The 57,671-nt window shown below is 37.7% G+C and carries 50 protein-coding genes (1 of these 50 running past the window's edge); 15 read left to right on the top strand and 35 right to left on the bottom strand.

The genetic code is table 11. The features are described from left to right. Together ACE3RB_RS09040 and ACE3RB_RS09035 are read right to left on the bottom strand one after the other, a co-directional pair. Positions 1-1,041 carry the 5' portion of an HmuY family protein gene (locus tag ACE3RB_RS09040; RefSeq protein WP_374463928.1) on the bottom strand. The gene continues 75 nt to the left of window position 1, outside the view, so the window shows 1,041 of its 1,116 coding nt (coding positions 1-1,041); it begins with the start codon at positions 1,039-1,041; its stop codon lies beyond the left edge, outside the window. A gap of 15 nt (positions 1,042-1,056) precedes the next feature. Further along, complete coding sequence (locus ACE3RB_RS09035; RefSeq protein ID WP_374463927.1) at positions 1,057-3,162, bottom strand: TonB-dependent receptor plug domain-containing protein; 2,106 nt, start codon at positions 3,160-3,162, stop codon at positions 1,057-1,059. 95 nt (positions 3,163-3,257) lie between these two features. On the opposite strand from ACE3RB_RS09035, the gene ACE3RB_RS09030 reads away from it, so the two are divergent. Together ACE3RB_RS09030 and ACE3RB_RS09025 are read left to right on the top strand one after the other, a co-directional pair. Continuing rightward, positions 3,258-4,064: a choice-of-anchor J domain-containing protein gene (locus ACE3RB_RS09030; protein WP_374463926.1), complete on the top strand. Its 807-nt coding sequence runs from the start codon at positions 3,258-3,260 to the stop codon at positions 4,062-4,064. A 194-nt stretch (positions 4,065-4,258) separates the two neighbouring features. After that, positions 4,259-5,551: a T9SS type A sorting domain-containing protein gene (locus ACE3RB_RS09025; RefSeq protein WP_374463925.1), complete on the top strand. Its 1,293-nt coding sequence runs from the start codon at positions 4,259-4,261 to the stop codon at positions 5,549-5,551. A 140-nt stretch (positions 5,552-5,691) separates the two neighbouring features. Here ACE3RB_RS09025 and ACE3RB_RS09020 read toward each other — a convergent pair whose 3' ends face one another. From ACE3RB_RS09020 to ACE3RB_RS09005, 4 genes are all read right to left on the bottom strand, one after another. After that, on the bottom strand, positions 5,692-5,982 hold the full coding sequence (locus ACE3RB_RS09020; RefSeq protein ID WP_131438555.1) for a putative quinol monooxygenase: 291 nt from the start codon (positions 5,980-5,982) through the stop codon (positions 5,692-5,694). Positions 5,983-6,071: 89 nt separating this feature from the next. Beyond that, a complete protein-coding gene (locus tag ACE3RB_RS09015) occupies positions 6,072-6,959 on the bottom strand; it encodes a sulfite exporter TauE/SafE family protein (protein ID WP_374463924.1) in 888 nt (295 codons plus the stop codon). Between the two features lies 1 nt (position 6,960). Then, complete coding sequence (locus ACE3RB_RS09010) at positions 6,961-7,152, bottom strand: hypothetical protein (RefSeq protein ID WP_374463923.1); 192 nt, start codon at positions 7,150-7,152, stop codon at positions 6,961-6,963. A gap of 88 nt (positions 7,153-7,240) precedes the next feature. Next, positions 7,241-7,648: an Rrf2 family transcriptional regulator gene (locus tag ACE3RB_RS09005; RefSeq protein WP_002980584.1), complete on the bottom strand. Its 408-nt coding sequence runs from the start codon at positions 7,646-7,648 to the stop codon at positions 7,241-7,243. Positions 7,649-7,798: 150 nt separating this feature from the next. Here ACE3RB_RS09005 and ACE3RB_RS09000 point away from each other — a divergent pair, with 150 nt between their 5' ends. The 3 genes from ACE3RB_RS09000 to ACE3RB_RS08990 all read left to right on the top strand — a co-directional run bounded on the left by ACE3RB_RS09000 (position 7,799) and on the right by ACE3RB_RS08990 (position 9,825). After that, the gene (locus ACE3RB_RS09000) at positions 7,799-8,227 is read left to right on the top strand and encodes a DUF4268 domain-containing protein (RefSeq protein ID WP_374463922.1); all 429 of its coding nucleotides are present in this window, start codon (positions 7,799-7,801) and stop codon (positions 8,225-8,227) included. Positions 8,228-8,338: 111 nt separating this feature from the next. Beyond that, positions 8,339-8,932: a hypothetical protein gene (locus ACE3RB_RS08995; RefSeq protein WP_374463921.1), complete on the top strand. Its 594-nt coding sequence runs from the start codon at positions 8,339-8,341 to the stop codon at positions 8,930-8,932. Between the two features lie 74 nt (positions 8,933-9,006). Continuing rightward, complete coding sequence (locus ACE3RB_RS08990; protein ID WP_374463920.1) at positions 9,007-9,825, top strand: DUF2314 domain-containing protein; 819 nt, start codon at positions 9,007-9,009, stop codon at positions 9,823-9,825. 268 nt (positions 9,826-10,093) lie between these two features. Here ACE3RB_RS08990 and gldG read toward each other — a convergent pair whose 3' ends face one another. From gldG to kbl, 4 genes are all read right to left on the bottom strand, one after another. After that, the gene (gene gldG / locus ACE3RB_RS08985; RefSeq protein WP_374463919.1) at positions 10,094-11,764 is read right to left on the bottom strand and encodes a gliding motility-associated ABC transporter substrate-binding protein GldG; all 1,671 of its coding nucleotides are present in this window, start codon (positions 11,762-11,764) and stop codon (positions 10,094-10,096) included. 4 nt (positions 11,765-11,768) lie between these two features. Beyond that, positions 11,769-12,497 (bottom strand): ABC transporter permease, encoded by a 729-nt coding sequence (locus ACE3RB_RS08980; RefSeq protein ID WP_374463918.1) that lies wholly within the window; start codon positions 12,495-12,497, stop codon positions 11,769-11,771. Positions 12,498-12,555: 58 nt separating this feature from the next. Further along, positions 12,556-13,107 carry a CopD family protein gene (locus ACE3RB_RS08975; RefSeq protein ID WP_374463917.1) on the bottom strand — a complete coding sequence of 184 codons (552 nt, stop codon included), beginning with the start codon at positions 13,105-13,107 and terminating at the stop codon, positions 12,556-12,558. Between the two features lie 171 nt (positions 13,108-13,278). Continuing rightward, entirely contained in the window at positions 13,279-14,475 is a 1,197-nt protein-coding gene (gene kbl, locus ACE3RB_RS08970) for a glycine C-acetyltransferase (protein ID WP_233332589.1), read from the bottom strand. A gap of 158 nt (positions 14,476-14,633) precedes the next feature. Between kbl and ACE3RB_RS08965 the strand changes: the two genes are divergently transcribed. Next, positions 14,634-15,512: a cupin-like domain-containing protein gene (locus tag ACE3RB_RS08965; RefSeq protein WP_374463916.1), complete on the top strand. Its 879-nt coding sequence runs from the start codon at positions 14,634-14,636 to the stop codon at positions 15,510-15,512. A 67-nt stretch (positions 15,513-15,579) separates the two neighbouring features. On the opposite strand, the gene ACE3RB_RS08960 is transcribed toward ACE3RB_RS08965, so the two are convergent. The 8 genes from ACE3RB_RS08960 to ACE3RB_RS08925 all read right to left on the bottom strand — a co-directional run bounded on the left by ACE3RB_RS08960 (position 15,580) and on the right by ACE3RB_RS08925 (position 27,941). Further along, positions 15,580-17,511 (bottom strand): M1 family aminopeptidase, encoded by a 1,932-nt coding sequence (locus tag ACE3RB_RS08960; protein WP_374463915.1) that lies wholly within the window; start codon positions 17,509-17,511, stop codon positions 15,580-15,582. Positions 17,512-17,594: 83 nt separating this feature from the next. Then, positions 17,595-19,064, bottom strand: a complete 1,470-nt coding sequence (dacB, locus tag ACE3RB_RS08955) for a D-alanyl-D-alanine carboxypeptidase/D-alanyl-D-alanine-endopeptidase (RefSeq protein ID WP_374463914.1) — start codon at positions 19,062-19,064, stop codon at positions 17,595-17,597. 161 nt (positions 19,065-19,225) lie between these two features. Then, positions 19,226-21,673, bottom strand: a complete 2,448-nt coding sequence (gene priA / locus ACE3RB_RS08950; protein ID WP_374463913.1) for a primosomal protein N' — start codon at positions 21,671-21,673, stop codon at positions 19,226-19,228. A 288-nt stretch (positions 21,674-21,961) separates the two neighbouring features. Further along, a complete protein-coding gene (locus ACE3RB_RS08945; protein WP_374463912.1) occupies positions 21,962-22,870 on the bottom strand; it encodes an AEC family transporter in 909 nt (302 codons plus the stop codon). Between the two features lie 155 nt (positions 22,871-23,025). Then, positions 23,026-25,494 (bottom strand): glycoside hydrolase family 2 protein, encoded by a 2,469-nt coding sequence (locus tag ACE3RB_RS08940; protein ID WP_374463911.1) that lies wholly within the window; start codon positions 25,492-25,494, stop codon positions 23,026-23,028. A 119-nt stretch (positions 25,495-25,613) separates the two neighbouring features. Beyond that, entirely contained in the window at positions 25,614-26,276 is a 663-nt protein-coding gene (locus ACE3RB_RS08935) for a copper homeostasis protein CutC (protein WP_374463910.1), read from the bottom strand. A gap of 17 nt (positions 26,277-26,293) precedes the next feature. Continuing rightward, the gene (locus ACE3RB_RS08930; RefSeq protein ID WP_374463909.1) at positions 26,294-26,848 is read right to left on the bottom strand and encodes a hypothetical protein; all 555 of its coding nucleotides are present in this window, start codon (positions 26,846-26,848) and stop codon (positions 26,294-26,296) included. Between the two features lie 85 nt (positions 26,849-26,933). Then, positions 26,934-27,941 (bottom strand): isoaspartyl peptidase/L-asparaginase family protein, encoded by a 1,008-nt coding sequence (locus ACE3RB_RS08925; protein ID WP_374463908.1) that lies wholly within the window; start codon positions 27,939-27,941, stop codon positions 26,934-26,936. Between the two features lie 56 nt (positions 27,942-27,997). Between ACE3RB_RS08925 and ACE3RB_RS08920 the strand changes: the two genes are divergently transcribed. The 4 genes from ACE3RB_RS08920 (at position 27,998) to ACE3RB_RS08905 (ending at position 31,788) form a co-directional block, all read left to right on the top strand. Next, entirely contained in the window at positions 27,998-28,645 is a 648-nt protein-coding gene (locus ACE3RB_RS08920; RefSeq protein ID WP_374463907.1) for a Crp/Fnr family transcriptional regulator, read from the top strand. A gap of 320 nt (positions 28,646-28,965) precedes the next feature. Further along, complete coding sequence (locus ACE3RB_RS08915; protein WP_374463906.1) at positions 28,966-29,223, top strand: DUF3302 domain-containing protein; 258 nt, start codon at positions 28,966-28,968, stop codon at positions 29,221-29,223. Positions 29,224-29,228: 5 nt separating this feature from the next. After that, positions 29,229-30,386, top strand: coding sequence for an HlyD family secretion protein (locus ACE3RB_RS08910; protein WP_374463905.1), 1,158 nt, complete (start codon positions 29,229-29,231; stop codon positions 30,384-30,386). Position 30,387: 1 nt separating this feature from the next. Continuing rightward, positions 30,388-31,788: a TolC family protein gene (locus tag ACE3RB_RS08905; RefSeq protein ID WP_374463904.1), complete on the top strand. Its 1,401-nt coding sequence runs from the start codon at positions 30,388-30,390 to the stop codon at positions 31,786-31,788. A 292-nt stretch (positions 31,789-32,080) separates the two neighbouring features. On the opposite strand, the gene ACE3RB_RS08900 is transcribed toward ACE3RB_RS08905, so the two are convergent. The 7 genes from ACE3RB_RS08900 to ACE3RB_RS08870 all read right to left on the bottom strand — a co-directional run bounded on the left by ACE3RB_RS08900 (position 32,081) and on the right by ACE3RB_RS08870 (position 38,532). Then, positions 32,081-32,569, bottom strand: coding sequence for a DUF6691 family protein (locus ACE3RB_RS08900; RefSeq protein WP_374463903.1), 489 nt, complete (start codon positions 32,567-32,569; stop codon positions 32,081-32,083). Positions 32,570-32,596: 27 nt separating this feature from the next. Continuing rightward, on the bottom strand, positions 32,597-33,160 hold the full coding sequence (locus ACE3RB_RS08895; protein ID WP_374463902.1) for a YeeE/YedE family protein: 564 nt from the start codon (positions 33,158-33,160) through the stop codon (positions 32,597-32,599). A 10-nt stretch (positions 33,161-33,170) separates the two neighbouring features. Continuing rightward, a complete protein-coding gene (locus ACE3RB_RS08890) occupies positions 33,171-34,589 on the bottom strand; it encodes a rhodanese-like domain-containing protein (RefSeq protein ID WP_374463901.1) in 1,419 nt (472 codons plus the stop codon). Positions 34,590-34,673: 84 nt separating this feature from the next. Then, entirely contained in the window at positions 34,674-35,456 is a 783-nt protein-coding gene (locus tag ACE3RB_RS08885; RefSeq protein WP_374463900.1) for a sulfite exporter TauE/SafE family protein, read from the bottom strand. Positions 35,457-35,684: 228 nt separating this feature from the next. Further along, the gene (locus ACE3RB_RS08880) at positions 35,685-36,326 is read right to left on the bottom strand and encodes a Crp/Fnr family transcriptional regulator (protein ID WP_374463899.1); all 642 of its coding nucleotides are present in this window, start codon (positions 36,324-36,326) and stop codon (positions 35,685-35,687) included. 8 nt (positions 36,327-36,334) lie between these two features. Next, positions 36,335-37,876 carry a family 20 glycosylhydrolase gene (locus ACE3RB_RS08875; protein ID WP_374463898.1) on the bottom strand — a complete coding sequence of 514 codons (1,542 nt, stop codon included), beginning with the start codon at positions 37,874-37,876 and terminating at the stop codon, positions 36,335-36,337. Then, entirely contained in the window at positions 37,873-38,532 is a 660-nt protein-coding gene (locus tag ACE3RB_RS08870; protein WP_374463897.1) for a family 20 glycosylhydrolase, read from the bottom strand. Before ACE3RB_RS08870 ends, ACE3RB_RS08875 begins: the two co-directional genes overlap by 4 nt. 290 nt (positions 38,533-38,822) lie before the next feature. Here ACE3RB_RS08870 and ACE3RB_RS08865 point away from each other — a divergent pair, with 290 nt between their 5' ends. Then, positions 38,823-39,635 carry a DUF4197 domain-containing protein gene (locus tag ACE3RB_RS08865; protein ID WP_374463896.1) on the top strand — a complete coding sequence of 271 codons (813 nt, stop codon included), beginning with the start codon at positions 38,823-38,825 and terminating at the stop codon, positions 39,633-39,635. A gap of 343 nt (positions 39,636-39,978) precedes the next feature. Here the strand turns inward: ACE3RB_RS08865 and ACE3RB_RS08860 are convergent, their stop codons facing one another. Continuing rightward, on the bottom strand, positions 39,979-40,632 hold the full coding sequence (locus tag ACE3RB_RS08860; protein WP_002980639.1) for a CoA transferase subunit B: 654 nt from the start codon (positions 40,630-40,632) through the stop codon (positions 39,979-39,981). 122 nt (positions 40,633-40,754) lie between these two features. Here ACE3RB_RS08860 and ACE3RB_RS08855 point away from each other — a divergent pair, with 122 nt between their 5' ends. Then, entirely contained in the window at positions 40,755-42,557 is a 1,803-nt protein-coding gene (locus tag ACE3RB_RS08855) for an ABC transporter ATP-binding protein (protein WP_374463895.1), read from the top strand. Between the two features lie 48 nt (positions 42,558-42,605). On the opposite strand, the gene ACE3RB_RS08850 is transcribed toward ACE3RB_RS08855, so the two are convergent. Further along, a complete protein-coding gene (locus ACE3RB_RS08850) occupies positions 42,606-43,307 on the bottom strand; it encodes a CoA transferase subunit A (protein ID WP_002980643.1) in 702 nt (233 codons plus the stop codon). 377 nt (positions 43,308-43,684) lie between these two features. Between ACE3RB_RS08850 and ACE3RB_RS08845 the strand changes: the two genes are divergently transcribed. Continuing rightward, positions 43,685-45,211, top strand: coding sequence for a membrane-binding protein (locus tag ACE3RB_RS08845; RefSeq protein ID WP_374463894.1), 1,527 nt, complete (start codon positions 43,685-43,687; stop codon positions 45,209-45,211). A gap of 287 nt (positions 45,212-45,498) precedes the next feature. Here the strand turns inward: ACE3RB_RS08845 and ACE3RB_RS08840 are convergent, their stop codons facing one another. Continuing rightward, positions 45,499-48,237: a fibronectin type III domain-containing protein gene (locus tag ACE3RB_RS08840; protein ID WP_374463893.1), complete on the bottom strand. Its 2,739-nt coding sequence runs from the start codon at positions 48,235-48,237 to the stop codon at positions 45,499-45,501. A 293-nt stretch (positions 48,238-48,530) separates the two neighbouring features. On the opposite strand from ACE3RB_RS08840, the gene rplS reads away from it, so the two are divergent. Continuing rightward, on the top strand, positions 48,531-48,887 hold the full coding sequence (rplS, locus tag ACE3RB_RS08835; RefSeq protein WP_002980648.1) for a 50S ribosomal protein L19: 357 nt from the start codon (positions 48,531-48,533) through the stop codon (positions 48,885-48,887). Between the two features lie 70 nt (positions 48,888-48,957). On the opposite strand, the gene ACE3RB_RS08830 is transcribed toward rplS, so the two are convergent. Then, complete coding sequence (locus ACE3RB_RS08830) at positions 48,958-49,425, bottom strand: SRPBCC domain-containing protein (RefSeq protein WP_374463892.1); 468 nt, start codon at positions 49,423-49,425, stop codon at positions 48,958-48,960. A gap of 101 nt (positions 49,426-49,526) precedes the next feature. Continuing rightward, positions 49,527-50,309, bottom strand: coding sequence for a helix-turn-helix domain-containing protein (locus ACE3RB_RS08825; RefSeq protein WP_374463891.1), 783 nt, complete (start codon positions 50,307-50,309; stop codon positions 49,527-49,529). Between the two features lie 76 nt (positions 50,310-50,385). Between ACE3RB_RS08825 and ACE3RB_RS08820 the strand changes: the two genes are divergently transcribed. Continuing rightward, positions 50,386-51,522, top strand: coding sequence for a multidrug effflux MFS transporter (locus ACE3RB_RS08820; protein ID WP_374463890.1), 1,137 nt, complete (start codon positions 50,386-50,388; stop codon positions 51,520-51,522). Positions 51,523-51,528: 6 nt separating this feature from the next. Here ACE3RB_RS08820 and ACE3RB_RS08815 read toward each other — a convergent pair whose 3' ends face one another. The 5 genes from ACE3RB_RS08815 to ACE3RB_RS08795 all read right to left on the bottom strand — a co-directional run. Then, positions 51,529-52,521 (bottom strand): alpha/beta fold hydrolase, encoded by a 993-nt coding sequence (locus ACE3RB_RS08815; protein WP_374463889.1) that lies wholly within the window; start codon positions 52,519-52,521, stop codon positions 51,529-51,531. An 82-nt stretch (positions 52,522-52,603) separates the two neighbouring features. After that, positions 52,604-53,590 carry a DMT family transporter gene (locus ACE3RB_RS08810; protein WP_374463888.1) on the bottom strand — a complete coding sequence of 329 codons (987 nt, stop codon included), beginning with the start codon at positions 53,588-53,590 and terminating at the stop codon, positions 52,604-52,606. A gap of 126 nt (positions 53,591-53,716) precedes the next feature. Next, complete coding sequence (locus ACE3RB_RS08805) at positions 53,717-54,451, bottom strand: M36 family metallopeptidase (protein WP_374463887.1); 735 nt, start codon at positions 54,449-54,451, stop codon at positions 53,717-53,719. After that, entirely contained in the window at positions 54,405-56,345 is a 1,941-nt protein-coding gene (locus tag ACE3RB_RS08800; protein WP_374463886.1) for a M36 family metallopeptidase, read from the bottom strand. The genes ACE3RB_RS08805 and ACE3RB_RS08800 overlap by 47 nt, the downstream gene beginning before the upstream one ends. Before the next feature lie 466 nt (positions 56,346-56,811). Beyond that, positions 56,812-57,671, bottom strand: an 860-nt coding sequence (locus ACE3RB_RS08795) for a S1 RNA-binding domain-containing protein (protein ID WP_374463885.1), incomplete at its 5' end; no start/stop codon positions are given.

Here is a 57,671-nt window from a genome sequence, read left to right as displayed (position 1 = left end):
GAAATAGAAACCTTCAGCATCTTTCAATACAAAGAAACGGTCTGAATATACAAACGGAACCGGATTTGTTGCTGTTCCCGTAGTGGTTCTCCACTTGTCACCAATGGCCCGCTGGTCATTGAACACAAATTTTGCATGTTCAACATCTTTTAATTTAAATGCGCTGTAAGCCGCATCAAGATTTCCTGTAATACTTACCTGATAAGCTCCCACACCATTCAGGGTATTAGTCGTCACAAAATCAGCATAAAAATAGCTTCCTGCACTGGTTGCAGGTCCCATGAACACTTCATTGGTAAACGTTGTGAACGCAAGGTCCCAGTTTTTTTTCTTAGGCTGAATTTTTACCGGAGCTCCTGTTTTCAAATTGAAGAATGAGAAGCTGTATTCTGTATCTTTAGTAATGATATATTCTTTGATATCTGCTTCTGCTGCATTCACGTCAGCATAACGGATTTTGTATCCATTCTGGGCTCTCAGAATCTGAATTTTCTTCCATCCTCTCGGATCTCCGGACAATGAGACTGAACCTGCTCCGATATTGGCTGCGGAAGGAATTTCTCTCCCCAGATTGATCAGATATACCGGATTATCGGCATCATTTTCTTTGATGGCATCAATTCCTGAAGTCTGTGTCAGAAAATTTCCATCAGGATTATCGACATATTGCATATTGGCAGCATCAAAGGTTCCTACCTGAGCAATGTCTTTCAGGCTTGATATATCTGCTTCTTTTACTTTACTGATGTCTGAAACGTTGGGAATTTTGATCACCGTCATAGCCAGAGATCCGTTCATGATCACACGGAATTCATCTCCAGTATAAAAACCAAGGTCCCAATCTGTTCTGCGGTTAACGGCCGGACTGGTGTAGTCACTTAAGTCGATCCACACCTGATTGGGTTCTGTAGGACCTCCGATGTTCACGCTTACTTCCGACCCCGTCATTGGAGGAACCGGAACCGGATCTTCATCTGCAGAGAGACAGGATTGTGTGACAGCCATAACGGAAAGAACAGACAATATTTTTAAATACTTCATAACAGTAACTTATTATTAAAATTGAAACATTAGTCGGGCAAAATAGCTTCTGCCATAGTATAAATTAATATAACCACTCGCCGCCGTATGGGCAGAACCTGCCACTGCGGTTGAGTTCAATCTCGTTACATCAAATATATTTTTCACTCCGGCGGAAATTTCAAAATGCTTATTCCAGAAAGGCTGGCTCACGATGAAATCCATCATGTGGAAGCTGTCTACTTTTCCAAGCCGGAACCCGCTTGCTCCATCTGAAACATACATTCTGTCCGGACCTGTGAACTTGTAATAAAGGGCAAAATTGGTATCTGTACTTTTCAGTTTGTAGGTTGCTGAAGCTCCTACCTGAACCAGATACTGGAAATCTGTAGGAGAAGAAGATTTTAAATCATTCATCGATACGGATGTTCCGTTTACTGATCCCCTCAAAGACAGGGCAAACTGATCTTTTCTGAAATCTACGTTGGCAGAGAATAACAAATTTTTATAGGTATCAAGATTCATGTATTTGTAGGTGGAAGGCTCTTTTACCATCACCATTTCAATCCTGTCCCGTACATCAAGGTATAATGCATCAACTCCATAAGCGATTTTCCAGCCATTGCCTGCAGAAAAGTTCTGGTTCCAGAAAAGTCCTGCAGAGAATCCTTTTTCAGGATTTAAATCCGGATTTCCCTGAACGTCATGGTTAAGATTAACAAAATAGGTATACAGCTCATCATATTTCGGAAAACGGTTGGCCGATCCTATAACCGCTCTTAGATTTGAATTTTCAGAAGTTTTATATCTTGCTGATAAAGAGTAGTTGTACTGATTGTTAAAATTTTCGCTCAAAGAAAGCCTTACTCCCGGTCTCAATGAAAATTTGTCTGAAACATTCCATTCTGCAGAAAGGAAATTGGAATAGGTAAATATTTTTCTTTTTACTGCTTCACCCAGAAAGTCTCCTGCGATCAGGGCAGCATAACCGTTGGTGTAATCCAGCTCATATCCTAACTGAAAATCAAAAACTTTGCTGTTCAGGAAATTGCTGAACATCCCTCTTGAGTAGATTACATCTGTTTTGTAATAAGATTTTTCCTCCTGACGGCTCTTTATTTGTCTGTTCGGGATATCATAATTGTAATCATAATATTTTCTGTCCTGGTTCTGATAAGAGAAATCTCCCATATATCGGATATGTCCCAGGTTGGTTTGAATATTAAACTGATGAATCCAGCGGTCTGTATTGTATCTTCTGTCTCTGCTTTCATAGGAAACTCCGCCTGCTCCGTCATTCAGAGGATTTCTGCTGACCTCCGGATTGTAGAAATTGAATTTCTCATTAAGATAAGACAGCTTGTAGAAGAATGTTGTTTTGTTTTTCGTGTATCTGAGTAATGCTGATGCATCGTATTGGTCTTTCGGGTTCCATTCATAGCCTCTCTGATTGTCCTGTCCGAAATATTTGTAGCCTTTGCTTTCTCCTTCATATCCCATAAACTGGTTATGGTTGAAATTGATGCTGGCAAACCATTCATTACTGATATTATAATCTACATTCAGGTTCTGAATATGTCTGCCGTTACCTTTTTTCTTAAGGTCATAATTGTCTCTTACCGTTTCTTCCTGCAATGAACCTCTTACACTTATTTTTTTTGTACCCGTCTTTTTCGTAATAATGTTGATAACCCCGGCAACAGCACCATTTCCATACTCAACACCCATGCTTCCTTTTACAATTTCAATTCTTTCTATATTGCTTAAGGTAATTTTGGTAAGGTCAATATTACTGCCCAGTCCTGTATCCCCTACTACCGGAATATTGTCTATAAGGATTTTTACATAATCTCCGTTAAGTCCCATGATATTGGCAGTGGAATTTCCTGAACGGGTATCGGGAGTGATCTGTATGTTAAGACTTTGATTCAAAACCTCGGCAACGTTCGTGGCTGCCATATTTTTAATCTGTTCTGCGTCTATGACATCAACCTTATATATCGATTTGTTAATGGACTGCTGCATGTACTGTCCTGTAATAACCACTTCTTCAATTTTCTTTTGATAAAGAGAATCCTTTTCTTGTGCATTCATCCATAAGGCTATGGATAACGTCAGAACGGAAAGCACTTTCTTCTTCATAAGGGTACAAATTTTCGACAAATATAAAACTTTATTTAGACTCATTAAAAATAAATATATATTTTTATGGAATAATTCTAAATAAAAATAATCTCATGAAATTAAAATTACTTTTCGGAACTCTGATGTTTACAGCTTTAACTGTTAATGCCCAGGTATCCAGCATCAATGAAAATTTCAATAATTTTACTGTCGGGAATACCACTTTCCCTCAGTTTGGATGGTCTGCTATTGTTGCACCCATAACCGGTGAGTTCCCTCCTGTACCTCCAAGAATGATTGTAGCAGGTGATTCCAACAGATTTATTCAGTCGTACGCAGGAAACAATGCTACCGGTTCTTCTTACCTGATTTCACCACAGATTGAAACGCCTACCGGAAACAAGACATTGACTTTTGATACCACTCTGGTATCTCCATCTCCCGGTCCCGGAAGTATTCAGATTGGAATAGCCTCCAACCCTGCAGATATGTCAACATTTGTTCCTGTCGGGAATCCTATTAATGTAGCGACAATCGGTACTGTACAGAATATCAGTGTTAATATTCCGGCATCCACAGGATCTTACATCGTATTTAAGTTCACACCTACTGCTACCCATGTAGCCATTCAGGTTGATAATGTAATTTATAATACAGCAGCTTCATTAGGTGTATCCGACAACAATAAAACAACAGAGAATTTCAGATTTGCTTTAAATGCTGATCAAAGCGCTTTAGAATTTATCGTGAAGAAAGATCCTAAGAACATTCAGATCTATTCTGCTGCAGGCACGAAAGTAGCGGAGGGAAAGTTAAACGGAAGAAGATTTGAAATCAATACCCTCCAGACAGGTGTTTATTATATGAATATTGAAACAGCAGAAGGAAAACTTATTCAATCAAAATTCATTAAAAAATAAGGTTAATCAGCCTATTATTTACCTTTTGAAAGCCGGCAGGAATGATTTCTGCCGGCTTTTTTATATATGATTTCATTGTTAATCATGATCACAATAACAGAAACACGACAAAAGTCATTTTTTTATTTAGACTGATTAAAAATAATTATATACTTTTGTGGAACCATTCCAAATAAGGATTTAAGAAATAAATTATGAAAACAAAACTATTTTTGGCTTCGGTACTGGCAATGTCTGTTCATCAGACTGTTTTAGCGCAGACTGACGCATTGGGATACTCACAGGTAAATATGACCATGGGAAGCGGATATCAGAACCGCGTATTTGTGAACCTTGCAGATGGCAATATGGTTTCCCAGCCAGCCAATACGTGGGATATTGCTTTTTACAGAAACTCAAACTATGCTTTCGGATCGAGAGTGAATGATGCAAAAGATATCCAAGTATTCACCGCATCAACCAATTTAGCCGACTGGGACAATATCAGCATCAGCAATGAATCTTCATGGGGAGCTCCTTTGTACAATCCGGATCAGACAACTGACTGGAGCCAGGGTGCTTTTGAACAGGGACCTGTGACATCTCCAAATCCTAATATTCCTTCAACAGGCTGGGGAGTTTACAATCCCGTCAACCACCATATTCAGGGGAAAGCAATTTTTGTTTTAAAATATGCTTCAGGAACCTATATTAAATTCGCCATTGAAGATGCGTTTGCCGGATATACCTTCAGATATTCAAAGTGGAACGGTACATCATGGGGAACTACTGAAACAAGAACCATTGCCAATGGTACAGATGATTCTTATTTCAATTATTTCTCCTTCGATACCGGGGAAAAGGTTCCGAACCTGGAACCCTCCAGAACTGCATGGGATTTTGTATTCACCAAATATTACACGTTCTATATGGGTGTACAGATGTATCCGCTTTCCGGGGCCATTCAAAGCCCTAATATCAAGGTTGCGATGGTACAGCCGGAAACTCAGGAAACGGCAGGTTATACCATCCCGGCCAATGCGAATTTCTCATCAACTATTACAACGGTGGGACATTCCTGGAAGGGTATCGGAACGGTAAAAAATGATGTTGTATACTACGTCAAAAAAGGAAATGACTACTACAGAATGTACTTCACCACAAACGGCGGAGCAAGTACAGGAAACATGTATTTCAAATACAAGAAGATTACTGAAACATTAGGGATTACCGAGGTTGGGAAAAAAGCATCTTTCGGTCTGTATCCTAACCCTGCAACAGCTGATAAAAAAGTAACGGTTCTTTTTGATGTTAAAGAAAAAGCAGGTAACAAAGGGAATGCAGAGGTTTATGATCTTACCGGCAAAAAGGTATATTCTGCAGAGCTTACCAATCAGGCAGGTTTCTATAAGCAGGAACTGAACCTTTCTACCCTTCCATCAGGAAATTACCTTGTAAAAATTAGTTACGGAGGCCACTCGGAGACGAAAAAGCTTATCGTAAAATAAACTTTTCATTTTTAATACTTTCTATTTTTTCTAATAAAAAGGCGGTTTCAGAGTATTGAAGCCGCCTTTTATTCTTTATTGAAGTTGAGAAAATTTTTAAGATTTTAAAGTTTTAAATTCTTAAATCTTTAAATGTTCAATTAATATATTTTAAATCCTTTATAAACTTCTGCAGAACTCTCCATGATTTTGGAAGCATCTTTACGGAAATCCAACAAATGGTCCTGGCCATTATGCCTGTTGTGGTGCTCAACACTTTCCCAAAGCTCAATCAGGAAAAAAGTTCCTTTATTATCTTTATCTTCAATCAGGTCATACTGCAGACAGCCTTCTTCTTTTCTTGTTTCTTTCACAAGCTTCTGAAACAGCTCTACGGCATCCATCAGATAGTTTTCATTAAACTTAAAAAGTGCAATGATATGTAAATTCATGTTCTAATATTTAGTGATGTAAAAGTAAAGTATTTTCAAAATCAAATATCTTTTTGCCCCTTTTATTTTTCCACACCGAACATAATTTTTTAATTAAAAACTGATTTATAAATAGTTATGGAACTCATCACAATGACCAAAGTTCCGATTATCACAAACATTTTCTTTACAGGAAGCTTAGCCGTAAGCATTGCTGAGAAAGGAGCGGTAACAATCCCTCCGATCAAAAGCCCCAGAATAATATTCCAGTGCTGGATCCCCAGGGTAAAGAAAAAGGTAACGGCTGCGGTAATGGTCAGGATAAATTTGGCTACGGTAGAACTTCCTACAGCAAATCTTGGGGTAAATGCATTTTTGATCAGTGTTCCGGTTACCAAAGGTCCCCAGCCTCCTCCTGCAAAGGAATCTATAAAGCCGCCTATCACGCCCAGTCTGATCAGATTGGTTTTTCTTTTCAGGGCTTTACTTTGTTTTTCTTTAAATGCATTTGATAAAATCTGAAAACCGAGATATAAAGTATAAAAAGCAATCAGTGTTTTGGTGATCTTCGCGTAATATTCTCCGAGATAAGTAAGACATACCGTACCGATAATTGCACCAATTACAGCCGGAACAGCCAGTTTTTTCACCAGGCTTTTACTTACATTTTTCAATTTGATGTGGCTGACGCTTCCTGCAGCGGTGGTAAAACTTTCTGCCGAGTGAATACTTGCGCTTACAATATGCGGTGGAATATTCAGAAGCATCAGTGTTGTGGTACAGATGACCCCATATCCCATTCCCATTGATCCGGCAACAATCTCTGCAAAAACCCCTACCAGAAGCATCCAGTAAAAAATATAATTATCTTTTGCCAGGATAGCCTGCAGCTCTTCCAGATATCCCAGTTCATACATTGAAAAAACAATGATGGAAATAACAGCAGCTGTCACAAAAAGAACATTAAGCCTTACCTGAATTTTTCTTGAAATCACCATATTATAAACCGTTTTTGTCCATTACTATTTTATGATCATTATCATTGACAATAAAGACATTCAGCGATTGTCTGCTATCCGTTCTTTCGGAGTGGATTTTTTTTTCAGATACAGCATATGCAGCAGCCAAATGGACTGCAATACCAGAAAGGGCGATGTTTTGTGATTGGTTTTCTTCTTCTTTTGAAGTCATAGTTTGTTCATTTGAAGTAGCGCAAATATCTGATAAAATATTTATCCTACAAAACAAGTAGACTATTAATTCAAAAAAAAGGATCAGGTTAGTCAACCAGATCCATTAAAGTTTTACTTTCCAGAATATTCAGGGATGCATCACGAACCTCTATCAGAACATCATGAAGTCCGCAGTGATCTTCATTGCAGTCTTCACATTTTTCATAGAAATTAAGACTTACACAGGGAAGCATGGCAATAGGCCCGTTTACCAGACGAATAATTTTTGCCAGTTTCACATTTTCAGGATTTTCTTTGAAGAAGTATCCTCCACCCTTTCCTTTTTTACTGTCAAGGATATCCGCTTTTTTCAGTTCAAGAAGGATATTTTCCAAAAACTTTAAAGGAATCTTTTTATGTTCCGCAATTTCAGAAATAAGAATCGGGCCTTCATTTCTTTTTTCTACAAGATATGAAAGCGCCTTAAACGCATATTGAGATTTTTTTGAAAGCATTACAGCAAAAATAAGAAAATTGTTTAATATTTGAAAAAGGGAGAAAAGTGAAACTGTAAATGCGTAAAAGATAATTTTTTTCAACCGTAATTTTACGGTTTTATATACCACATTTTTGCCTTTCTGCCATTAAATCATTATGTTTGCCATATGTTCAGTAAACAAGAGGCACAGCAATTAAAAAAGGAATTTTGGACAGCTTTCGGAAAGTCATTTCCCAGAAAATGGATTCTTTATGATACCAAAATCAAGGACATGTCATTTAAATTTTCAGCCGACAATAAAAAAGCAGAAGTTTCTCTGGATATCGAAATGAAAGATGAAATTTTCAGAAATGCTTATTACGAGAAAATCTGGTCTCTGGAAGATATTTTAAAAGATTTCGTTGGAGACTTTCAGAAGGAAGAATATTTTACCCTTGAAAACGGTAAAGTGATCAGCAGGATATGGGTTGAAAAGCATGGCGTTTCCATTTTTAATAAAAATACGTGGCAGGAAATTTTTGAATTCTTTGTAGACAAAATGGATGGTTTTGAACGGTTTTACTATGAATATGAGGATTTTATAAAGGATATATAGAATACTTACGAAATAAATACTATTTTATGCTTCGAATTAAGATAAAAAAAGAAAACTTATCTTTGCTACACCACTTAAACTAATAGATGAAACAAAATAACATGATTAAAAATGAGAAAAGTGTACAAAAACATTTTTGGAGAGGTCATTTCCAAAAGTAAAGTTGTGAAGCTAAGCGAATATCATCTGTATTATTACGAAGAAGGCACCGATTTCCTGAAAGAAATTGAATTCATTAATGAAGACAGTGTTTACAACATCAATTATTTTTTAAGTGACGAAGAAGACGAAGCGCAGGTAGTGGATTATCTTAAAGAAAAATCTGACTTTTTTGATATTGAAAAAAAAGAAACCACTGACAGCTTTATTATTTCTACCAATAAATTATATTCCTTATCTGTAGACGACCTCCCCTTAATTTCTAAAACTGTTTTCAAAAAAGACGACCCCGAAAACTTCATCTGTTCACAGGTCATCGATAATGAAACCCACGAACCACAACTCGAAAGAACGATAAAATGCTGGTACACCAACGACAAAAACGGTGAAAAATATGCAGCGATAGAATGCAGCTATCAGGAAGACGGGAAACTTGAGCTGGCTGTAGATAAAACCCCTGATCCCGATGATGAAGAAAACTGGGTTCATTATGATTATGACACTTTCCAGGATCTTCAGGCACAAATATCCACTGACATCAGCTAAAACAGCCGCCTTACTTCCCAAAGAGGCATATCAACAATAATCTTTTTTACACCTATCTCATATAAAATTATTAAATGGAAGACAATCCTATTTTTTTTGCAGACGGAAATGATCCGCAAATGATTGAAGCTTACAAAAAAGCACAGGAAACTTTTAAGTATTTCTGGCGCGAACAATCCTGGGAATACAGAAGAATTATTCCGGGGCTTACCGTATCATGTGTTAAAACTGCTTTTGAAGAGCAGGATGAAGAAACCGGAGAAAGCCTGGTAGAACATATGTGGATCAATGAAATATTTTTTGACGGGGATCATGTAAGAGGATATCTTATCAATGAGCCTAACAGCCTTAAAAACGTACAGGTTGGTGATTATGTTGAAATTCCTTTAGAGAACATCACTGACTGGCTTTTTGCCATCACTCCGGGTGTACAGAAGCCTAAAGGGCTTTCCAGGCTGTTTTCATCTTCTTCAACTCCGCTTCCAAAAGCTTACGGAGGATTTACCATTCAGAAAATGCGTGCTGATATGTCCGATGCGGAAAGAAAAGAACATGATAATGCATGGCAGCTTAATTTCGGAGATTTCAATGATATACTTTTGGTCAATAATCAGAAAGAAAATCCGGAAAATCTGATTGAGCATCCCATGAGTAAAAACATGAAGGAGGAATTTGCAAAGTTCTTACAGCAATATCCGGATGAGCTTACACAAGCCGATGAATACGGGCTTACACTTCTTCACAAAGAAACGATTGCAGGAAATTTAACCACTGTGCAGGTTGCTTTGGAAGCAGGAGCTGATAAAAATATCCGGTCTAAAAAAGGAAAAACAGCTCTGGATTATGCAAAACAGCTGAACTGGGAGCATCTTATTCCGGTATTGGAAGGGTAAATTATTAATTAAGAGTATTATAACCCAAAATTTGTTTAAACTTTTATTATTGAAACATTAAGATTGTATTAAGTTATTGAGAGTATTAAGATAAGCTTCGCTTTAAGCTTAAAAATCAGAATGATTCATCTTAACTATACTTTATTTCTTAAATCCTTCTTAATGGTTTTTAATATTCAACATTTTTTATAAGTCTAAACAAATACTCAATACTAGTTTTTAAAACAAAAATTCCGGAAGAAAAATCTTCCGGAATTTTTATTTATTCTTATCCAAACTTTTTCTTTCTTAACCAGAAGAATAATCCTCCGAGAAGCCCGATAATAGCCAGCGGAAGCAGTAAACTCAGCCACTGCCATGTGGATTTCTCTTCAGTAATTCTTTGCCTGTCGAGAAGCCTTTCTTCAATGTTTCTGTTTCTCAGCTCCATCAGGTTGCTGTCATCCAACAGATAATCCAAAGCATTTCTCAGGAACTGTTCGTTTCCGAATTGTTCGTTCGTCAACAGATCTACTCCCAATGGAAGCGGTTTTCCTTTGATCACTTTGTTTCTTCCTACATCTCCGTCTGCAATTACAATCATTTTATTTTCCGGACTTGATGTTTTGAATCCCGGGTAAGACTTTCTTTCAATTCTTGATGCGTACGCAGAATTGAATTTCCCTTCCAATGCTACAGCGAAGATCTTCGGAGTACTTGGTTTTTCCATTTGTCCAAGACTGTCTACGCTTGCAATTTCTTTCAGATCCACATAGTTTGGAACCTGTTTCAACAATGTTCTTTCACTGGATTCAAAAAGAACTTTTGTTTTGATATTTTTTCTGCCTCCCAATGTATCAATGGAAGTCGGGAATTCAAATTTTACAGGATTAATATTTTTAGTAACCGGATTATTGTTTTCAGCAATCCCAAGAGGATAATAAGGCCATGGCAGGCTTGTGTACTGAGGATTTCCGCTTACTTCTCCTGTAACGAGTCTTAATAGTGCAAATTTTTTAACGTCTTTTACCAAAGCCGGATTGATTCTCACCCCGTAATTGAAAAAGAAGTCAGTCATATTGATATCGATCGGGAAAGGCATTACTTTTTTGGATCTTGTTAAGGTATCCATCTCAGCGTTTACTGCATCAATCATCCAAAGTGTTTTCCCGCCATTCATGATGTACTGGTCAAGAATTACTTTTTCATTATCCGTAAAAGCTTTTCTTGGTTTTGCAATTACCAGGGCACTCATCTGTTTCAATAAAGGAACATCTTCCAGTGAAAGCTCAGTCTGATTTTTAGGAATAATAGGTCCTGCATCATAGTTTTCCATCGCCAGCTGCACAAACCCCTGAAATTCATCCGGATTCAACTCATCATGGTTGACCAAAATCCCGATTTTCTTTCTTTTGGCTGCTGCAATATTTTTAATATTGGAAACAAGGTTATACTCCAGGCCTTCAATAGATCTTGTCAGCTGCTCATCAGCATCAATTCCTGCCTGCTGTACCACTAAAGGAATAGAAACACCGTCATTACCGTGTTTGATCACAGCGTAAGGGAAAAGGGTGATCTGTGATATTTTCCCGTCTTTTACATCCGGAAGAATTGACGGCTGCATTCCCATTGCCATCAGGGTATCCTGGGACATTTTGGTTTTAATAGGATCGATAAATTTAAAATCAATCTTCGGATTAATCTTTCTGAACTCTTCCAGCATGAACTTCGTTTCGCTTTGCAACTGTTTGAAACTTGCAGGAAAATCTCCTTCCAGATACACTTCTACTGTAAGAGGCTTTTTAACGGACTCCAGTACTTTGATGGTGTTATCGGAAAGTGTATATCTTTTTTCTTTTGTTAAGTCTAATCTGATTCCTGAATACGTCAGGATAATAACCAAAGGAATAATTGCAATTAAGAAAATTCCCAGGGGAGATTTAGCATTGAACTTCTTCATGATTCTACTTCTTTTTGTTAATAAAATGATTAGACAATACTAATGAAGCTCCAATGACAAGAATAAAATAAGCTACATCTTTAGCATCAATAAGCCCTCTTGTGAAGCCTAAGAAATGCTGATAAAAGCCAATATTCTGAAGGATAAAATCAGCTCCACCCAATAGTTTATAGCTTGCCAGCTGCTCAATTCCAAAATACATGATGAAGCACATAAAAACACCCAGCAGGTAAGCCATAATCTGGTTCTGTGATAATGAAGAGGCTAAAATTCCCACTGCTGAAAAGGCTGCAATTAACATGATTAACCCAAGGTAGCTTCCGAAGGTCATTCCGAGATCGATATTTCCTGCAGGAACTCCCAAAACATATACCGTATAAAGGTAAATCAGTGAAGGAATAAGGCACAGAATCCCGACAATCCATACGGAAAGGAATTTTCCTGTAACCAGTTCTGAAACTTTTAACGGCTGTGAGAAAAGCCAGTTTAATGTTCCGGTCTGCTGCTCTTCCGCAAAAGTCTTCATGGAAAGGGCCGGAATGATAAACATCAACAGCCATGGTACCAATACGAAATAGCTCTGCAGTGAGGCCATTCCGATCTCAAAAATATTAGAATCGTTGTCGAAAAAGAACAGGAAAAGGGTTGCTATCAGGCTGAAAGCGGCAATGATCACCCATGCACTCCAGTTTCCAAAGTAACTCCAAAGTTCTTTCTTTAAAATTGCAATCATAGTTTTTTGTAAGATATAAAAAGGATGAATGTTTTCAGACATACGTCCTGCTCCACAATTATTTGTTTTTTTTGTTTTTGTTAACCAGTTTTACCGTCATCATGATCAGCAGTACAAGAACGAAAAATCCTGTAATTAATTGCCACCAGTATTCAATCACCATTGATTTTAGAATAACCGTAAACACCACCAGAAACAGAATGAAGGTTGCAATCTCATTGGCCTGTCTCAGTTTGATATTGGCAATGGGTAGTGTATCTCCATGCAGTTCCTTTAAATGAAGAACTTTTTTCCAGCACCAGTAATGGTAGATGGCAAGTCCGATAAGGAAGGTCAGTTTCAAATGGAACCACCCCATTTTCATCAGTCCCGGATTTAAAAAGATCATCACCAGCCCGCAAACTGCCATAATTACTCCTGCAGGAACGGTGATAATATTCCACAGCCTCCTGGCCATAAAAGTATACTGCTCTCTCAGAATTTTCTTTTTTTCTTCAGGAAATTCATCGGTATCTTTATAATAAACGAAAATCCTCACGAGATAAAAAACTCCCGCAAAATAGCTTACCATAAAAATAATGTGCAGCGCTTTGATTATTGTATAAAGCATTCAGAAAAAATTAACAGCAAAGATAAGCTTATTATATAATTGTTAAAAATAAATTTCTTTTGATCAGGAAAATCCAATCAAAACGGATTTATATAAAAAATAGTTCGGCTCGGGGCAGCTTTGCTGCCCGAGCCGAACCTTATATTTTCATTATTGCATCCAATTCAGCGATTAAGAGATCACTCCTAATTCTTTTCCTACTTTTTCAAATGCTGCAATCGCTTTATCCAAATGTTCTTTGGTATGAGCAGCGGATAGCTGTACTCTGATTCTTGCTTTTCCTTTCGGTACTACAGGATAGAAGAATCCGATCACGTAAATTCCTTCATCCATAAGCTTTTCGGCCATTTTCTGAGAAAGTGGTGCATCGTAAAGCATTACCGGAACAATAGCAGCATCGCCTTCAGGGATATCAAAGCCTTTTGCTTTCATTTCCGTTCTGAAGTATTCTGCATTTTCCATTACTTTATCACGAAGAGAAGTGTCATCAGAAATCATATCCAATACTCTCAATGCAGCTCCTACGATTCCAGGAGCCAAAGAGTTTGAGAATAAATAAGGTCTTGAGCGCTGTCTCAGCATATCAATGATTTCTTTTTTACCGGAAGTAAATCCACCTAAAGCACCTCCTAATGCTTTTCCTAATGTAGAAGTAATGATATCTACTCTACCCATTACCTCATTTGCTTCGTGGGTACCGCGGCCAGTCTTTCCGATGAAACCGGTTGCGTGAGAATCATCCACCATCACCAAAGCATCATATTTGTCTGCAAGATCACAAACTCCTTTTAAGTCTGCAACAATACCATCCATTGAGAATACTCCGTCTGTTACGATGATTTTAAAACGGTGGTTCTTTTCAGAAGCAGCAATCAGCTGAGCTTCCAGATCCTCCATATTATTGTTTTTGTATCTGTATCTTGCCGCTTTACAAAGACGGACACCATCAATGATTGATGCATGGTTCAGTTCATCTGAAATAATAGCATCTTCTTCTGTAAATAAAGGTTCAAAAACACCTCCGTTGGCATCAAATGCAGCTGCATAAAGAATAGTATCTTCAAGACCAAGGAAATCTGCGATTTTTTTCTCAAGCTCCTTGTGAATATCCTGTGTTCCGCAGATGAAACGTACAGAAGACATTCCGTATCCATGAGACTGAATCATATCCTGAGAAGCTTTCATCACTTCCGGATGATTGGATAAACCCAGATAATTGTTAGCACAGAAGTTTAAAAGCTTTTTTCCGTTAGCCTCTATTTCTGCACTCTGTTGAGAAGTGATGATTCTTTCTCTTTTGTAAAGTCCGTCATTCTCAATATTCTGAAGTTCATTCTGTAAATGTTGAAGGTATTTTTCAGAGATCATTTTTAGTAATTTTTTAGATGTGCTAATTTACTAAAAAGGCAGTAAAATAAAACCTTTTATAAGCTTAATTCTAAAAAATCAGTTCAGGTTTAAGTTTTAACACTATTAGTCTACTAATTTAGTAGGATAATATTTATATTTGCTTAAATTTTGAATATATGAGATTAAAGCCGGTACAAAAAATAAAGACAATCAGCTCAGATAGCTTTATTAATAACCATATGAAGCCGAGAATTCCAATTATTACTGAAGATTTCATACACCCTGAAAGCCCGGCTTTCAAAAAGTGGAATTATGAATATTTCAAAGAGATTGCCGGAGATCAGATGGTCAATATATACGGCAGTGAGCTTGATTCCCTGGACAGAGTCGCAAGTGATCCTATTGCCCAGACTACATTCTCAGAATATCTGAATCTAATTCAATCAACTCCTACTGAACACAGGCTCTTCTTATTTAATTTACTGAAAATAAAGCCCGAACTTAAAAATGATATTATCTACAATGATGTAACGAACGGCAAAATACTGAAATGGCTGCCATTTATGTTTTTCGGCGGTGAGGGTTCCGTAACCAGAAACCATATTGACATTGATATGTCCCATGTTTTTATCACCCAATTCCGGGGAATCAAAAGAATCTGGCTCTTCCCCTGGGAGCAATCTGATTTTATGTATAAGCTGCCATACAATTTTCACAGTCTGGTTCAGATTAAAAACCCGGATTACAGAAAATACCCTGCCCTACTCTATTTAAATGGGTACGAAGCAGTCATTCATCCTGGAGACACGCTGTATATTCCTTCCGGATGGTGGCATTATATTCAGTATGATACGGAAGGATATTCTATATCGGTAAGAGCACTGCCTTCGAGTCCTCTTGAAAAATGGCGCGGTTTTAAAAACCTTGTGATCACCAGACATTTTGATAACCTTATGCGTAAAATATTCAAAGAAAAATGGTTCTCCTACAAAGTCAGACTGGCGAGGCAAAGAGGAGCCAGAGCGGCAAGAAAACAAAGAAGCTTTCAAATTTGAAAGCTTCTTCTGTGTTATATTTTAAAAGTTTTCAGAAAGTAATCCTTCATACTCCTCAACCTTCATTTTAGTGCTTAATAAATTTGATATTCTTTTCATCAATCGTAATAAAATAGGCTCCCGGAATCAATTCCGAAATTCCGATCGCTTTACCCGGCTGATACGTTCCTTTTCCAACCAGTTTTCCGTCAATTGCGTGAATCGTAAAGTCCACAGTTCTGTTGATGCCTTTCAGATTAATTTCATTTTTCGCAGGATTCGGATATAAGCCAAAGTATTCTTTCTCAACAGAAGAAACGCTTAAAGTATTATCCTGGGTAACCGTAGAGTTTTTCTCAATTATCTGATACTCGTAATTAAACTGTACACTCGCTATCGGGAAGGTTACCGATTGAAGGAAATATTGATTATTGGAGGTATTGTTAAGAACCAGATAAGCTGTCTGCCCGGATGTTCCTGTCACTTTAATCGGCAAAGGCATTTCGAAAAAGCTTACCGTAGAGCTGCTCTGTGTCTGTGAAACTTTAAATAAAGCCTGATTGCCGCTCTGTATCCATTTTATGGTATAGGTAGGATATCCTTCTCCATACACCCAATCATTAAAAAACTCTGTAAAATCTGTCCCTGTTGACTGCAGTAAGGAGGCATTGAAATCAGCTGTACGTGCATAGCTGTATGCAAGATTCGGTCTCGCATGATAATCCTTCAGTGCCTGGTAAAACACAGTATCTCCTAAAATCCATTTCAGCATTCTCAGCACATATCCTCCTTTGGCATAAGAAAGCCTGCTGTCAAATATTCTGTTGATGCTGGAAAGTCCGCTATCCGGTACATATACGCTTCCGGTTGTGCTTGCTGTAATATAATTGGACTGACCTTGTAAATAATTCAGAAAATCTGTATTGTTCATCAGGAGTTTTTCATTGGCAACATGTTCTCCGAATGTGGCAAAACCTTCATTCAGCCAGATATCATTCCAGGCACCGCAGGTTACCTTATCACCAAACCACTGGTGAGTAAGCTCATGCGCAATAAGCTGTTTGCTCCATCCGCCCATAGAAGACATGGTCTGATGTTCCATTCCTCCTCCATACATAAATTCCATGTGTCCGTATTTTTCATTCCGGAAAGGATAAGAACCAAAATAGGTTTCAAAGGTATCCATCACCTGTTTTGTCCAGTTAATATTAGCTATACTGGTTGCATTTGAGTTGGTGGACGGATAAATATAATTCACAAAAGGAAAAGGAGGATTTCCGATGGTATCAGTAAGCTTTACAAAATTAGTGATCGAAAGAGCGATCAGATACGCTGGCGTAGGATACATCGTTCTCCAGAAAGTAAGTTTCGTATTTCCTGTGGGAAAAGTTTCAGACATCAGTTTTCCATTCGCTGCTACACTGTAGTTCGATGGAGTTGTAATTTTAAAATCAAACCTTTCAATTTTATCATTTAAACTCTGCTTGGTAGGAAACCAATCCTGTGCACCATAAGGCTCATTTAAAGTAGAAAGCACCGGAGTTCCACTCTGAAGAGCCGTTTTGAAAGCATCATTACTTGTAGATGGTGCTCCTGCATAATAAATGGTAAGAGAGTCCAGTGTATTGGCAGGGATAGAGGCCGGAAAATCAATTTTCAATTCTTTTGAAGGAAGCTGCTGAAAGCTTGTAATATTGATCCCGTGATATTTCACCTGTGAAACCGTTAATGAATTGGAAAGATCAAAATAAATGCTTCCCATACTTTGTGTAGGTTTGAAATGTGAAGTGACCGAACCGGAAATATTATACACCGCAGGATCCAGGCTGACATCCATTCTCTGGTATTGTAAGTCGTAATTCAGGGTATTGGGATTGATATTCCCGATATTCATCTTTTGAGTGAAGGATTTTTTCTCTTTTTCGATTAATCCTTTCATATCAGTGTTTTGCCTTTGATTCTGGCCATAAAACTGCTGAGAAAATAAAAATCCCAACACCAAAAGGTACAATTTTGTCATGTTTTGAAAAATTTAATCAAATATAAAAAAAACCTTTTAATCAATGATTAAAAGGCTGTTATAATATATAAAATAAAAAATTCCTAAAGATCTAATGCAGGTTCAAGAATCTTCTCCATTCTTTTCTTTACCATATCTACCGATCCGGAATAGTTATTCACCATTAAAGAGAAAACCAGTGTTTTTCCTGAATTTGTTTTCAGATATCCTGCCAGCGTTTTTACTTTATTCAGAGTTCCTGTTTTGGCAAAAACCTGTCCGTTCCCTCCTCCATTGAACATTCTTTTTAAAGTTCCGGATTGTCCCCCTACAGGTAAAGAAGTCAGATAAGATCTGTAGTATTTCTGATCCATCAGAGAGGTAAGGAATTTCACCTGGGAAATAGGAGTAACATTATTGCTTCTTGAAAGGCCGCTTCCATCGATATAATTTAAACCGTTCATATCAAAACCGGCTTCTCTCAGGTGATTGGTCACTACAATTCTTCCTGATTCTGAAGTCTGATCTCCCATTTTCTGATATCCCACCGTTCTCAGCAGGGCTTCTGCTAATGAGTTGTCACTGTGCTGATTGGTATAATAAATAATATCGCTTAACGTTGGGGATTTATAGGCAGAAAGCATTTTTCTGTTTTCCGGTGCTGCATCTGTCATTTTCGGAGTTACTTTTCCGGTAACAGGAATGCCGCTTTTTACCAGTGTTGTTCTGAAAGAGTTGGCAAGATAAGCCGGCGCATCAGGAAGTTTGGTTGTTAAAGCACCGTTTCCTTCATATTTTTCAGCATATACCATCTGATGGGCGTAAGGAGAAACATAAAAGAATTTCTTATCCGTAGAGAAACCTGTTTTTTTCACAATCAGTTTTTCGTTAGCAGGATTGATATCGCGGGTACTTCCCACAGGCAGATAGTAATTATTGTTTTCCAACCATACAACATTTTCCGGAAGCATTGAAATATTGCCTTTGAAAAGCGCTGTCTGAATGATAATATCACCATTTACCTTTTTGATTCCCTCTCTTGAAACGCCGCTTATGAAATCTGAAATGATATCTCTATAAGATGCTGCTCCTGCTTTGTTTGTTCCCAAAGAAGGGTCACCGCTTCCTATGACATAAAGATTTCCGTTTAAAACTCCATTTTCATCTATGGTTCCTGAATATTCCAGCTGAGTCATCCAACGGTAGTTTTCGCCCAGCATATTCAGAGCAGTTTCCGTTGTCAATAGTTTTGTGGTAGAAGCAGGTACTAAAGGAGTATTTTCATTGTACGAAGAGATTACTTTCTTCGTTTTCGGGTCATACACTACGAATCCCCAGGTTGCATTTTTCAGCACAGGATCCGCCATCATTGTGTTCACATTAATGTCTACCAGTTCTTTTGCTGACAAAACAGTTTTCTCCACCACCGTGCTAACGGGTGAAGGTAGGTTTAAGCTGCTTTTCTGATTGTCATAATTCTGAGAATAAAGAACGGTAGAAACGGTAGATTGAGCCAGGAAAAAACCAGAAGCCAACACCGCTGCACTTGAAATATATTTTCTGAAATTTACCATCTATCTTCTTTTTGTTCTATAGCTTTGACTCTATAAAAAATGACAGGTTAAATCATTCAATAAAAGAACCAAACACTTAATCAACGTCCAAAAGTAGAAATTATTGTCATACAACAGACCACAGCCCTGTTATAAAAGAGTGTAAAGTTTGTTAAAAATTGTTAAAAATCCACAAAAACATCTTTTTTAATGCTTTGATATGCAGTGATTTCATCAAATTCTTTCAAACTTATTAAAACCATGTTCTTGAATTTTTCATAGTTCTTCCCACGGGGAAGCTTAAGCATAATCTGGAACTGGTACAAATTGTTCAGCTTTGCAATCTGAGCTCTTTCAGGGCCTAAAACACAATCTTCCGGAAGGTATTTTCTGAGAATAGAACCCAGAAATTGAGAAGCACGGTCCGCTTTATCCTCTCTCCTGTGTTTCAGCTCAATCATAATCAGCTTGGTAAAAGGCGGATAATGAAATTTTTGTCGCTCGGTAAGGATATATTTATAGATTTTAGCCGGATTGTTCATCTTAATCAGCTGAAATACGGAATGATCAGGATTAAAAGTCTGAATAAGAATTTTTCCTTTTCCGGAAACCCTTCCGGCCCTTCCTGAAACCTGCGTGATCAGCTGATATGCTCTTTCTTCAGCCCTGAAATCCTGTACATATAATAAGGAATCCGCTTTAGGAATTGCAACCAGTTCTATATGGTCAAAATCCAGTCCTTTGGAAATCATCTGTGTTCCTACAATGATATCTGTTTCTCCGTCTTCAATCTTCTCATACAGTTTTTCGTAAGCAAATTTTTTACGCATAGAATCCACATCCATTCTGTCAACTTCATTTTCAGGAAACAGTTTGGAAACTTCTTCGTGAATCTGCTCTACACCTACTCCTCTTTCATTCAGCTTTTCGGAATTACATTTTGGACAGGTTTTAGGTTTTGATGCTCTTTGGCCGCAGTAATGACACTTCATCTCATTGGCTGCTTTATGATACGTCATTACCACATCGCAATTGGAACAGTAATTCACATAGCCGCAGCTCTCACATTCAATCACATTGGAATAGCCGCGACGGTTGTGAAGGACAATGGCCTGATTTTTTTCATCCACTGTTTTCTTGATATCCTCAATAAGCTTCAGAGAGAAATTACCTGAAACTTTTTTAGATTCCTGAGCTTCTTTAAAATTGATCAGCTCATATTCAGGTAAATTAACGTTCCCGAATCTTTCATTCAGAAAAACGTATTTCATTTTATCTTTTCTGGCGCTGTAGTAGCTTTCAACGGAAGGTGTGGCAGATCCCAGGATGACTCCCGCCTGATAAAGCCTGCCCAAAACCAACGACGCATCCTTAGCATTAAAATAAGGAGATACTTCCCTTGGCCTGTAAGCAGCATCATGTTCTTCATCTACCACAATAAGTCCCAGGTTCTGGTAAGGTAAAAACAGAGCATTACGGGTTCCGATCAGAATACGGATATCGTTCTGTCTGATTCTTCTCCATACTTCCACCCTTTCAAAATCAGTAAGTTTCTGATGATAAAAACCTAATTGCCTGCCATATTTCTTTTCTAACCGCTGGGTAATCTGTTTGGTCAGGGAAATTTCCGAAAGTAAAAACAGAACATTTTTTCCTTCTTTTATACATTCATCAATTTTCTCTAAATAAATATGGGTTTTGCCTGATGAAGTAACACCGTGAAGCAGCACATTCTTTCCTTCCTCAAAAGCTTCATCGATCTCGGATTTGGCTGTTTTCTGCTGTTCTGAAAGTTCCTCAAGCTCTTCAATTTCTCCTTCATAGCTTTCGATCCTGTCTTTCTGCATATAATATTCCTCTACAAGACCTTTATCTGCCAGAGGCTTGAAGTGCGAGCTACCGAAATAGCCATCTTCAAACAGTTCAGATTTTTTTATAGGCGTATCCGGATTTTCGGTCTGTTTTTCCAGAATAAGAAGGAAAAGATCTTTCTGCTTCTGAGCCCTGTTCAGCTTTAAAAGAATTTCCGTGAGGTTCTGATTGGCCAGCATCTCATCATTAATCCTTACATACGCTACTTCTTTAGCTTTATATTTTTCAGCAATCTTCTCATCAATTTCAATATACTGAAGATCGATAAGCGAATTGATGGTTCTGATGATATCTTTTTTCGGGATAAAAGCTTCAATATCCGTCAGGTTGATCAGCTGACGCACCTCGAGTGCCTGAATCAGGTACATTTCGTTGACATCAAGATTTTCAAAATCAACAATTGCACCTGGTTTTAATTTTAAATAGGTTTCACTTTCGAGTTTTAAAGAAGAAGGAAATGAAAACCTGTAAATTTCTCCAAGATTGCACAGGTAGTATTCTGAAAGCCAGTTCCAGAAATCAATCTGCTCCTGAGGAAGAATAGGTTTATCATCCAGCATGCTGATGATTTCCTTCACAACAAAATTTTCCGGTGTATTATCATGAAGTTCAAATACAATTCCCGTATAGATTTTCTTCCCTCCAAACGGCACCAAGACACGCATTCCGGGCTGGATTTCAGGCATCATTTCTTCAGGAACTTTATAGGTAAAAGATCCTTTTAAATTCAATGGTAAAACTATCTGAGCGTACTGCAAGGGAAATATTTAAAATGTAAAATTAGATTTTTCTTCAGAGAACTGCAACTTTGTGGAAATTCTTTCATCATCTTTAACCAAGAACCTGAAACTGCATTCTATTCTTTGTTTTCTCCTTATTTTTGTCCATTCCGCAGGAATCTAAACCATTCAGATATTTTTTTAATGTCTAGAATTACATTAATCAAAAACATGCTATGACAGGCAGGATTCCTACGGAATGACTAAGCGTGTGGATAAAAGGACAACACAAATCCAGAAAGGATCGAAGAAGGGATTCATGAATGACTAAAAAAGCAGTTCCGTGATCTGATACCAAAATGCAGAGGTAAAAAAGCCTACAATAATACTGAACCCGATGATCAGATTGGTCAGTTTTGTATTCAGCCTGAACTGCTCTGCAATGATACTTGAGGTTACCAGTGTTGGCATTGCTGCTTCAAATACCGTAATTTTTGCTACATTTCCTTTTATTCCCAATAATAAAGCCATTCCCAAGACAATTGCGGGTGCCAGAATAAGCTTGTAAAGCATAGACATGGACATCTGCGGAATCAGTTTTTTCCAACCGTTAAATTTCAGCTGCAACCCGACTGAAAACAATGCTAAAGGACTTACCGTTGCTGCCAGCTTATCAAAGAATGGCTCTGCAACAGTAAAGTCAATAAACTGCGACAAAACCAAGGCAGAAATACAACCTATTAAAGGTGGAAATGTGATCAGTCTTTTTAAAATAAACAGGGCACTTACTTTACCGGATTTACTTCCTCCTTTTACTGCCGCAATAATTCCCAGCGTAGAAAGGGCAAAGAACATGGTCTGGTCACAGATAATTGCGATACTCAGAAGTCCTTCTCCATAAAAAGCACTGATCAGCGGAAATCCTATGAATGAAGTATTGCTATAACCGCTTGCCAGCTCTAAAGTACTCCTGGAACGCCTTGAATAGCCTCTGCTCCTGCTGTAAAACATCATAAAGAAAAAGCAGAACACAGCAATTAAAAATGTGGCTGCAATCGGGAACAGCATTTCTGTTGTCCATTTTACTTTGGGCAGATATTTAAATGAAACTGCCGGAAGAGCAAGATAAAGAATCCAGGTATTGATACCCTTATGAGCATCGGGGTGGATAGATTTTGTTGCTTTGAATATCATTCCTGCAATAATGCATACCGCAATCAGAACAAAATTTACCATAACTGTAATAAAATATGGAACAAATTTACGGCTGATTTTTCAGTTGGAAAGGTAAAATTTATATTTTTTTGAGTTAAATTCTAATGACTTTCTTTCATTTTTAAACCTTATAGGCTTTAAAAAACCTCTAAGGTTTGGAGACCTTTTACTGTATTTTAACCTTTCATCACATCCCACAGGCTCATCACCTCAACTTTTTCCAAAGGTTTTGAAAGGATTATTCTTTTGGAAGTTCCAGGCATCAGATCAAAAAAATTATCACTGAAATGAGTATCTCCGATCAGGTAAACATCTTTGGCTAAAACATCTGTAGAGATTTCAATTTCAGTGGGTGATATTTTTCTGATCTTAATCTCAGGTTGTAAAAGTTTCAGATCTTTTGGCTTATTAAAAAAGAACAGCTTTTCAAATTTTGTATCTTTTTCAGAGCTGATCTTTAAAACAGCTCGGGACAAATCAAACTGAGCCAGCTCTGATTTGCTGATGCTTCGGATTTTCTTGCTAATATCAGCACTGATGGCATCTGACTGGTTAGCTTTCCAAAGTGTTTTCCCTTTGAAATCTATGAGTTCAAGCATGATATCTGCTTTTAATTCTTTGAGCAAATCACTGATCAGATAAACATCATAACTTTTATCTGTTTCCGCTATTGAGATCAAAACAGGTTCAAAGCTTCTTTTCGCCTGATAATGGAAAGCTTTCCAGTTTCCTAAATAATCAATGGAAGACCATGAGACTACCGGCCAGCAATCGTTGAGCTGCCAATACAATGTTCCCATATTATAGGGTTTTGCACGGCGGTGAGCTTCAATGGCAATCTGCATTCCTCTTGCCTGCAATAGCTGTGAAACATAATTATACTGAACAAAATCAGTCGGAACCTTATAATCACGCTTCATATATTCATTAATGATATCCCAGCCTCTGGCATGTTTTTCATGCGCTTTGATGGCTGGATTCTGAAGGTTTAAATCAGGAATTCCGGAAAACATTGATTTTGTCGTTTCAAGAGTAGGCATTCCCTGAAAACCGTATTCAGACATGAAGCGACCAACCTTTTCGTTGTAAATCTCAAACGGCTGCTCCCCCCACCATGCGCCCCAGTAATGGGAATCTCTTTCTGTGAGACTTTCTTTATGCCCCCAGCCGATAGACGGAGAGCTCGGCCAGTAGATATTTTTATCTGACTTCAGGTTTTCTGCCAATGCCTTGGGAATGACATCGTGAAACAATTTTTTATAGTCTTTCCAAACCTGAAGAGAGTCATTTTTTGAATATTTGAACTGCTTCTGGTATCCCCAGTTGACAATAGCTTCATCAATTTCATTATTCCCGCACCACAAAGCAATGGATGGATGATTCTGAAGTCTGGTGACCTGATCTTTAACTTCTTCTTTTACGTTGCTTAAAAATGCTTCATCTGCCGGATAAAAACTTCCTGCAAACATAAAATCCTGCCAGACGAGGATACCGTTTTCATCGCAGGCTTTATAAAATTCATCGTCTTCATAAATACCGCCACCCCAGATACGGATCATATTCATATTGGCGTCTTTGGTGTCTTTGATCAGTTTCTGATATTTTTCTCTGGTCATTCTTGGTGAAAAACTATCGCCCGGAATCCAGTTGGTTCCTTTGATATACAATGGTTGCCCATTCACTTTAAAGTAAAATGACTTTCCTTTTTCATCTTTTTCCTGAACCAATTCCACGGTTCTTAAGCCTATCCTGATATTTTTAACATCTATATTTTTCTGATCTTTAGAAAGCTTCACTTCGAAATCATAGAGATTAGCTTCACCACGTCCATTTGGCTGCCAGAGCTTCATCCCTTCAGTATCATAAGGAACCATGATTGTGTTGATACCTTTTTTTAAAGTAATTTTTTTATGGATAGAATTGAGATCCAGCGTATAATCACCGGCGTTCTGCGCATAAATTTCTACGTCAAAGTGTAAATTTTGAGAGGCTTCAGCAGTTCTGCTCTGGATATCCTTAACCGAAATAATTTTAGCATTATTCCAGAATTCCAGTTGAACGTCTTTCCAGATTCCTGCAGTAACCAACCTTGGACCCCAGTCCCACCCGAACTGATATTGTGCTTTTCTTACAAAGCTTCTTGGTGATTCCGGCATGGTAAAAGGAACTTGCTTTGCGAGTTCTTTTCCGGTATTTACCGCAGAGATAAACCTGATCTGCAATGTATTGTTACCTGCTTTCAGATATTGTTTCACCGGGATATTCCATTTCCTGAACATATTATCTGTTCTCTTCAGCAACTTACCGTTAAGGTAAATTTCAGAAAATGTATCCAGCCCGTTGAAGACCAGATCGATATTGCCATTCATCAGCTCTCTGGAAGAAACTGTAAATGCTGTCTGATAATCCCAGTTTTCATTTTCTATCCACTGTACTTTCTTTTCATTTTCATCTTTATACGGATCCGGAATCATCTTGTTATTCATCAAATCCAGATAAACTGTTCCCGGAACTTTCGCAGGAAGCCAGCTTTGTTCTTTTGAGTTTTTGAACTGCCAGTTCCCTGAAGACAAGCTTCTTTGTGAAAACTGTGCATGAAGAATATTCTGCATGAAAAAGAAAGCAAAAAGGATAGTTTTATTCATTAATAAGTTTGTTTTGAATCGTTATCATACCGGTGATTTTGTCATTCCGAGGAACGAAGGAATCTCTATTTTAACAGTCTAGATTCACGCTACGCCTGGAATGACAACCAGAGTGCGTATTATTTATTCTTCAATGCAATCACCTCATCCGGGCTGGCAAATGCCCCGCCATCAGTAATGGCTGAAGAATGGAAGTAACCGGCATTGGTCACCGCTCTTATTTCTGCAATATTGGATGAACGCAGACCTCCTCCTACGAGTATTTCTATTCTTCCTTTGGATAATTCAACCAGTTTCTTCAGGTTCTCTTTTCCTTCAGATACATTGGGTTTCTGACCGGAAGTAAGGATGGTTTTAAAACCACATTGAATTACTTTCTCTAAAGACTCTTCCAAACCTGCGGCACGATCAAAAGCACGGTGAAAAGTACATGGAAGCGGTGAAGCCAACTCTACCAAAACTTTATTCTGTTCCATATTGACCTCATCATTTTCATCCAGGATACCAAATACAAAACCATCTGCACGCAAGGATTTCAGGTGTATCAAATCATTTTTCATCTGTTCAAATTCTGAATCTGAATACGTAAAATTTCCTCCTCTCGGACGGATCATCACAAAAATCGGGATATTAATTTTTTCACGAAGCTGCTTCATCGTTTCAAAGTCGGGAGTGGTTCCTCCTTCACTGAGACCATCACATAATTCTATTCTGTCTGCCCCGTTTTCAAAAGCAATGACTGCTGATTCAGGATTAAAACAAGCTATTTCTATTTTTGACATTACTGTATAGTTTAATTTTATTTCGGTTCTCCCTGCCATACATCTGCAATCAGAAAGGAACCGTTTTCTTTTACTACTTTTATTACTGACGGATATTCTGCTTTAAATTTTTTGTCTGTCAGCACTACATTGAAGAGATATTCATCTTTTGAGGAGAGTTCTAAATCACAGCTTCCAACTTCAATTTTATCCCAGTCCTGTGCTGCAATCAGGAAGCCCGCTCCAACACCTGCTTTACTTATATCAAATCTGGTTTTCCATTTATCCTGAAATTCTTTTTCAGTAAGGCCTCCGTCTACATCCAGGTCAACATTCATCGCATCCGTTTTATACTCAAAATACTCTTTGGTTGTGATCTTCTGCATATTCTTTTCTTCACTTCCGACATTAGCTTTAAAGTAATCTGCAATACTTCTTTCCAGCCATTTCTTAGCATCTTCCGCCTCATTGGTTTCATTATTCAGAACCACTTTCTCTTCTATCTGCTGCGGTTTGGCCTCTGTTTTAATATCCTTCTTTTCTTCTTTGCATGCGATAATGAGAAATAAGGAAGCGATAATGGTTCTTTTCATATTTTATTTTAAGTTTTGGCTAAAGCCAATAGATGTTTTATTGATTTTTAAAATGGGCTAAAGCCCATTCCTATTGAAGTTTTAATTATTTCAAAGCAAATTCAGGTTTTTCAAGGCGGTTTCCTTTCTGGTCATATACCGCAAAGTTGAATCCATCCTGAATACAGTAAGATCCATATTCACCTTGTTTATTGATCGCGATAAAACCTACCTGAATGTCTTTCAGATTTTTGTTTCTTCGCTGATTGATTTTTACAATTCTGTCTACGGCTTCCTTACAAGCTTCCTGTGGATTCCTGCCCTGTCTCATCAGTTCAACCACAAGATGCGTTCCTACAGTTCTTATCACTTCTTCCCCATGACCGGTTGCTGTAGCGGCTCCTACTTCATTATCTACAAACAAACCTGCACCGATAATCGGGGAGTCTCCTACCCTTCCATGCATTTTGAAAGCCATTCCGCTGGTTGTGCAGGCTCCTGAAAGGTTTCCCTGGGCATCCAAAGCGATCATTCCGATAGTATCGTGGTTTTCTATATTGGCGATAGGTTTGTATTGGCTGGTTTTTAGCCATTCTTTCCACTCTTTTTCAGATTCCGGAGTGAGAAGATTTTCTTTTTTAAATCCTTGCGAAAGAGCAAACTGTAATGCACCATCACCTACCAGCATCACATGGGGTGTTTTTTCCATTACCGCTCTGGCCACTGAAATAGGATTTTTGATATGCTCAAGACATGCAACAGAGCCAATATTATAGTTTTCGTCCATGATACAGGCATCCAGTGTTACTCTTCCATCTCTGTCCGGCCGGCCGCCATATCCCACACTTCTTTCTTTAGGGTCCAATTCTACAATACGAACTCCTTTTTCAACCGCATCCAGCGCTTTTCCTCCTTTTCCAAGGATTGTCCATGCTTCTTCATTGGCTTTCAGTCCGAAATTCCAGGTAGAAAGAACAATCGGTTTGTTGACAGCTGTTACAGCTTGTTCAGGTAGTTCAGGTAGTTCAGCAGCCATCAGATCCAGTGGATTTACGGCAAATGCAGCTGTTGCAATTCCCAGTTTTTTAATAAAACTTCTTCGGTTATTGTTCATGGTATCTCAAATTGTATAATACCCACAAATCTAAAAAAAAGTTTTATGAAATCCTCATGACAACTCCTAGTATTATTTTATTTATCTTTACTGCTGTAATGGACTCGTTTAAAATTTTCAGGAATATCACTTTCTTTCAGGAACTCTCTGATGAGGAAATTGCCATTCTTGTCAATATCAGCACTCCGAAACTTCTTAGAAGAAGGGAAAAGCTGGCAGAACCCGGCAAACATTTCAATCATTTATTTATCCTTTCCAACGGATTATTAAGATTTTTCTTTGATGATGAAAGCGGGGTTGAAAGTACTCTTTTTTTACCTTCGGAAAAGGAAGCTGCCATTATGGAAAGCCCGGATTCCTACTCTAGTAGTAGCGAAAGAAAATATACCATAGAGGCTGTACTGGAAAGTCAGATTTTCCTGTTCAATAAGAATGAATTTGAGGAAATGGCATTTCAGTACAGAGGAATTTACAATGTATATTTAAAGTCTTTAAAACAGATTATCAGCACATTAAAAGTCCGTACGGAACAGTTTTGTTCCACCTCTCCTCATTCCAGGTATGAAGAGTTTCTGGAGACACGTCCCTTTACCTCACAAAATGCCAACAGGAAGTATATTGCTAATTTTCTGGGCATTACTCCGAACTCACTTTCGAGGATGACAGCCCGTATTCATAAAAAAAGGAACGAAAGAAAAAAATAACTTAGGAATACTTTTTCTCACTTTATTCATTCTATTTTTGCTTACTGAAAATACTGTTACACAAACAATTAAAAGCAAATGAGAAAAATACGATCTGAAAAAACATCTTATTATTGAAATTACCTTTAATCTTTCTTAAGATTCACAGTAATCTGGCATATAAATACTGACAGCCGGATTACCACCTGTTTACATTTCATTATTACCTTATACAATTATTTTATGCAAAGAACATTCTTACTTCTTTGCCTGTTACTTTCATGCAATTTTGTTCAGGCATCAACAGGCAATATGGAAGACAATATAGCTAATGCTGCATCGTGGTTAATCTTATTGGTTTTACCCATCGCAGAATCTATCTTTTCTGGAAAGTTCATATTTATCCGGAAAAAGTAGCAGAAAAAAAGAAGCATCCTCAGCTGAACGCCATAAAAAGTATGTGCCTCCTTTCCCTTGTTTTTGGAGGCCTTTTATGGCCGGTTGCTTTAATCTGGGCCAACTATGATTATGGTAACCAGAATGCTCCTGAAAAAGACACAGAAATCACGGAAGAAGAATTTAAAACCCTCGAAAATTAACAAATATGCTGGAATTATTAGTCGCAATATATGCCGGAATATGCTGGCTGCTTATTAAAAAATTAAAACTGATCCCCTGGACATTTACCACACAGGTCATAGTGTATTCTTTACCAATTTTTGGATCTGTTGCTTTAATATTGAGTTTAAATTATTACTGTCCTATCACCTCTGACGTAAAGGTAGGAAACCGAAGTGTGGATATTACCACGCAGGTTTTAGGGAAGGTGAAAAAAGTATATGTAACAACCAATCAGGAAGTGAAAAAAGGAGATACTTTATTTGTACTGGACAGAGAACCTTATGTACAAGAAATTAAATCTCTGGAAGCCAAACTAAGTAATATGAAAGCCACTGTAAGCTCTTATAATACGGATATTTCAGCTTCAAGAAAAAATATTGCAGGATTACAGTCTCAGCTGGATCTTGCCAATAAAAGAGCGGCTCAGTACAAAGAACTGGTGGAAGCCGGAGCTGCCAATAAGTTTGATCTTGAGCAGGCACTCACCAATGTACAGGATCTGCAGTCCAGAATAAGTGCTGCACAGGCCCAGCAACAGTCTTTAGAAACTAAGTCCAATGCTTCTTATGGTGGAGAAAATTCATCAGTTTCTGAAATTCAGGCCAAGCTGGATCAGGCCAAATGGAATCTTTCCCAAACGGTTGTTCTGGCTCCTACCGATGGCGTAATTCCTAATGTTCAGCTTAATGAAGGAGCAATCATGGCACCTTTTAAATCTGCTTTTGTCCTGATCCAGAAACAGCAGTCTGTGATTGGATTTTTTGCACAGAACGAACTGGAAACCGTAAAAAACGGTAATGAAGTGGAACTGGCTCTTAAAACAGAACCGGGAAAAGTAGTGAAAGCCCGACTTGAATATGTAATTGATGCTACCAGCCAGGGAATTATGAATAACGCCGGAGGAATGCTCGGAGGAAACGGTTCTACAGCAGGACTTCCTGATACAGCAAGACAGTTGCCGGAAACTGACGGAAAACTTATTGCCAAGTTTGTACTGGAAGATAATCAGAAACAGCTTACCGTGGGAGCAAGAGGAACAGCCGTAATTTATTCTGACCATATCAAACCGCTTCATCTTATCCGAAAAGTAATGGTTCGTGTAAGCAGTAAAATCAACTATCTGATTCCTAAACTTCATTAACATGTACAAGAAATTAATTTTACCAGGTATTCTTTCCGTAAGTTTAAGCTCATGTATTGGTTATAAAGAACCAACTAAGGAAAATATAACCCAGCTCAAGGAAACAAGTGAAATTGCTTCTCATGTAGAAATTCCTGATGAGTGGATCTTTGACAGGCAAGCTAACTTCAGATCTGTTTCTTATGACTGGATCAATGATCTTAAAACGCCTCAGCTGGAAAACCTGATTAATGAAGGAATGCTTTATAATGCAGATCTTATTATTGCAAAGGAAAAACTGAACCAGATTGAATTATCCATGGAAATTGCCGGAAGTGATCTTTATCCGAGTGTAAGTGCTGTGGCCAATACTTCCAATAATCTGGTGAGTGATACCCAGATCCGTCGCCTGGCATTGAAAGCCAATTGGGAAATTGACCTCTGGGGTAAAAATAAATCTTCACAAATGGCAGCTACCAGCAATTATTTTTCTGCAAAACATCAGAATACCTTGCTTCATCAATCTATCGCAGGGATGATTGCTAAAGCGTATTTCCTGAATATTGCGGGAAATATTCAGGAAGACAGGATTGAGCGTTATATTCAGAAGTCTAAAGATCTGGAAAAACTATATGTTATTCAAAAGAAGGTCGGAACGGCAAATGCTTTGGATATTTCCAACATCTCTGCAGAAATTATTGCTCTGCAGGGCTATCTTGAAAAAGTGAAAAATGCGAATGTACAATCCAGAAGATCATTGGAACTGCTCACGGGAAAATATCCTGAAGGAAAACTGGCAACACAGAATTATTTCAATGCAGTAAATTCTCCTGTTCCTGAATCCTTTCCTCTTCAGCTTCTGGAGAACAGATCAGATATACAGGCTAATCATTTTCAGATTGAAAAGGCTTTTTACGAAGTACAGCAGGCAAAAGCGGCAAGACTTCCTTCATTGAGCATCAGTTCCTCTCTTGGAACTGCCGGAAGTAATGTGGAGTCTATCAATTCTCTGTTTTCAAGTCCGTTATTGAAAGTGGGTGGCGGATTAGTTTCCCCATTATTCAACAATGGAAAGTTAAAAAAGAATGTGGAGATAAAAACCTCCCAGCAAAAACAGATTGTTGAAGAATATTCAAAAGCAGTTCTGAATGCTCTGAATGAAGTGGAATCTTCTTTGGCCAATCTCCGTTCTGTAGAAAAGCAGATCACTTACACTACCAGTGCTGTCAATGAACTGAAAAACAATATCAGCCTGACTGAGAAACAGATAAAAGTAGGAACAAACAACAGTTTTGTACTGATCCGCAAACAAAGGGATCTCCTGAAAAATGAAATGAACCTTATCAATCTGGAACTTCAGTACAGAATAGAGCGCATTAACCTTTATATGGCGCTAGGGGCTGAGAACTTCATTTATTCATAATTTTATACTTAAAAAGACTGCCGGTTATTTTCAGCAGTCTTTTTTATGATTGAGGATGTTTAAACTTTTATATTCACTATTTTAACCACAAAAGGCACAAAGTTTTAAATATTTAAGTTTTTCAGAACCAGGCCTTATGCATAATAAGTACACCTAAGTTTTGTGAAAATCTTTGATTTTCGTCTTGCGAACTTTTCTTCAGTATCATTCTAAACTTACTTAAGAGAACTCAGGTGTTTTAAATTGAAACCTTTTGTGGTTGATAAAGTTTAACAGCTTTATTATTAAATTATTAATGCGGTAATTTATCCCTGAAGTATCCATATACCCATGTTCCGGCAATGGCACTCAGTAAAGTAACGGATACTGCTAAAGCTCCCGTTCCGATCTGCGCGAACAGAGGTCCGGGGCAGGCTCCGGTAATAGCCCAGCCAAACCCAAAGATCAGCCCGCCATAAATCTGACCTTTATTAAATTTCTTAGGTGCAATTCTGATGGGTTCACCATATATTGTTCTTATATTGAACTTTTTGATCAGCCATACTGAAGTCATTCCTACCAATACGGCACTTCCGATGATTCCGTACATATGGAAAGACTGCAGGCGGAACATTTCCTGTATCCTGAACCAGCTGATCACTTCTGCTTTCACGAAAATGATTCCAAAAATAATTCCTGCCGTAAGGTATTTCAGGTTGTGATACCATGGACGGGTAAGAATGCTTTCGTTTACACAAACGGTATCCTGCTGATCTATGTTCTGTTCTTTTTCTTTTATCATGATATAAATTGTTCTTTTAAATTAGACTTATAAAGAAAGAATTACAGGCAGAATAAGGTTAGCCATTAAAAATCCTCCCATCATAAAACACATTGTCGCCACCAAAGACGGCCACTGCAGGTTGGAGAGCCCCATAATGGCATGTCCGCTGGTGCAGCCTCCAGCATATCTTGTTCCGAAACCTACCAAAAATCCACCAACGACCATGATGATAAAGCCCCGCCAGGTCAATAAGCTTTCAAAATTCATAAGCTGTTCAGGAACCATATTGCTGTAATCTGTAATTCCGTATCCGGTCAATTCTGCTTTCAGTTCAGGATTTACCGTTATTTCATTGGGATTAATCAAAAAATGGGCAGCAATCATCCCTCCGAAGAAGATTCCCAGTACAAAAAACAGATTCCAGGCTTCTTTTTTCCAGTTATATTTGAAAAAATTTACATTGGCCGGGAGGCAGGCTGCGCAGATATGCCTTAATGAAGAGCTTATTCCAAAGGATTTATTGCCCATAATCAATAAAGCAGGTACAGTAAGGCCAATTAACGGACCGGCAATATACCACGGCCACGGTTCTTTTATCATTTCTAACATTTCTTCTTTTTTAATCTAATTTATTTAAAATTTTAGTCTGACACACAAAATCACTTTTAGAAATACCTGTAGAAGCAATGGCTTTAAAGCCCCCTTCAACTTCAGTAAAGTTTCTGTATCCCCTTGCCTGAAGAATGCTTGCTGCCATTGTACTTCTGTAACCACTTCCGCAATGCATGTAGAAATGTTCTGCCGGCTCTATCTCACTAATCCATTCATTGATATATGCCAAAGGTTTGCTGTAAGCTTCATGAATATGTTCTGCATGGTATTCACTTTCTTTTCTTATATCAATAATTTTTGCTTCTTTCTCTTTGATTTCGGTTTCAAACTGTTCTGCAGAAATACGGTTGACAAAGTCAGTTTCTTTTCCGCTTTTTTCCCATGCTTCAAAGCTTCCTTCCAAAAACCCCAGGATATTGTCGAACCCAACTCTGCTTAACCGCGTTACCGCTTCTTCTTCAGTTCCTTTTTCAGTTACCAGCAAAATAGGCTGGTTGACATCTGCAATTAGAGCTCCTACCCAGGGGGCAAAATCACCATCCAGGCCTATATTGACAGACTGTGGGATAAAACCTTTGGCAAAATCCCGGTTGGTTCTTACGTCTAAAATCAAAGCTCCTGAAGCTTCAGCAATTTCCTCAAATTGTTCCGGTACAAGAGCGTGCAAGCCTTGAAGAACTTTATCAAAACTGCTGTATCCTTTTTTGTTCATCATGACATTCATTCCGAAATAAGCCGGCGGAGGTAAAAGCCCGTCTGTGACTTCTTTAATAAAGCTCTCCCGGTCTTTCTGATTTAAAGCATAATTGGTTCTTTTTTGATTTCCCAATGTATCTGCCGTTTCTTTCTGCATGTTTTTACCACAGGCAGAACCTGCTCCATGCGTCGGATAGACAATAATCTCATCATGTAAAGGTAAAATCTTATGATAAAGACTATCATATAAAAGCCCGGCCAGTTCTTCCTGCGTCATATTTGCTCCTTTCTGTGCCAGATCCGGACGTCCAACATCCCCGAGGAACAAAGTATCACCACTGAAAAGTACTTTTTCAATGCCATTTTCATCAATCAGCAGATAGCATGAGCTTTCAAGGGTATGTCCCGGTGTATGAAGCACCTTAATTTTGATGTCTCCAATTTTAAATATCTGTCCATCCTCTGCAATGATGGCCTCAAAATCAGGATTGGCCGTTGGTCCATAGACAATCGGGGCACCTGTTTTATGGCTTAAATCAAGATGTCCGCTGACGAAATCTGCATGAAAATGGGTTTCAAAAATATATTTCAATTCTGCTTCATCTTCTTTCAGTCTGCTGATATAAGGCTGAGTTTCTCTTAAAGGGTCAATAATAGCAGCTTCTCCGGCTGAGGTGATGTAATAAGCTCCCTGTGCCAGGCAACCTGTATAAATCTGTTCTATTTTCATTGTATTTATTTTTTGATTTTGTTATCTGGTGCAAATCTCCTGCTTTCTTTTTTCCTCCACAGCTACTTTTGTTACATAAGAGTATTAAAGAAAAATTTCTTTCGTAATAATATAAATACCCATTATCAGGATAAACCATCCGAATGCCGGTTTCAGTTTTTTACCGTCAATCTTTTTTGATAACTGAAAACCTATGATTATTCCCGCAACGGCAATGACTGTAACAGAAATCAATAGCTTCCAATCTATTTTCATATGATTTACAGAAGAAAAGAATCCAATTAATGAATTCAGGGAGATAATGACCAAAGAAGTTCCTATCGCAATTTTCATAGGGATTTTCAACAGATTGACCAGCGCAGGAATGATCATAAATCCTCCTCCCGCTCCCACCAATCCGGTTAAAACACCTACTATTGAGCCCTGTCCTGCTGCCAGCAAAGCATTATTCTTATCTTTTTTATGATCTGAAGTATTTTTTCTTATCATTTTATAAGAAGCCAGAATCATTAACCCTGCAAAAATCAGCAGTAAAAAAATATTTCTGGTAATGGTAAAGTGCTGTATTCTGAATACTTCCTCAGGAATCAAGGGTAGAAAGTACATTCTGGTCAGAAAAATAGAAACTATCGAGGGAATTCCAAAGACCAGTGCGATCTTAAAATTGATCAATCCTTTTTTAAAGTATGACACCGAACCCACAAGGCTGCTTATCCCTACTACAAAAAGGGAATATTCTGTTGCCATAAAGGCATCGATACCAAAAAGATAAACAAGTACAGGAACGGTGAGAATACTTCCCCCACCTCCTATTAAACCGAGAGAAATGCCTATAAAAACGGCTGCTGTATATCCTATAATTTCCATTTCACTATTCAATTAATTCTGATGCAAAAATGGAAAATCGGGAGGTGGGCTACAGTTACTTTTGTTACATAAGGAAAGATTTAACACGAATGGACGCTAATATGTTCACAAAGGGCACTAAAGGTTATTGTGAGAATATTTTGACCACCCCGTCAAAAATTCTATGAATTTTTGCCACCCCTCCACAGGAGGGGAATATAAGTTCCTTTGATTGAAGTGAAGTGAATGTTATGAATTCAGGGTTTTGAGAAGAGTGATTTTGTTTCTGCCCAATTCTAGTTTCCCGTCTTCTTCCAGCTGCTTGAGAAGTCTGGATACCACTACCCTTGCGGTACCCAGCTCATTGGCCAGCTGCTCATGGGTGGTATTGATAGTTTCGGAACGGATAAGCGCTGATTTTTTCTGCAAAAGATTCAGAAGTCTTTCGTCTACTTTTTTAAAGGCAATGGCATTGATGATATCCAGAAGCTCTTCAAATCTTTTATGGTAGAGCCTGAAAATATAATCCAGCCATTCAGGATGTTCTTTAATGAATAAAGATACTTTGTCTACAGGCAGAAAAAGAATTTCGGCATCTTCTTCGATCTCAGCTCTTACAATACTTTTTTCATTGTGCATTCCGCCCAGGAAAGACATAATACAGCTCTCTCCCGCTTTGATGTAGTACAGTAAAATCTCACGTCCGTCTTCTTCTGTTCTGATGACTTTAAGCATTCCTTTCATCACAATAGGAATAGAGCGGATGGAGGCATTTTCATCTAAAATAATATCTCCTTCATGGTAATTTTTTGTTGTACCATATTGATAGAGCTTTTCTACCAGTTCCGGAGATGATGAAAATTCGGAAGAAAGTATGGTGTCGTCCTGCATTTTTTATTCTAATTTACACCAATTTCATCAACAAACAACCATGCTTTTGAATCTGCTCCCGGATTTCCTGCCGGGATAATTCCAGCATTTTCAATATTTACTTTCAGGTATTGTGCGCTTTGTGTTCCTACATTTATTTTGATTTTGCCATGGGCCTCCTGAATTTCTGATGTCCCGATTTCTTTGATCAGTTTAAAATTCCTGTTATCATCAGAAACAAAAATCTTTGCAGACTTCGCAAGGTGAATCCAGCTGCCTTTATTCTCAAGGGTATTGAAATAGACTTCCGAAAAAGCTGTTTTCTGACCAAAATCTATGGTTGCCACTACGTCTTTTCCCTGGAAACCAAGCCAGGTCTTACCCAATTGCTTTATATTTCCGATAATACCATCTACTAAAGTAAAAGCACCACCGAAAGAATAGTTTTCACTCGGCTGTTGTTCTAAAGTTATATTCTTTCCTGTAGTTTTTGAAACAATAAATTCCTGTGTAGAAACCGCACTCTTTAACTGACCATCCTCAAAATAAGCTGATTTTATCGTTAAAGAATTAGGGATCTGAACTGCCTTCTGATACGTTTTAGAATTCATCGCAGGAACAGTTCCATCCAAAGTATATCTGATGCCGTTTACGTTTTGTGAGGTTGACAGTTCGTAAGCAATTCCGTTATTGGAAGGAATTACTTTTCCGGTGATATTATAAATGCTTCTCGCATAGTTCACCTTCATTTCATCTAGCATTTTGAAATGGCTGATCACCCTGTTTTCAAATTCTTTATAGTTTTCAGGATCAGATGTTCCCCATCCCACTTCAGAAAGCGCCATTAATCTTGGAAAAATCATGTACTGTACCTGTTTAAAATCCAAAATATATTCTGTCCAAAGGTTAGCCTGAACTCCCATGATGTATTTGGCCTGCTCTGCGTTTAGCTCTGAAGGGACAGGATTGTAAGAGTATACTTTGTCTAAAGGAGTAAAACCGCCAAAAGCATTAGGCTCCGATTGAGGATCTCCCTGATAATGATCAAAATAACAGTATGCCCCCGGAGTCATTACAGCAAAGTGTTTTGATTTTGCCGCTTCAATACCTCCGTTTACACCAGTCCAGCTCATTACCGCAGCATTCGGTGCCAGCCCTCCTTCTAAGATTTCGTCCCAACCAATGATTTTCCGGCCTTTGCTGTTCACATATTTTTCAATACGATGAATAAAGTAGCTCTGTAAGCCATGTTCATCTTTTAAATTATTTTTTTTGATCAATTCCTGGCAGTGTGCACATTCTTTCCATCGTGTTTTCGGGCACTCATCACCACCGATGTGAATATATTGAGATGGGAAAAGCTTTATCACTTCATCCAGAACGTTTTCCAGGAAAGTAAATGTTTCATCTTTCGGGCAGAAAACATCATCAAAAACGCCCCATTTTGTAGCCACTTCAAAAGGTCCTTTCGTACATGCCAGTTCTGGATATGCAGACAGCGCCGCCAAGGCATGTCCCGGCATTTCTATTTCCGGAACAACAGTAATATGCCTGTCCTGAGCATATTTCACACCTCTTTTATCTGTTTCTGAGTATAAAAATAAGGTCCGTACGGTGTACCGTCAAATGTATTGTCAACGTAAGCCCCGATCATAGACTCCTTACGTTTTGAGCCAATCTGTGTAAGCTTCGGATATTTTTTGATTTCAATTCTCCATCCCTGGTCATCCGTTAAATGCCAGTGGAAAGTATTCAGTTTATACATCGCCAGATAGTCGATATACTGCTTCACCTCATCTACTGTGAAAAAATGACGGCAGACATCCAGGTGCATTCCTCTCCATGCAAACTTTGGCTGGTCTTCAATTTTTAAAGCAGAAATTTTCTTAGTCTCCTTATATTGTTCGAAAATCTGAATCAGGGTTTGCAGCGCAAGAAAATACCCTTGTCTGGTGTAAGATTTTATATGAATCTGCCTCGGAGAAATTTCTATGGAATAATATTCTTTTTTCTGTTCAGCATTGCCTGAAGTTGCTGAAATTAAAGAATTGACCAGATGAATCCCATTCCCCTTCTGGATATTCTGAAATTTAAACTGAGGGCTTAAACGTTTTTTAAAATATTCCGTCTCTTCTTTTGGCAGATTACTGCTTAATACAAGCGTTTCCGGGATTAGAAATTCCCCCTGAAGAAGCTCAAGTTTTTGAGGATAAGGGATTAAATTCAATTTATTTTGGGCAAAAATCACGTTTGAAAGCAATATAAAAAATACTAAAAAATTCCGTATCATTGGAGATGGTTAAGGTTTTAGCTAAGATAATTATTTTTCAAAACTCCCGGAGTCTTTTTAAAAACAAAATTCAGATATCTTAATTGTCCGGTTTCGTATGAAGTATATAATAAAGTTACTAAGTGACTTGTATAGAAATTGTTCTATTATATTCTGTGCATTGTGGTTTGCTTTTTGATCAATTTTGACGACTTAAAAAAATTAAAAGGTTTAAATTTGTAAAAAATATGATGAAAAAAAGCATTTTTGTGGCAGCCGGATTATTATTCTCAATGTCAGCACAGGCACAAATTTTAGATATTATAAAATCTACTGTTAAAAATAAAACAGGTGTAGACCTTAATGTTCCGGTAAAAAATAATGGTACGGCAACTTCCACCAAGACTACCACTACCACCTCCGGTAACTCATCGGCCAATATCGGAAACCTTACTTCTGCTCAGATTTCGTCGGGATTGAAAGAAGCCTTAAGCATTGGGGTAACTGATGGAGTTAAAAAACTGGCGGTAACTGATGGTTTTTTCAAGAATGAAGCGGTAAAAATTTTAATGCCTGAAAAGTTAAGAAAGATTGATACAACCTTACGTTCCATCGGTATGGGCAGTCTTGCAGATGAAGGTGTTAAGCTATTGAACAGAGCTGCTGAAGATGCCGTAACAGAAGCCGCTCCTATTTTCACCAATGCTATTACTTCCATGACGATTACAGACGCAAAAAATATTCTGTTAGGCAGTAATAATGCAGCAACAAATTATCTTCAGGGAAAAACACAAACTCAGCTTTTCAATGCTTTTCAGCCTAAAGTAAAAGCTTCGTTAGGAAAAGTAGGAGCTGATACGCTTTTGAAAAACCTGATTTCAAAATACAATACATTTACAGGGCAGTCTGTAACAACAGACCTTAACGAGTATGTTACAACGGAAACCATTAACGGAGTGTTCAAAATGGTGGCAGATAAGGAAAGCGGGATCAGAAATACGCCTGCTATGAGAACGACAAGTATTCTGCAGAAGGTTTTTGGGGCTCAGGATAGGAAATAAATGAGACGTTAGAAATTAGATGACAAACTAACCGTTACCATTTTAAATATAAAAGCTGTTTCATGATGAAATAGCTTTTTTTAATTTCTTTTGTCTTGAAACAAAAGAAACAAAAGTTCAAGACCTGGACCTCTCCGCTAAAAATAAATCCTGTTCTCTAAAAATTCTAAACTTGCGCGAAATCATTATTTCTTAATCGGTTCCAAGTTTGTCTCGCGCTTCGGACAGGAGAATTTTCTTAACGTTCACAGGACTTATTTTTTTGACGCTACGAGTTCCTATGTCGTTTATAAAAAGTTTCGGCCTCACTTTGTGAGGCCGAAACTTTTTTATTGTTATCAGATTAGAACTGCATTTCCGGAATTTCTCCTTCAATGATCAGGTCTGCTTCTGTTGCTTTGATAATATCTTCTACTGAGACACCCGGTGCCCTTTCCACCAGTTTGAATCCTGCCGGAGTTACATCCAGAACAGCTAACTCAGTAACCACTTTTTTTACACAGTTTACTCCTGTTAAAGGAAGTGTACATTTTTTAAGGATTTTACTTTCTCCTGCTTTATTTACGTGCATCATAGCAACAATAATATTTTCAGCAGAAGCTACAAGATCCATGGCTCCTCCCATTCCTTTCACCATTTTTCCCGGAATTTTCCAGTTGGCAATATCTCCGTTTTCTGAAACTTCCATAGCTCCAAGGATGGTAAGGTCTACTTTCTGACCACGGATCATCCCGAAACTGAATGCGGAATCAAAAAAAGAACCTCCTTCTAAAATAGTGATAGTCTGCTTTCCGGCATTAATAATATCAGCATCTTCTTCTCCTTCGAAAGGGAAAGGTCCCATCCCCAGAACTCCGTTCTCACTCTGGAATTCTACGGAAATACCTTCCGGAACATAGTTGGCAACCAAAGTAGGAATCCCAATTCCCAGGTTTACATAATAACGATCTTTCAGTTCTTTTGAAATTCTTTTGGCAATTTGTTCTTTTGTAAGCATAATAAAAACTTAGACTGCAATTTAATTATTTTCACTTGAATACAAAAGGGCTTTGTTGTATTCAATAATTAACACTGTTAGTTAAAATAATATCTGTAATTTTGCTTCATTATTTTAACAGAATGAAAATACTTTTTAGATATCTTAAACCTTACCAGTGGCTGATTATCATTTCTTTGTTTCTGGCTACTGTCAATCAGGTTTTTTCTTTATTTGCCCCGGCTATTACAGGGAATATCTTGGATCAGCTGGTTACCCATCCTAATTTTTTTGATAAAGAAAAACTGCTTCCCAGAAACCTGAATGAATATTTATATGGAAGCACTGCCTATCATGGTGCTTTTTATTTTCTGGGACTTCTGATCGGGACGGCTATGGTGAGCAGAATTGCCAAAGCTTTTCAGGATTATGTGGTAAGTGTAATTACACAAAAATTCGGAGCAAAAATATTTACAGATGGTTTAAAACATTCTATGGCGCTGCCTTATCAGGAGTTTGAAGATCAGAGAAGTGGAGAAACTCTTTCTATTCTAACGAAAGTAAGAGAAGATACGGTAAAATTCATTACGAATTTCATCAATATTTTCTTTGGAATTCTGGTCAGTATTATTTTCGTGTCCGTATATGCAATCCGTTTACATTGGTCTATTATGCCGGTGTATATCTGCGGGATTTTCTTTATTGCCATTGTTACGAATTTACTGAGCAAAAGAATAAAGGTCATCCAGAAAAATATTGTTACTGAAACCACAGCTCTGGCCGGAAGTACAACAGAAAGCTTAAGAAACATTGAGATTGTTAAAAGTTTGGGATTAACCAGCCAGGAAGTAATCCGTTTAAATAACAATACCTATAAAATCCTTGGCCTTGAACTGAGAAAAGTAAAAAGCATCCGTTCTTTGAGTTTTATCCAGGGAACAATGGTGAACTTCCTTCAGCAGATGATTACCCTTACCTTATTGTATTTAATTTTTAAAAATATTGTGACGCCGGGTCAGTATCTGTCTCTGATGTTTTATGGCTTCTTTATTTTCGGGCCTATGCAGGAAATAGGAAATATCATTATTTCTTACCGTGAGGCAGAAGCTTCTCTTCAGAATTTTGACCGTTTGATGAAAAAGGAAGTGGAAGAAAAACCGCTTCACCCGAAACAGATCGGTGCCATTGAAGAACTGGAGTTCAAGCATGTTTCTTTCAAACATCAGTCTGCTCAGTATAAAGCCTTGAATAACATTTCTTTTGATGTCAAAAACGGAGAAACCATTGCTTTTGTAGGGCCAAGCGGTTCCGGGAAAAGTACACTCGTCAAATTACTGGTTGGGCTGTACAGACCTCAGGAAGGAAATATTTTTTATAATGGAATTAACGGAAAGGAATTTGATTTTGATGAGCTGAGGAATCAGATTGGCTTTGTTACACAGGACACTCAGTTATTTGCCGGAACGATTAAAGAAAACCTTCTTTTTGTTAATCCTTCGGCTACTGATGAGGAGCTGGCAATTGCTTTAAAGAAATCAAGCTGTACGGCATTGCTGGAAAGAGCAGAAAAAGGTATTGAAACTGTTATCGGCGAAGGCGGTCTGAAGCTGAGTGGCGGTGAAAAGCAGAGAATTGCTATCGCAAGGGCTCTTCTGAGAAAACCTCACCTTTTGATCTTTGATGAAGCTACTTCTGCGCTTGACAGTATCACTGAAGAAGAAATCACCACTACGATAAAAGACATTTCAAAAGAGAAAGAACAGATTACTGTTCTTATTGCCCACCGTTTAAGTACGATTATGCATGCTGATAAAATTTATGTTCTTGAACGCGGACAGATTGTAGAAACGGGTTCTCATGCCAATCTCATTGACGAAAAAGGACTCTACTACGCTATGTGGAGGCAACAGATCGGAGAAAGAAAAACACTTACTCCTCAAGCATAAAAAAAGCGCTGAAACTGTTTTCAGCGCTTTTTATTTTATTATGTAAGCTTATTCTTTAGGTCTTACTGTTCTCTGCTCAATTCTTTTTTCAAATTTTTCTCCCTGGAAAATTCGCTGAACCATAATTCCCGGGATATGAATTTCATTGGGATCTAATTGTCCCGGTTCTACCAGTTCTTCTACTTCAGCAATAGTAATCTTTGCAGCGCCTGCCATCGGATGGTTGAAGTTTCTCGCAGATCCTTTGAAGATAAGGTTTCCGGCATGATCCCCTTTCCATGCTTTTACGATAGAAAAGTCTGCATCGTAAGCATGCTCAAGGATATGAGGCTTTCCTTTGAATTCTTTTACTTCTTTCCCTTCTGCTACTTCAGTCCCGTAACCTGCAGGAGTATAAAAAGCAGGAATTCCCGCCTGAGCAGCTCTGCATTTTTCAGCCAAAGTTCCCTGCGGAGTAAGTTCTACATCCAGTTCCCCGGAAAGCATCTGTCTTTCAAATTCAGCATTTTCTCCTACATAAGAAGAGATCATTTTCTTAATCTGTCTTTTGTGAAGCAGTAATCCTAATCCGAAATCATCTACTCCCGCATTGTTTGAAATACAGGTGAGATCTTTCACATCGCTTTCTACCAAAGCATTGATTGAGTTTTCAGGGATGCCACAAAGTCCGAATCCACCAAGCATCAGTGTCATTCCATCTTTAATTCCTTCGATGGCCTCCTTTGCATTTTTTACTCTTTTATCTATCATGAAATATTAGATTTTTCTGTTGGCTAAATTTAATAAATTTTCCTGTATATCTGATGAATAGAAAAGCCTTTGAATTTTCACCCTGTTTTTTCACCATATAAAATCATAGAAATCAAATGTTTACCCATAAAAATGAACAGACCTGTTCGTTTTTTGTGGGATTTTTCATCTATATGATTTATCTTTGGGGCTTTAAATTCAGAAATACAGCTTATTTGTTGTTTTCAGATATCATTTTTTTAAACACAATTTTAATGTAGAAATTATTTTATTGCAGGCAGCTATTGCCTTTTCACTTCTTGTGATCTATCTATACAAAGATCTTCTTATATCAATCATTACATTAATCATATACAATATTAAGCTTACATAAAAACATGAAAAAATTATTTACCTCAGCATTACTTACACTGGTACTTAGCATCAATGTATGCGCACAGGAGAGAACTTATTTCGATGAAGACTGGGAAAAAACCACTCAGGATAAAATGGAATATTACCGTGAAACAACTTCAAAAGGAAAACTAACCCTTATCAAAGATTTCTATAAGGATGGAAAGCTTCAGATGGAAGGTCTTGCTTCGGATCCTACTCCCGGCAGTGAAGTTTTTGATGGCAAAGTGACATGGTACACCCCTGAGGGAAAAGTTATGAGTATGGTAACTTATTCCAACGGTAAACAGGTTGGAGCTTCACAGTCTTATGACGAAGCAGGCAGACTGATAGAAGATGTGGTATACAAAGCTGACGGGAACTTTTCAGGAAAGATGTTTACTTATAAAGATGCCGAAGAAGGGGTTGATTTTAATATCCTGGTTGATTATGAAAACTCCATACCTGTCAAAACAACGGTTTATGATGATGATATTAAAGGGATCAGAAGTGAAATCATTACCGGTAAGGACTACAATACTGAAACGAAATTTTACGGAGAAAAGGGTAAATATCTGGGAAGCGGCACCACCGGTCAGGGCGAAAATATGGTGGTTGATTATTATTCCAACCCGATGAGAATTTCCAGAATAGAGAAATACAGAAAGGATGGCAGTGTAAAGGAAAGCATATCCTATAGCAAAAGCGGAAAGGTTTTACAGGAGCAGAAAATGAATAAGAAAGATGGCTATAAAACCACTTATGATGAATCAGGTAAAAAAATAGGACATCTTGTATATCAGTATGATAAGGAAAGTGATATTTACAACCCAACGGACGGTGAAGATTATCAGCTTTCTTATTCACAGATTTCATCAATAGATATTTATGAAAAAGGCTCAATTGTAACCAGTAAGTTTTTTGATGAAAACGGGAAACTATCCTATGAAAAGTTCTTAAAAGATGACATCACCCAGGAAATTAAATATTATGCTCCTGATGGAACATTGAAGTCAACGTTAATGTATAAGGATGATATTCCTTATAACGGTACAGCTTATGAGGGTTTTAATGAAACTGTTTATAAGAACGGTATTATTTCGAATATCAAAAACTTTTTTGAAGATCATACACTGAATTACGAGAAAAAGATGAATTCTAAGCAAACAAGTTACGAAACAACTGTTTATGACAGAAAAAACACTGTTTTGTATACTTTTTCACAACCTGTCAGTGAAGAGGGAGAAGATTATTCCTTCACAGCACAAATTACACAATATGTAAAAGGGAAGCCTGCCAATAAGTCTTCTGTAAAAGCGGGTGTTATTCAATCCGGAAAAATCAGACTGAAAACATCAGATGGCGCCAAAGAACTCGAACGTAACGGAAAATGGGTTCTTTTAAGACTTTATAATACGGATGGAAAACTTATTCAGGAAACGAAGACGCTGGCCGATGCTCAGGATGAAAATGCCGCTGCTGAAAACCAGACGCTGTTAAGTGAGGATGATCTGTACTATCAGTTTGACTAATTATCACAACTATAATATCAAAGGCGGTTTCAATTTTTGGAATCGCTTTTTTATTTAACCACAAATGAGGCAGATTTTTATAAACTTATGTGATCTTATACAAGGCAAGAATGTCCTCTTCATTAACTTAAATGTTTAAAATCTTTTGTTACTTTTGTGGTTTGTTTTTTAACCACAGATGACACAGATTTTCACAGATGATTACGGGGAATTATATTTATTTGCATTAATAAAAAAGAGACCATCATTTCTGACAGTCTCTTCAATGTAATTATGGCAGCTTACCTTTACTGAATAATCAACTTTAAAGTAAATAGTTTTCTTCCGTGCACTTTTACAAAGTAAACACCTGCAGGGAGATTTTCGTTCACTAGAGAGAAACGCTGGTTATTGATATTTTTTGATACATAAAGCAGTTCTCCTGAAGCTGAAACCAATTCTATTTTCTCAATCGGGTAGTCACTTTTAATAAAAGTAGGCTGTCCCGGTTTGGTTGGGTTTGGATATAAGACTACATTTTTCTCTGTACTTCTTGTTTCTTCAGTTCCCAAAGTAGGTGAAGTTACCTGGAACTGTACTCTGTTTGAAACTTCTGTATAGGAATCATTGGTAAACATCACCATGTAGTAATTTCCTGGAGTTGCAGGCACTGCTGTTCCCTGGATGGTTTTTGTTCCCTGAGTCACTCCGTCAAAATAAGTATAAGAAACAAAATTATCATCCGGAGTCTGAACACTTTGAGGATAGATTCCTAACCAGTCTTTAATGATTCCCGGAGAATCTGTCCATGAAGCGGTAATATTTTCACCTAAAGTATAAACAGGCTTGTTGATCCAAAGATCTGTAACAATATCTCCTACTTTAAAGAACACCTTCTCCCCGATTCCGTTATAGCCATCTTCCAATAGATACTGAGCATAATAATATCCTTTTGGAAGCCCTGTAAAATTAAGAGTTCCGGATGCTGTTGTTACATAACTCCATTTGATAGACGCTGTCGTCCCCGGAGTCTGTCCCATTTTATAAATTCCGATCCAGTCTTTCTGTAAGTTGGGTCCGTTTGTAAAATTAATCGTAACTGTTCCTCCTACAGGATAAGTATCGGCAGTAGCCTGCAGCTGTACTTTCGGTCCTACATAGAAATTTTTTCTTGGAGTGATTTCCGTATACCCGTTGTTGGCAAAAAAACCTGCAAAATACTGGCCTTTATTCGGAAGACCATTATTGAAAGTTACGGTTCCTGCTGTCTGTCCATTCGTATAAATATATCCTTGTGAAGTGGTTGTTGCCGGAGTTTGTCCTTTCTTATAGATTCCTACCCAGTCCTGCTGATTTCCGGGGCCTCCCGTGAAAGTAGCTGTGATGGCTTCATTCTGAGCATATTCTGTTTTGTTTAAAGTAAAAGTCGGGTTTGACACCACACTCCCTGTAATTTCGAACTGCTTCACATCACTCCAGTCGCTCCACTCGAGATTTCTGTCCCTGTAACGTGTTTTTACGTAATAAATTCCGTTCGGAATAGAGTTCGCTGCCAAAGTTGCTTTAGTAATGTCTACTCCATCATTCAGGTTTTTGGTTTTATCCGGAGTTCCGTTTCCGTCTTTTCCGAACCAGTTTTCAAAATCACGGTAAAATTCTTTTTCAATTACAGAAAAATTCGAAGCTTTACTGATCAGGAACTGAGTTGTATTCAATAGTTCTCCGTTGGAAGAAGAAAATGCACTTCCATTCAATGTTAAAGGTAAAGTAATCGGACCTGAAAAATTGTTTGTAATAGATGGTTTCGCCGGCTTAGGCTGATTTTTATACCTGTGGAAAGAATCTACCAGCACATTGTTTTTCTTATTGTACACTCCACCGATAGAATAGCATTCAACATCAACCTTTCCGGTTGGAACATCTACTTCTACAATCTGGTACGTCCAGTCTGTAAGGGTTTTCTGAACATCGTCAAAATCTTGTTCATTAGACATTCCCCAGTACTGATCCCAGGCTGTTCCCCCGGAAATAATCTGATAATTCGGGGTATTTTTAAGCTGACCTCTGTGGTATAAATGATGATGAGCTCCAACGTGCATCAGATATTTGTTGGAAGTTACCAGAAGCGGTACTGCATTTTCTCTTACCCATGTTGAGATATCTCCTACATACTGCTCAGCCTGATAAGGTCTGTGACTTAAAGAAATAATCCAGTCTACAGTCGGATCATCATTAGCTGCCGTCAAGATCTGCTGAAGCCAGGTCTGCTGTGCTGATCCTGTATGCTCGGAACTTAAACTTACAAATAAAACATTCCCGGCCTGCTGGGCATAGTAATTCTCATTGCCGGAACTTATATTCTTATATTTGATTTCGTCAATATAAAAGTGGGCATAATAAGAATTCATTCCTAAAGTACCGTAGGTTTCATGGTTTCCTACCGTTGTCTGAATAGGCAGATACGGAGATAGTTTGATATTCTTTTTAAAGTGAACATTCTCATAGTGATCCAGTGTTCCCACATCCACCTGGTCTCCCACCATAAAAGTAAGGGCAATATTATCTGAAGGATCTGAAGCAGCTCCGAATTTTTCCTTTAACTTTTTATAAGCATTCAGCGTAAGGGTATCATATCTTGGCTCTGCTTTGATCTGGTTGTCACCCATGATAAGAAAACGGATCTTCCCATTGGCCGTTGCAGCCTGTCCCGGCAGGGGAAGTGTTCTGAAATTATAAACAGCAGACTCACTGGTTCCTGTTTTTATCTTATAATAATACTTTGTATTAGGCTGCAGATTGGTAATCTTTGCCGTGTGATAATAGTAGTTGTTGTTGTATCCCGTATCTGAAAAGATATTGGTAGTTCCTGTTACCGTCACATTCAGATTGGATGGAGAATCTCCATAGATTACTGTTGTTTCATTATTGGAAGAAGTTTTCCAATTGACGATCATAGAATTCGGAGTGGGATTTTGTAAATAAGGGAACAAAACCTGGCCGAAAGCCATCTGGACCGCGAAACAAAAAAAGAAGAAATAATGTTTCATAATCGTTTTCGTTTTAAAATAACATATAGAATTTCGAATTGTAAATCAGTCATTTAAAAATCTTTGTTCAAATTTTCATTTCGGGCAAAAGTAGAGTTCATATATAAACTCTTGCTGATGGTATTTTAAAGAAACCGTTAAATTTTGAACAAAATCAGGAAGAAAAAATTATAGTTTTTAGCACATAAATTATTTGGCATATTTGAAAACTATTTTGTACATTTGCAACCTGTTATTCAACCTCTGACGAAAAACGTGTAAGTTGCTTAGCTTTAACATTTTATTTATTAATAATGGATTTATTAAAGTACGTACAAGACAAGTACATCGCGAAAAAAGAATTCCCTGAATTCAAAGCAGGTGATACAATTACTGTGTATTACGAAATTAAAGAAGGACAAAAGACAAGAACTCAGTTCTTCAAAGGAACAGTTATCCAATTGAGAGGTACTGGTTCTACAAAAACTTTCACTATCAGAAAAATGAGTGGTGATGTAGGTGTAGAAAGAGTATTCCCTATCAACATGCCTGCACTTCAGAAAATTGAAGTTGACAGAAGAGGTAGAGTTAGAAGAGCTAGAATTTACTACTTCAGAGACCTTAGAGGTAAGAAAGCAAGAATCAAAGACGCTGCTTACAAGAAGAAATAATTCAGACAACAATAAATGCAAAAAGAGGCTGTTTACTTATAAACAGCCTCTTTTTTTGTTGAAGCATTCCCTATTTTTTATATGGAGTTCCGCTCCCTGTTTCCAGAAACTTTTTTAAACTCCCAAGGAATTGCTGCCACCCGCCGGAACAGATTTCATAGCATTCAATATCCGGATTCAGACCGATATGGGTAAGCTTTACCTGAGTGATATTATTATTCTGCTCAATTTCCCAGACAATTGTTGTCCCAATCCATTCTGTCTGATTTTTTAGTTCAGGAAGTGCAATCAGTGAATCTTCTACCAACCAGACAATTTCTGCATTGTCCGTTATTTTTTTTATCCGCATTGTTTTGTGAATCTGATCTCCGAATCTTATGGTAAAGACGCTATCCAACTGTGAAGATGGTCCTTCAAACATTTCAGTCCACCAGAGAGGAATTTCGTGGGTCAGAGCATGAAATACTTTATCTGCTGTAGTATTGACATTCATTACATGGGTGTAATTCTCAATGCTATTTATATTGATTGTTTTCATAAAATTATTGTATTAGGTACTACAATTTTATGTAAATTATTCTGAATCAGACTTTTCATAAGACAAGAAATATACAGAACATTAAAGTTGCAAAACATCAATTACTCATTCTTCATAAGATACTGCAAAGGTGTTGTTCCTGTATGTTTTTTGAAAAAATCTATAAAAGCACTGTCTGATGAGAAGTCTAGAATATGTGACACCTCGCCTATTGAGTTGCCTTCTGCCAAAAGTTCAATCGATCTCTGAAGCCGCCATTGCTGTCTCCAATCCTGGTAAGACAGCCCGGTTTCTTTTTTAAAAATGCGGCTGATAGTTTTTTCTACGGCTCCGGTTTTTCCTGCAAGGTCTTTCAGCATTGGCGGTACAGACTGCCGTAATGTCCATTCTTCAGCAATTTTTGTAAAACGTTTATCCTGCGGCATTTTAAGTTCCAGCTTTTCTTTCGGAGCTTTACTCATTTCATCCCAGAATACTTTTAAAAGATTAGTCTGATCGTTACTTAGGGCCGACCATTCCCAAAAACAAATCCTTTCAATAATCTCCTTTAATAAAGGATTTACATGCAGAACCTTCAGATCAGATTTCATATATTTCCTGGAATAGCTTACGTCAAAATAGATTGATCTGTAGGCTACAATATTCCTGAAATTCACCCGGTGAACTTCATGGGCCGGAATCCAAAGCATTCTGAAGGGAGGAAGAATTAACTGCCTGTCAGAAGTAGTCACTGTCATACAGCCAGATGGTGCATACAACAGCTGGGCTTTTGTTGTATGAAAATGAAATCCGGAATCATGCATTACCATGTCAGAAGCTATGCCGACTACTTGTTCATGAATTGAGTTTGCATCAAAGTCTTCATTTTGTTTCAGTACAGCCATGTCCTATTTTTGATATTTTTTGTTTTTATATCATTATAAATATACATTGATTTTTTGGAAACTTTGCAGAAAAAAAATGAGAAAGACAAACCCAATCTGGCTCCTGACTTTACTTGTGATGCTTCCGCAGTTTGCAGAAACTATTTACAGTCCCGTTTTGCCCATGGTACAAGAGCATTTTGGAATCAATGAAGAATCAGCAACCCTGACCATCAGCTTATATTTTGTAACATTTGCCTTGGGAGTTGCATTTTGGGGCGTTCAATGTGACAGGCTCGGAAGAAAAAAATCTTTGGAATATGGCCTTATCACCTATGGAGCAGGCACTCTGGCGGCTGTTTTCGCTCCTGATTTTATCACTCTCCTCGGCGCCAGAATCATTTCCGCATTCGGAATTGCTGTGGGTTCTATTGTAACCCAGACTATTTTAAGGGATACTTTTGACAAAGAAAATATCAGCAAAATATTTTCCTGGATCGGGATCGGTTTGTCTGTCAGTCCGGTAATAGGAATGGTTACCGGTTCAATATTAGCTTCCTTCGGCGGACATCATGGCGTATTTATTACACTGTGTATTTTGGGTATCCTTTTTTTTATACTTTCCAGACAGAAAATTTCTGAAACTCATCATTCAAAGAAATCCATCAGCTTAAAGACTTTGATCAATTTACTGAAACGGATGCTTCATGATCAGAGCATCATTAAGTGCTGTTTACTGATCATGAGCTTTAATGTCCTGCTGTTTTCATATTATTCACTGGCTCCGTTTATATTTAAAGAAAATCATTATTCTCCTTATACTTTCGGATACAGCAGTATCATTCTGGCGGGAGGCACATTCGCCGGGGCAAAGCTCAACCGGTTTCTGCTACTGAAAAATATGCAACCTGAATATTTAGTGAAAGTGAGTACATTTTCAGCATTCATTGCTTCGATATTTGTATGGATTCTTATCAATACAGGAATCTGTTTTTTAATCCCCTACTTTCTTATTGTGATGGCATTCAGCATTGCCATTCCAAATATTCTGAGTACCGCACTCATTAATTACAAAAATGAAACAGGAACTGCAGGAGCTTTATTAGGATTGATTTATTATGTGCTGATAGGTTCAGGACTGATAAGTATTGGGCTTATACAAAACCTGGGCATTTCGTGTGTCTTGTTTTCAGGAATTGGAGTTTGTACTTTATTATTTTTTAAGAACAAATAAATTAATCTATTGTATAAAATTATACAGTGCTTCAAAAAATTTCGGATATACTTCTATATGAGGAAGATGCCCTACATTATCGATTTCCACAAGCTTTGAGCCTGCAATTTCACGCTGGGTTTTCTTTCCCAGTTCCTGGTACTGCCCCATTTTAGGTTGAAGTTCTTTAGGGGCCCTGTCCTTTACTATCGCAGTTCTGTCTCTCGTACCAATAATAAGCAATGTAGGAACTTTGATATTTTTAAATTCATAGCATACCGGCTGGTTGTAGATCATATCCGAAGTAAGCGCTGCATCCCAGGCCACCTGAGGATAATCTTTGTGAAGAGTCCACCCTGCAATTAAGTCAAGCCAGGGTTGGTATTCTTCTTTCCATTTGTTATCGTAATAGAATTTCAGCTGATAATTTTTATAGGTTTCCGCTGTATTTTTAAGCTCAGACTGGTAGGCCTGATCAATGGTCTGGCATGCTGCAAAAGTTTTATAGTCTTCAAGTCCTATCGGATTTTCGAGAATCAGTTTCTGTACTTTATCGGGATACAGTAACGTAAATCTGGTCGCCACCATTCCTCCCATTGAGTGTCCAAGCACTATTGTTTTATCAATTTTTAATTCATCCAGAACTGCTTTTGTATTTTCTGCCAGCTGTGAAAAGGAAAACTGGTAAGCATGAGGCTTTGAAGATTTCCCAAATCCTATCTGATCAGGAATAATCACCCTGAATCCTCTATCAGAAAGGTCTTTCGCTGTTCTTTCCCAATATGCTCCGTTAAAATTTTTTCCATGAAGAAGCATGATTACTTTTCCATTTGGTTTTTGTGGCTGTACATCCATATAAGCCATTTTCAAATCTTCTCCCTGAGACTTGAAATTGAGAAAATGTACTTCATAGGGATATTGATAATCAGATAACATTGCATCCAAAGGTCTTACCTGTGAAAACATAAAACCGGACATCGTTACTGTGAAAACGGCGATTATATTTCTGAAATATTTCATGAAGCTTTATTTTAAAGATTAAAATTAAAAAAAACCGCTCCAACGGGAACGGTTTCAACTGTTATTTTTAGTTAAATATTTTTTAAGACACTTCTGCCATTGAAACTTCTTTTTCTTTTTTTGAAGGTAAATTCATCAAAACAATAGCAAAAAGAATCAGGGCAATCCCTACCCATTGGATGAAAAATACTTTTTCTCCCAATAAAACAAAAGCCATGGTTACAGAAACCGGAAGCTCAAGAGATGAGACGATACTTCCCAACCCTAATCCTGCATTCGGGAAACCGATATTGAACAAGACCGGTGGAATGATCGTCCCAAACAAAGCCAGAACAAAACCGTATGTCAGGAAAATTGAATAGTTAAACGGGTGAATATGCTCTGTATTATCTGTAAAATTTAAGTATAATGATTTTAAGCCATCAAAATACATTGGCCCTATCTGGGCAAAGAATAAAAATGCAAAAACCACCACAGAGCCTCCTGCCAGCATGATGATACTCTTTCTGAAAACCGGAAGATGGGTAGCCAGCGTATTGGAAGTAAACATCGTTAAGGTATATGAAGCAGCTGCCATCAATCCCCAGAAGATGCCATGCCAGTCCAGCTCTATTTCCATATTAATAAGATTGGTTGCCAGAACGGTTCCGAGCAATACAATAATCACAGAAACTACTTTTCTTGCATTAGGAAGTTTCCGGGTAAGGATACTTTCAACTACCACACTGAACCAAACCGACTGCATCAGCAATACAATAGCAATGGAAACATTGATGTATTGTACTGCAATATAATAGAACAAGCTCGTTCCTCCCAGGGAAGTTCCTGCAAGCAGCAGCATTCTGACTTCTTTAGAACTTGGCGCCGATAATTTCTGTTTTGAGGTTAGGGTTTGAATAAAATTAAGGATCAGAAGTCCCGTCAAACCTAATACGAACTGGGAAGTAGTTACTTCTGAGGTTGTAAAACCATCATGGTAAGCCATTTTCACAAAAGTGGCCAACATACCGTATATACTAGCTCCAATCCCTACAAATAAAACACCTTTTAGTATATTTTTCTTCTTCATAATTTTTTTAACAGCCTGCAAAGGTACGATATATAAATTAAATGATATTGAAGTGCTGTGGTAACAGATAAATAAAATCGCCACAAGCAAGCTTGTGGCGATTCTAAAATGAATTATAAAAGTAAATTATTTTTTAACCATTACTTTCGAAGCTGCTTCGAAACCAAGTCCTTTTATTTTAACCATATAAGTTCCGTTGACAAGATTGCTTGTAGAGATTGCTTTCTTGGCATCCGGTGAAATCTTATCTTCTGAAGAAACCAGCTTACCAGACATGTCATAAAGCTCTACACTCACTTTTCCAAGGGTATTGCTTGGGAAGTTAATATAAAACTCGTCTTTAGCAGGGTTTGGATAGATAGAGATATTCTTATTCTTATCAGCATTCACTTCATTGGTAGCCAGTAAACATTCTTCCGGCACATTGAAGTCCTGAACCTGATCATTGATATTATTTTTAACTCCTGCAGATGCATTTACTCCCAGACCTCTTCTTGCAAAAACTCCCCAGATCATACACTTATCCTGTCCCTGGGTAGTAGCTAACTCTGCAGCCAGTATTGCATTTCTTCCATCAATAAAGCTTGGATTACATCCCTGTAATTTCAGAGCGTCTGTTACCAGCTGTAAAACTTTTGTACTTCCATTTGGAGTGGTTGATAATACATCTGAAGAATAACCATATTTTTCAACATATTTCCAGTGAAGATCCCATAACATTGTTGCCCATACAAAGCCAATAGAGTGTACATCCGGAACGATTGCTGATCCGTTATTGTATTCCATTCCGTTGGTGTTTCCGTAGGTAAATCCGTTAACGGCAAGATTTGTTGAATATTTTGCAGGTCTGATACCAGCCACCTGTTATTGCCTGTCCCAGTGCATAAGTCCCTGTACCTCTTGCTACCGTAGCATTGTCACCAGCTTTATTGGTTAACATTAGAGCAAAGAAATCAGACCAGCCTTCTCCCATTTGTTCTTTACTTATGTTAGCATTCAGACATGCATATCCTGCACCTGTCATTCTGTTTGATATTCCGTGACCGTATTCATGAGTTACGATTCCGTTATCAAAGCTGCCATCCGGAGTCATATTCCCTTTTAGGGTAACATTTACCGTTGTACTTGCCGCAAGCTGAGTTTTAATGTATTCTCCCTCTGTATTAGTTATCAATACTGAAGGAATGGTAATTGTCGGATCATTACCCGCCATATTTCCTATAGTAGAGCCATTTGCTACATTATTATATATAACCGCTGCTTTAGCTCCGGCATCCTGAAGGTTTTTCACTTTAATTGCAAAAGCACATGTCCCTCTTTCAACCAATCCTATTTTATCGGTCAGTGAACTTGCCGGCAATGCTGTACAGCCATCCAATACTGATGAAAGTGCTACATCTCCGGTTATCCCGTTCATAGGTAACGGATTCCCAAACTGTGCAGTTCCGGCTCCCGGTGTACGGGAAACAGCAGCAGTAGGTGCATTATAATAAAATACTCTTCCTACCGGAGACCAAAGGTACATCTGCATCTTTCCATTGTAACCGTCCTGTGGTGAAGAGAAATTCGCGTTATTTAGTCCGCTTCCATCCTGCGCCTCTGCATATACAGAATCATCATCTCCTCCTACAGGTCCGCTACCAAAATTGTTCTGCTGGAAATTTTTCGCAGATTCTGTAAATCCGAATTTGTAGAAAATATCGTGAATTCTGTTATTCAGATAAAATAAGTTGGTAATAGCAGCATTTCTGTTGTTTAGAGGCGTTTCATTAATATTAAAAGGGAAATCAAAATTTCTTGTTGCTCCGCCGTCTGCCGGAGTTCCTGTAAGATAATCAGGAGCTGTTAAAGCTGTTCCTGCTGCATCTTCATAGGCAAAAACGTTATTTCCTCTCGTAATGGTATAATGATTAGTTCCGTCAGAATGCCATCCTTCAGGAGAAGCACTCAGAATCCATGGGTTGGTAATGATGGATCTGGAACCAAAGGTAGGCGCTTCAATAGGCAATGGAAATACATTGTATGATGCATTATCCGGTAAAAGCAATGGAATGTTATTCTCTGCTATATTATTCTGAGGTCCTGTTAATGTATTTTCAAAATGGTCAGCATGGCTGTATTCTGAATCTGAACTATAAGCATCATGATGGAAATTACATGATAATGTCAGGTTATTTTTTAACAGGATGTTTCCATTGTTGGCATCTACTAAAATGTTCCAGTAATTGGGAGTCTTTGGCTCCATTAAGGTATATTCGTACGCAAGACGAAGGTTACCGTTTTCATCATTTGTATAAACCAGCCTTTGGTTGGCTGAAGTAGCTCTTTTCTGAGTCTTTTCAAGGTATCCAAGAATGGTAAAATCAGCAATAGCAGGATTCTTCAGTTCTTCAGCAATCTTTTGAAGCGCTGTAGTTTTATTAATCGCAGCAGTACCTGATGTAGAAGCAGTATAATCTTTTACAAAATTATCCGTGTAATAAACAATTTTATTGTCTTTAATCAATGCTGTACCTACAGAGCTGTATATGGGTAAACCATTATAGGTCTGTAAAAATTTCACAACATTTCCGTTCAATGATTTTGACGGATCTACATTATCAACAATGAAATTATTAAGGTCAGACTTTTTATATTCCCTTATTTTGTTTTGAGAAATATAATCTTTAATCAGTTTTTCATTATCCTGTCCGAATAATATTGTCGGAAATGCAGAAAATACTGCAAATAAAAGAGGTAAAGCTTTGTTTTTCATATCCATTATTAAAGACGCTAATCTACAAATAATTCACATAAGTTTAATGTTTTTTTTATCGAAAATTAAAATATATTTTAATACGGTATAAAACGAAATATTAAAATTATTTTCCATATTTATCAATTAATAGAACAGTATAATATAATTAAATTTATTAGGTTTTGTTTTGAGTTTTTTCAGATGCTTTTGATTTAAATATTTTTCATCAAATAAAATCATTATATTAATAAATTTTACATTACTCCTGCTATCTTATTATTATAACTCTGTCATTCTGAATATAACGCAGTGAAATGAAGAATCCAGTTCTTAGAGATTCTTCCTTCGTCAGAAATCAAAGATGCGACGTAGTCAGAGACAATGGTGTAAAATTGTATATAATAGCCTATTCTACTGTTCTTCCTTATATTCATAAAAAAAGCCGCTCAAATGAGCGGCTCCATATTTATCAATGGTTCAAAGATTATTTACCTTCTTCCATTTTTCTTTTCAACTCTGCTAATGCATCGATGTCTCCAAGAGTAGATCTTTCTTCGTTGTTAGAAGAAGAAGTTACGTTTCTAGAAGAAGCTTCTTTTACGTTTTTCTTCTCTTCGTCTCTGAAGATACCTGTGTGAGATACTACTACTCTCTTGAATTCTTTGTTGAATTCGATTACTTTGAATTGAGCTTCTTCACCTTTTTTGATTTTAGATCCATCTTCTTTCTCTAATAATCTTGAAGGGCAGAATGCTTCTACTTCAGCATCTTCGAATTGAACAGAAGCTCCTTTATCGTGAACTTCTACAGCTTTACCAGCGTGGATAGTTCCTTCAGCATATTTAGTTTCGAATTTATCCCATGGGTTTTCAGTCAATTGCTTGTGACCTAGAGATAATCTTCTAGCCTGAATATCTAATTCAAGAACTACAACGTCTAATTTATCACCTACTGCGCAGAACTCAGATGGGTGCTTGATTTTCTTAGTCCAAGAAAGATCAGAGATGTAGATTAATCCGTCGATACCTTCTTCTAACTCTACGAATACACCGAAGTTAGTGAAGTTTCTTACAGTTCCTACATGCTGAGATCCTACAGGATACTTAGCTTCGATGTTTTCCCATGGATCTTTAGACAATTGCTTGATACCAAGAGAAATTTTTCTTTCTTCTCTATCTAAAGTTAATACTTCAGCTTCTACTTCATCACCTACTTTTACGAAATCTCCGGCAGATCTTAAGTGAGTAGACCAAGACATTTCAGAAACGTGGATTAATCCTTCAACACCTGGAGCGATTTCTACGAATGCACCATAGTCAGCAAGAACTACTACTTTTCCTTTTA

Origin of the sequence: Chryseobacterium sp. (assembly GCF_041914225.1) — a bacterium.
In the GTDB taxonomy this organism is placed as follows: Bacteria; Bacteroidota; Bacteroidia; order Flavobacteriales; family Weeksellaceae; genus Chryseobacterium.
This window is presented reverse-complemented; position numbering and strand designations above follow the sequence as displayed.

Bases quoted from the DNA above. Each gene is read 5' to 3' on its own strand.
- ACE3RB_RS09035 (WP_374463927.1), bottom strand. From the start codon at position 3,162: ATGAAGAAGAAAGTGCTTTCCGTTCTGACGTTATCCATAGCCTTATGG.
- ACE3RB_RS09030 (WP_374463926.1), top strand. From the start codon at position 3,258: ATGAAATTAAAATTACTTTTCGGAACTCTGATGTTTACAGCTTTAACT.
- ACE3RB_RS09025 (WP_374463925.1), top strand. From the start codon at position 4,259: ATGAAAACAAAACTATTTTTGGCTTCGGTACTGGCAATGTCTGTTCAT.
- ACE3RB_RS09020 (WP_131438555.1), bottom strand. From the start codon at position 5,982: ATGAATTTACATATCATTGCACTTTTTAAGTTTAATGAAAACTATCTG.
- ACE3RB_RS09015 (WP_374463924.1), bottom strand. From the start codon at position 6,959: ATGGTGATTTCAAGAAAAATTCAGGTAAGGCTTAATGTTCTTTTTGTG.
- ACE3RB_RS09010 (WP_374463923.1), bottom strand. From the start codon at position 7,152: ATGACTTCAAAAGAAGAAGAAAACCAATCACAAAACATCGCCCTTTCT.
- ACE3RB_RS09005 (WP_002980584.1), bottom strand. From the start codon at position 7,648: ATGCTTTCAAAAAAATCTCAATATGCGTTTAAGGCGCTTTCATATCTT.
- ACE3RB_RS09000 (WP_374463922.1), top strand. From the start codon at position 7,799: ATGTTCAGTAAACAAGAGGCACAGCAATTAAAAAAGGAATTTTGGACA.
- ACE3RB_RS08995 (WP_374463921.1), top strand. From the start codon at position 8,339: ATGAGAAAAGTGTACAAAAACATTTTTGGAGAGGTCATTTCCAAAAGT.
- ACE3RB_RS08990 (WP_374463920.1), top strand. From the start codon at position 9,007: ATGGAAGACAATCCTATTTTTTTTGCAGACGGAAATGATCCGCAAATG.
- gldG (WP_374463919.1), bottom strand. From the start codon at position 11,764: ATGAAGAAGTTCAATGCTAAATCTCCCCTGGGAATTTTCTTAATTGCA.
- ACE3RB_RS08980 (WP_374463918.1), bottom strand. From the start codon at position 12,497: ATGATTGCAATTTTAAAGAAAGAACTTTGGAGTTACTTTGGAAACTGG.
- ACE3RB_RS08975 (WP_374463917.1), bottom strand. From the start codon at position 13,107: ATGCTTTATACAATAATCAAAGCGCTGCACATTATTTTTATGGTAAGC.
- kbl (WP_233332589.1), bottom strand. From the start codon at position 14,475: ATGATCTCTGAAAAATACCTTCAACATTTACAGAATGAACTTCAGAAT.
- ACE3RB_RS08965 (WP_374463916.1), top strand. From the start codon at position 14,634: ATGAGATTAAAGCCGGTACAAAAAATAAAGACAATCAGCTCAGATAGC.
- ACE3RB_RS08960 (WP_374463915.1), bottom strand. From the start codon at position 17,511: ATGACAAAATTGTACCTTTTGGTGTTGGGATTTTTATTTTCTCAGCAG.
- dacB (WP_374463914.1), bottom strand. From the start codon at position 19,064: ATGGTAAATTTCAGAAAATATATTTCAAGTGCAGCGGTGTTGGCTTCT.
- ACE3RB_RS08945 (WP_374463912.1), bottom strand. From the start codon at position 22,870: ATGGTAAATTTTGTTCTGATTGCGGTATGCATTATTGCAGGAATGATA.
- ACE3RB_RS08940 (WP_374463911.1), bottom strand. From the start codon at position 25,494: ATGAATAAAACTATCCTTTTTGCTTTCTTTTTCATGCAGAATATTCTT.
- ACE3RB_RS08935 (WP_374463910.1), bottom strand. From the start codon at position 26,276: ATGTCAAAAATAGAAATAGCTTGTTTTAATCCTGAATCAGCAGTCATT.
- ACE3RB_RS08930 (WP_374463909.1), bottom strand. From the start codon at position 26,848: ATGAAAAGAACCATTATCGCTTCCTTATTTCTCATTATCGCATGCAAA.
- ACE3RB_RS08925 (WP_374463908.1), bottom strand. From the start codon at position 27,941: ATGAACAATAACCGAAGAAGTTTTATTAAAAAACTGGGAATTGCAACA.
- ACE3RB_RS08920 (WP_374463907.1), top strand. From the start codon at position 27,998: ATGACAACTCCTAGTATTATTTTATTTATCTTTACTGCTGTAATGGAC.
- ACE3RB_RS08910 (WP_374463905.1), top strand. From the start codon at position 29,229: ATGCTGGAATTATTAGTCGCAATATATGCCGGAATATGCTGGCTGCTT.
- ACE3RB_RS08905 (WP_374463904.1), top strand. From the start codon at position 30,388: ATGTACAAGAAATTAATTTTACCAGGTATTCTTTCCGTAAGTTTAAGC.
- ACE3RB_RS08900 (WP_374463903.1), bottom strand. From the start codon at position 32,569: ATGATAAAAGAAAAAGAACAGAACATAGATCAGCAGGATACCGTTTGT.
- ACE3RB_RS08895 (WP_374463902.1), bottom strand. From the start codon at position 33,160: ATGTTAGAAATGATAAAAGAACCGTGGCCGTGGTATATTGCCGGTCCG.
- ACE3RB_RS08890 (WP_374463901.1), bottom strand. From the start codon at position 34,589: ATGAAAATAGAACAGATTTATACAGGTTGCCTGGCACAGGGAGCTTAT.
- ACE3RB_RS08885 (WP_374463900.1), bottom strand. From the start codon at position 35,456: ATGGAAATTATAGGATATACAGCAGCCGTTTTTATAGGCATTTCTCTC.
- ACE3RB_RS08880 (WP_374463899.1), bottom strand. From the start codon at position 36,326: ATGCAGGACGACACCATACTTTCTTCCGAATTTTCATCATCTCCGGAA.
- ACE3RB_RS08865 (WP_374463896.1), top strand. From the start codon at position 38,823: ATGATGAAAAAAAGCATTTTTGTGGCAGCCGGATTATTATTCTCAATG.
- ACE3RB_RS08860 (WP_002980639.1), bottom strand. From the start codon at position 40,632: ATGCTTACAAAAGAACAAATTGCCAAAAGAATTTCAAAAGAACTGAAA.
- ACE3RB_RS08855 (WP_374463895.1), top strand. From the start codon at position 40,755: ATGAAAATACTTTTTAGATATCTTAAACCTTACCAGTGGCTGATTATC.
- ACE3RB_RS08850 (WP_002980643.1), bottom strand. From the start codon at position 43,307: ATGATAGATAAAAGAGTAAAAAATGCAAAGGAGGCCATCGAAGGAATT.
- ACE3RB_RS08845 (WP_374463894.1), top strand. From the start codon at position 43,685: ATGAAAAAATTATTTACCTCAGCATTACTTACACTGGTACTTAGCATC.
- ACE3RB_RS08840 (WP_374463893.1), bottom strand. From the start codon at position 48,237: ATGAAACATTATTTCTTCTTTTTTTGTTTCGCGGTCCAGATGGCTTTC.
- rplS (WP_002980648.1), top strand. From the start codon at position 48,531: ATGGATTTATTAAAGTACGTACAAGACAAGTACATCGCGAAAAAAGAA.
- ACE3RB_RS08830 (WP_374463892.1), bottom strand. From the start codon at position 49,425: ATGAAAACAATCAATATAAATAGCATTGAGAATTACACCCATGTAATG.
- ACE3RB_RS08825 (WP_374463891.1), bottom strand. From the start codon at position 50,309: ATGGCTGTACTGAAACAAAATGAAGACTTTGATGCAAACTCAATTCAT.
- ACE3RB_RS08820 (WP_374463890.1), top strand. From the start codon at position 50,386: ATGAGAAAGACAAACCCAATCTGGCTCCTGACTTTACTTGTGATGCTT.
- ACE3RB_RS08815 (WP_374463889.1), bottom strand. From the start codon at position 52,521: ATGAAATATTTCAGAAATATAATCGCCGTTTTCACAGTAACGATGTCC.
- ACE3RB_RS08810 (WP_374463888.1), bottom strand. From the start codon at position 53,590: ATGAAGAAGAAAAATATACTAAAAGGTGTTTTATTTGTAGGGATTGGA.
- ACE3RB_RS08800 (WP_374463886.1), bottom strand. From the start codon at position 56,345: ATGAAAAACAAAGCTTTACCTCTTTTATTTGCAGTATTTTCTGCATTT.